Below are 56447 nucleotides of genomic sequence, written 5' to 3' on the forward strand. Positions count from 1 at the left end.
CGTCGGGCTCATAACCCGAAGGTCGTAGGTTCAAATCCTGCTCCCGCAATATTGGCTCGGTAGCTCAGTTGGTAGAGCAATGGATTGAAGCTCCATGTGTCGGCGGTTCGATTCCGTCTCGCGCCATATTTTTATATATTTATGCGGGTGTAGTTTAGTGGTAAAACTACAGCCTTCCAAGCTGTTGTCGCGAGTTCGATTCTCGTCACCCGCTTTGAACTTTGTTCATTACCAAGTTTTTAACTTGGGCGCGTAGCTCAGGTGGTTAGAGCGCACGCCTGATAAGCGTGAGGTCGGTGGTTCGAGTCCACTCGTGCCCATTAATAGGAGAATTACTCAAGAGGCTGAAGAGGACGGTTTGCTAAATCGTTAGGTCGGGTAACCGGCGCAAGGGTTCGAATCCCTTATTCTCCGTAATGAAAGAGCTTTTTAGCTCTTTTTTTATTTTCCCTTTTTTCATATTTTAAATCAGTTATTGCTTTTTAAGTTTTATTCTTTTATGTTAAAGTTTTTTATATTTGATATAATGTAAGAGAGATTTAAGCATTATTTTTCTGTAACTATTAAGGAGAATGCTATGGAGAATAAAAAAGTATTAGGATCTTTCTTTGTTCTTGTTCTAAGTTTATTTACATTTGGTTGTAGGAGTCAAAATGTTGAAATTTCTAGTAAGGATAGCAGCTTATCTCTTCTACTAGTCAGTCTACAACGAATGAATCATCTAAGAAAGATTATAAAGAATTCTACAAGCCAGTTTTTGATAATTATCAAAAAATACTTTCTACACCGAAGGATGTAAATGCAATCTCTGGTCTCTATAAGAGTTTACAAGGCAACTGAACGCCCTATCAATAGTTGGTCTCTTGAAAATGCGGTTTTTCAATCAGATAAGATGCGTTATGCCTATACGGATCTTAATCAAGATGGTGTAGAGGAATTATTAATAGGCGTCGAGCAATCTAATGGTGATTATTTTATTTCGGGTCTTTATTATCTTGTAAATGAGAAACCGATACTTTTAGCAGAAGGTTTTGTAGCCGGTCATGGTGGAGCTAGAAATTCTATGAATATCTATAAGAGTGGTGATATTCTGGAATTAAGTTGGTCCTCTGGAACAGGAGAAGGTAGAGGAGTACTCTATCATCTGAATTTAAACCAGCAAGCTGCAAGTAAACTACAAGAACAGGATATTCGAGTTCCTGGGAATAAAAGTTTGCACTCTGACTTTGGTAAGACAGAAGCCGAATTAATGAACTTCAAGCAACTATATTGGCAGAAATTTGAAAGCTCTACTAGCACGACAATTTCGGGAGAAAAGCAGAAAGCACCATGGAATCCCAACAAATCTGCCAAACTAGAAGCTTTTATAAAGGGCTGGGGAGAAAGACTAGGACAACCCAATTACCAAAAGGGAATCGCAGGAGGAGATGTGGGGGCTGACCATCTCTATACACTTAGGGATGATGGACCAAGTGAGAAAATGAATGCTGAGTATACGGATACAGGTCTAGGAAATGCCCAGTACCGAATTGTAGAGCGTTATAGTAATTGGGATAAATACCCAGATGTGCATAGTTACTTCTTTGCGATAACTAACACAGGAGAAACGATTGTTTTTCATTCACCAACGACAAATGGTGGAATCATGTACTTAAAACCGACAGAAAATACAGAGATCCAAGCAGAGTTTAAACGTTTGGTAGAAGAAGAGTAAAAGAAAAAGAGTTTAGTTTTGACTAGACTCTATTTTTTAATATCTCTTTCTATCATTTTCATACTCTTTGAGTATTTAATGGTATACTAGGGTTACATAAAATTATAAAGTATTATTTGATGATAGTATAATTTAGGAGAATATGATCTATGATTAAAGGTGTAAAGTTTCGTAGTATTTTTTATAGATATGTTTTATTTATAATTGTTTTGTTTTTTCTAGGCTTTAATCAAATTGTTGGTCGAGGATTTCAAACGATAACATTTTATGATTACACTTTTAGTTTTGATCAAACACAGTTAGTGTATTTCCTTCTTTTATTGCTTTTACTTGGTATCGGCATACATTTTCTTTTTCCTTGGAAATTTTATATTACACAGGAGGGTATTTACCTTAGAAGATTTGATTTATTAGTTCCTTGGAGTGATATCAGTGGAGTTTCCCATGTTTGGATTAACAAAGCGAGTAATTTTAGCAGAGGGCTTGTTTTTTATAACAATAAATGTTTAGTTTTCTATCGCCATGATTACAAGCCAATTTGTATCTATAATATTTCTATATTGGCTTTATTTGCTGTCAAACTCTTTAATCCTCAGATAAAGACGAATATCTTATCGGCTAGTTTTGCTACGGGTTTCAATATTCTATTGAATACATCAATTGTCTGTTACCTTTACTTTCTTGATTTAAAAACTCTTAGTTTTAGTTATTTTTTACTTTTTTGCTTACTCTACTTTATAAAAATTTTTATCATTCCTTTATGCTTGGTTTCTAGTCAAAATTCTAAGTATGGTCCTTATCTGGTCCATAGTAGTTTCTTTAAGAGGAATGCTTCAGATGTGATTCATGTTTAATTTTATAAAAATGATGACTTTCTACTTTTGGGTAGGAAGTTTTTTATTATTTCTATATCGAAATAGTTGACAGATGTAATGAAAAGTCTTACAATGAATTCAGAAAGTTCGATATAGAAGTAAAGGAGACAAAATGGACAAGATGTTAGGGGGCTACCAAGCTCTACAGATTCGATTGTTGAATGGGCGAATCTTTCAAAAACTCTTGAGCAAGGAACCAGATGCTCAATACAGAAGTGAACAAGGGAAAATTTTAACGATTTTGTGGAAGCAAGAGTTAGGGTGTGCTACTGCGACTGATATCGCTCTTGCGACGGGTTTAGCCAATAATACATTGACCAGTATGGTTAAGAAATTGGAAGAACAAGGCTTGGTTACGATTCAACCTTGCACACAGGATAAAAGGAAAAAATATATTTCTTTGACAGACCTTGGTTGGGCGCAAAAAGAAATTGGAGACCGTGTTAGTCGGGAACTTGGAGAGATTTTCTACCAAGGCTTTTCAGATCAAGAAATCCGAGAATTTGAGGCCTATCAAGAGCGTATTATCACAAATCTAAAAGCTAAAGAGAATGACATCTAGGGAAAGGAAGTAACAGTTATGATTGGAATAACAGGTGTAACAGGGGAATTAGGCTCTTATGTGGCTGATCTTATCGATCAGCAAGGAATTGCTTCTATCCATCTGGCAAGAAGCCCAGAGCGTGCAAAAGTCTACGCGTCGGCGGAAATTCGTAGAATGTCGTATACCAATACTCCAAAAGTGGTTGAGGCCTTGAAGGGTATCGATACCTTGTTGATGGTTTCTGCTCGGGAAAATCCTGAGCGTGTCAAGGAGCATAAGGAGTTTTTAGATGCTGCAAGACTAGCAGGGGTGCAACATATCGTTTATACCTCCTTTTATGGGGCAGATGAGAAGGCAACTTTTACCTTGTCTCGAGATCATGCCCAGACGGAAGCCTATATCAAGGAATTAGGGTTCACCTATACTTTTTTAAGAGATAATTTTTACTTGGACTTCCTGATTGATATTGCGTTTGAAAATGGAGAAATTCGTGGTCCGGCTGGCAGTGGGAAGGTTTCAGCAGTTGCCCGTAAGGACACATCTAGGGTTGCAGCAGAGATTCTCTTAAACCCTAAGGAATGGGAAAATCAAACCTTGAATCTAACAGGACCAGAGGATCTTTCTATGGAAGAAATCGTAGAGCTTCTCTCAAAAGAGACCGGTAATGCCATCACGTATGTAGACGAATCGGTAGAAGAGGCCTATGAGTCACGGAAAAAATGGCCAGCACAAACTTGGGAGTACGATGCTTGGGTCAGTACCTATACAGCTATCAAAGTTGGGGAACAAGCTGGGGTTTCAACAGATATCGAAAAAGTGCTAGGGCATTCAGCAAGCAGCCTTTTGGATATTCTTAGAGATAGAAAACTTATTGAGGAAAAAAATGATTGAATACAAACATGTAGCCTTGCGCTACACGGATAAAAATATTTTAAAAGATGTCAATCTCCGTATTGAAAATGGAGAATTCATGGTGCTAGTGGGTCCTTCAGGATCTGGTAAGACCACCATGATTAAGATGGTGAACCGACTCTTGGAGTCGACAGATGGCAATATCTATATGGATGGGAAACGCATCAAGGACTATAATGAACGGGAGTTACGTCTCAGTACCGGCTATGTCCTCCAAGCTATTGCCCTATTTCCTAACTTGACCGTTGCTGAAAATATTGCTCTCATTCCTGAGATGAAGGGCTGGAGCAAGGAGAAAATTGCCTCTAAAACCGAAGAACTCTTGGACAAGGTTGGCCTGCCTGCTGCAGATTATGCCCATCGTTTACCAAGCGAGTTATCTGGTGGCGAGCAACAGCGGATTGGTATTGTGCGGGCCATCATTGGGGAACCAAAAATCTTGCTGATGGATGAGCCCTTTTCAGCCTTGGATGCTATCTCTCGCAAGCAGTTGCAAGCTCTCACCAAGGATTTGCATAAGGAGTTCGGGATGACCACCATCTTCGTTACTCATGATACGGACGAGGCTTTGAAATTAGGGGATCGAATTGCAGTTTTGCAAGATGGAGAAATTCGCCAGGTCGCAGAACCTGAAACAATTTTACAAGCGCCTGCGACAGACTTTGTAGCAAACTTGTTTGGAGGTAGCCTTCATGTCTAATTTGATTTCAACCTTTCAAGAGCGATTTAGTGAATGGGTAACAGCTCTGGGACAACACTTACAATTGTCTCTTTTGACCTTATTGGTTGCTATTTTTCTGACCATTCCGCTGGCGGTTTATCTACATGGTCATAAAAAAGCGGCGAACTGGGTGCTACAAGTTGCGGGTATCTTCCAGACCATTCCCTCAATGGCCTTGTTGGGGCTCTTTATTCCTTTCATGGGAATTGGAACCTTACCAGCCCTCACAGCCCTTGTTATTTACGCTATTTTCCCGATTTTAGAAAATACGATTACAGCCCTGAACGGCATTGATCCTAGTCTTGAGGAGGCGGGGATTGCTTTTGGAATGACCAAGTGGGAGCGACTCAAGAAGTTTGAAATTCCACTGGCCATGCCTGTCATTGTATCGGGGGTTCGAACAGCAACTGTTATGATCATTGGGACAGCAACTCTAGCTGCTCTTGTGGGAGCTGGAGGACTAGGCTCCTTTATCCTTTTGGGAATTGATCGTCGGAATGCTAGTCTCATTTTAATCGGCGCAATCTCATCAGCCATTTTGGCCATTCTCTTTAATGTTATTCTCAAATGGTTGGAAAAGGAAAAGTTGCGTACGATTGTTGCAGCCTTTGCTGTTATGGTCCTTGGTTTGGGAGCTAGTTATGCTCCAAGCATGATTCCAAATAAAGAGAAAGAAAATCTGGTTATAGCTGGGAAGTTGGGACCTGAACCTGAGATTCTCATGAATATGTACAAGCTTCTCATTGAGGAAAATACGGATATGACGGTGACGGTCAAGCCTAACTTTGGGAAGACAGATTTCCTTTATCGAGCGCTGAAAAAAGGGGACATTGATATCTATCCAGAATTTTCTGGAACAGTGACAGAGAGTCTCCTCCAACCATCTCCACAAATTGGGCATGACCCAGAAAAGGTTTACGAGGTGGCTCGTGACGGCATTGCCAAACAGGATCAACTAGCCTTTCTTAAACCCATGGCTTATCAAAATACTTATGCTATAGCAGTTCCTAAAAAAATTGCGCAAGAATATGGGCTTAAGACGATTTCTGACTTGAAAAAAGTAGAAGGACAGCTCAAGGCGGGGTTCACTCTGGAGTTTAATGACCGTGAGGATGGAAACAAGGGCTTGCAGTCTGTTTATGGATTGAATCTCAATGTGGCAACCATGGAACCAGCTCTTCGCTACCAAGCCATCCAGTCAGGTGACATTCAAATTACAGATGCTTACTCAACGGATGCTGAAATTGCTAGGTATGACTTGATGATTTTAGAAGACAATCAACACCTCTTCCCTCCTTATCAAGGCGCTCCACTCATGAAAGCTGAGTTACTCGAAAAACATCCTGAATTGGAAGCTGTTCTTAATAAACTAGCTGGTAAAATCACCGAGAGCCAGATGAGTCAGATGAACTATCAGGTTGGTGTGGAAGGTAAATCAGCTGAAGAGGTTGCGCATGAGTTTCTCCTTCAAGAAGGAATACTTAAGCAATAATCAAAGGAGTATTAGTTTTATGAGTATACAAAAAAGGATCAAAAGATCCTTTTTTTATTGTACCAATGCTAACAAGATGGTAAGCACCAGTGCAATTCCAATTCTAATCAGATGGTGGGTTGGATGGAAGTTTTCTTTTTGTTTGCCATTCCAATAGGCTCCGTAGCAAATTAATCCACAGCCAATCAGCCAAAGAGATAGTGCGATAATCGGCAAAAAGAAGTAGAGGAAGATAGATAAGGTCGCAAGGCTACTTCCGATGAGGAGAAATGTATTTCCTAGAGTGTGATTTCCCTTTTTAACTTCAGAAAGAGAAGCCAATAAGTGAAGAAGAACAAAAGCAAGGGCAAAGAAGGCTATAAAAAAGCCGAGAAGAATGGAGAAGAACATAGAATTTCCTTTCAAGAAGAGATTTTGGATATGAGGATTATATATCAAGACCTACGACTCATTTTATGAAGTACCACAAATGATAATACAAGATTCAAAATGATAACCAACAAAGTCAAAAGAGAGTAACCATAAAGTTTAATTGGAAATTCATTTTTGAGATTGCAAAGAGCAAACAAACTCGTTAAAATGCCCGTCAACAATCCAGGCACATATTTTCGAATAACGACTGTCTGAATCAGATGTCCTAAGACATGGTAGATATAAGCGATTATGATGCTTACGTAAATAGTATAGTTGCTAAACCGGTAACTAAGAAAAAGTGATAGAAGCAGGATTAGAAATTGCTCCAAGACAATAGCATTGAAAGTAAAAGGCGTGTAATAAGAAAGGATTCGATTATCTGGAAACTGTGCCGATAATTTTTTGACAAAGGATGGCATCCATATGATTTCTTCCAGTTCGTGAAGCATAAAGAGCGCTGGAAAGAGAAAATAAAATTGTATGATGGACATTGAAAATACTCCCTTCTAGTTAGAGCCCACTTTTAAAATCTCCAAATAAAATTGGATCACTTCTTGTTCGGTGTAGGACTTGCCTTTTTTCAACCACCAGCTGAGGGTTTCGATGAAATGGCTGACGACCAGGTGTTTGAGGTAAGAGTGAGGGAGAGTTGGATGGGCCTGGATGAGTTCGTCGACTACCATTGGGTAGACATCGTGTTCCAGTTCTTTTCGCAGTTGCCGTATAAAATAATCGTTTTTAGAGAGCAAGAGACTGGTCACATGATCTTGATTTTTCTTGAAATGCTGAAAGATATGAGCCAGATAGTCTTGTGGTGAGAGGTGTTCAGCACGCTCAAAGAGATGGTGAAAGAGCTTTTGACAGAGTTCATCTAGCAATAACTCCTTACTCTCGTAATGGCTGTAAAAGGTCGAGCGTCCCACATCAGCAAGGTCTATGATTTCCTGAACGGTGATGGCCTCGTAGTCTTTTTGGTTGAGTAAGTGTAAGAAAGCCTGATAGATAGCTTTTCGTGTCTTGGTAATGCGACGATCTTGACTAGTCATATGGACAATTTGAACAAACTGTTCCGTATCTTACAAAGTAAACAGTTTGCTCCTATCCTTTCTGTAATGAATGTTAGATAATGATAATGAACAGGATGTTCATGAATCTATTATAACAAAGGAATGATGATTATGAAGACAAAACATACAGTCTGGTTAGCTTTTTTCTTGAATTTAAGTTATGCCATTGTTGAGTTTATCGCAGGAGGGATTTTTGGATCGAGTGCAGTTCTTGCGGACTCAATTCATGACTTGGGGGATGCAATTGCAATAGGGATATCAGCCTTTCTTGAAACAATCTCCAATCGTGAAGAAGATAGTCATTACACCTTGGGTTACAAACGGTTTAGCCTTCTAGGTGCCTTGGTAACGGCTGTGATTCTGATGACAGGATCTGTTCTGGTAATCTTGGGAAATATAACAAAACTCTTTCATCCACAACCTGTCAATGATGAGGGAATCCTCTGGCTAGGAATCATTGCTGTTAGTATTAATGTGCTAGCCAGTCTTGTCGTTCGTAAGGGAAAAACTAAGAATGAGTCTATTTTGAGCCTGCATTTTCTGGAAGATACTCTGGGTTGGGTGGCTGTTATCCTAATGGCCATTGTTCTGCGATTTACCGACTGGTATATTCTGGATCCGCTCTTATCTCTTGTCATCTCTATCTTTATTCTGTCAAAAGCTATTCCACGTTTTTGGTCCACGCTTAAGATTTTCTTAGATGCTGTACCGGAAGGAGTAGATATCAAGCAAGTAAAGAGTGATTTGGAGCAGTTGGACCATGTGACTAGTATCAATCAGCTAAACCTCTGGACCATGGATGGTTTGGAAAAAAATGCCATTGTCCATGTTTGTCTAAAAGAAATTGAACAGATGGAGCTTTGTAAAGAATCCATTCGAAGCAAACTCAAAGATTGTGGTTTTCAAAATATCACCATTGAGATTGACGCAGACCTAGCAAGTCATCAAACTCATAAGCGAAATATGGAAGAGCTAGAAGCAGTCCAAAACCATGGACATGAACATCATCATTGATGAGGCGTAGTATTAGAGAGCGAAAGCTTGATAAAAAGTGTATACTTAAGGTAGTTACATACAGAGAGGAAATTTTATGAAATCAGCAGTTTATATCAAAGCAGGTCAGGTCGGTATCGAAGAAGTCAAGCGTCCAAGCATTCAAGAGGCGGATGATGTTATTATCCGTGTGGTACGTGCTTGTGTTTGTGGTTCGGACCTTTGGAGCTATCGTAATCCAGATATTAAAGCGGGTCACAAAAATAGCGGACACGAAGCGATTGGAATCGTTGAAGAAATTGGAGAAGCCATTACAACGGTCAAGCCCAGTGATTTTGTGATTGTGCCATTTACTCATGGTTGTGGAGAATGCGACGCTTGTCGTGCTGGATTTGATGGTTCTTGTGACAATCATATTGGAAATAATCTAGGAGGAAATTTCCAGGCTGAATATCTCCGTTTCCACTACGCTAATTGGGCACTTGTGAAAATTCCTGGTCAACCTTCAGATTATAGCGAAGGCATGCTCAAGTCACTTTTGACACTTGCTGACGTCATGCCGACCGGTTACCATGCAGCGCGTGTGGCTAATGTGCAAAAAGGTGACAAGGTGGTCGTTATCGGGGATGGTGCTGTGGGTCAATGTGCGGTTATCGCAGCCAAAATGCGTGGCGCATCCCAAATTGTCCTTATGAGTCGCCACGAAGACCGTCAACAAATGGCCTTGGAGTCAGGCGCGACAGCAGTCGTAGCTGAGCGAGGAGAAGAAGGAATTGCCAAGGTACGTGAAATTCTTGGCGGTGGAGCAGATGCAGCACTTGAGTGTGTTGGTACTGAGGCTGCTGTTGAGCAAGCACTGGGTGTCCTTCATAATGGCGGTCGCATGGGATTTGTAGGAGTTCCACATTATAAGAATCGTGCACTTGGTTCAACCTTTATGCAAAATATCTCTGTTGCAGGTGGAGCAGCTTCTGCGACAACATACGATAAACAATTCTTGCTCAAAGCTGTCCTTGACGGTGATATCAATCCAGGACGTGTCTTTACTAATAGTTACAGCTTGGATGATATTAATCAGGCTTATAAAGATATGGATGAGCGCAAGACTATCAAGTCTATGATTGTGATGGATTAATACTCTTCGAAAATCTCTTCAAACCACGTCAGCTTCACCTTGCCGTAGATATAGGTAACTGACATCGTCAGTCTTATCTACAACCTCAAAGCAGTGCTTTGAGCAACCTGTGGCTAGCTTCCTAGTTTGCTCTTTGATTTTCATTGAGGATAAAAAGAAAAACCTAATAGGATTTGAGAATCTCTATTAGGTTTTTTTATGTTCAGTTGTTGTACTTAATGCAAGGTACTTTCTCTGAGAGTTAGTTTGGTTCCTAGCATGGTCAGACTTGGGATTTTACGGCCGTGAAGGACTTCTCTGTTCAGGATATCCATTCCTGTGCGTCCCATTTCTTCGGTGTAAACTGTGATACTAGAAAGTGGTGGGAACACTTGCTTGGTTAGAATGGTATCATTAAAGGAAATAATACTGACGCGCTCCGGTATGCTGATGTTGGCTTCTTGAAGGGCGCGAAGGGCACCAATGGCCAAGCTATCACTGGCTGCAAAAAAGGCTTGTGGAAGTTTATCTCCTAATTTCTCGATAGCCTCTTTCATTAAGTCGTATCCAGATTGGGCAGTAAATAGACCTTGAAAAATGAATTTCTCGTTATAAATTCCTTTTTCTTGCGTATAAGATTTGAAGTAATCTAAACGCTTGTCTGCGATAACTTCTTCTTGGTCAGTAGTAGTTTCAAGACCGGATAGGATACCAATCTTCTTAAGCCCGTGGTCTGTAAAGTAATCAACCACCTGTCTAACAGCATTATTAAAATCTGTAATGACACAGGTATGGCCCAAGGCGATGGTGTCACTATCAAGAAAAACTAGAGGTTTTTGATATTCTTCAAATGAGGCAATCTGTGCTTGGCTAAATTTTCCAATACAAAGAATTCCAATAACTTCTTCACTAAGCGTAAATGGTTGATCATTGAAATAACGCAAGATTTCGTAATCTAATTCTTGGGCTCGGTTTTCAATTCCTAGTCGAATCTGGTAGTAGTAGAGATCTTCCAACTCTCCTTGTTCACTGACCCACTGAATGATAGCAATCTTCTGTTTGAGTTTATGAGATTCACCAGTTTTGAGATGTTTGGTATAGCCTAGTTCTTCAGCGACTGTTAAAATACGATGTCGGGTTTCTTCCGTAACAGATAGACTCTGATCGCGATTGAGGACACGGGATACAGTTGCGATCGAGACAGAGGCTAACTGAGCGATATCTTTGAGTGTAGCCATAATTCCCCTCCTTTTTAGGTTATTATAACATATTTCCCTTGCTTTTTACTCATAGTTTAGTAAAATATCGGTAAAAATGTTGACCTAAGCAAAACCCTTGGGTACAATAGAAGAAAACGATTACAAGGTAAACTTTTTTACCTAGCAAATTGTCAAAGGAGAATTCATATGACACAACATCTTACTGCTGAAGCACTTCGCAAGGACTTTCTTTCGGTTTTTGGTCAAGAAGCAGATCAAACCTTCTTCTCACCAGGCCGTATCAACTTGATTGGGGAACATACTGACTATAATGGTGGCCATGTTTTCCCAGCTGCTATTTCACTCGGAACTTATGGGGCCGCACGTAAGCGTGATGACCAAGTATTGCGTTTTTACTCAGCTAACTTTGAGGATAAAGGAATCATCGAAGTGCCTCTAGCTGACCTTAAGTTTGAGAAAGAGCACAACTGGACCAACTATCCAAAGGGTGTCCTTCATTTCTTGCAAGAAGCTGGTCATGTGATTGATAAAGGGTTTGATTTCTATGTTTTTGGGAATATACCAAATGGTGCGGGCTTGTCTTCTTCTGCATCCTTGGAGCTTTTGACAGGTGTCGTGGCAGAATACCTCTTTGACCTAAAATTGGACCGTCTAGACTTAGTTAAAATCGGAAAATTGACAGAAAATAACTTTATCGGTGTTAACTCTGGTATCATGGACCAGTTTGCCATCGGTATGGGGGCTGACCAACGTGCTATTTACCTAGATACTAACACTCTAGAATACGACTTGGTTCCACTTGATTTGAAAGACAATGTTGTTGTTATCATGAATACCAACAAGCGCCGTGAACTAGCAGATTCTAAATATAATGAACGCCGTGCTGAATGTGAAAAGGCAGTGGAAGAACTTCAAGTGGCCTTGGATATCCAGACTTTAGGCGAGTTAGATGAATGGGCTTTTGATGAATACAGCTACCTGATCAAAGACGCAAATCGTTTGAAACGTGCTCGTCACGCAGTTCTTGAAAATCAACGTACCCTTAAAGCACAAGCAGCTCTTCAAGCAGGAGATTTGGACAAGTTTGGACGTTTGATGAATGCGTCTCACGTTTCTCTTGAGCATGATTACGAAGTGACTGGCTTGGAATTGGATACTCTTGTTCATACTGCTTGGGCTCAAGAGGGTGTTCTCGGTGCTCGTATGACAGGAGCAGGTTTTGGTGGTTGTGCTATTGCCTTGGTTCAAAAAGATGCAGTTGAGGCCTTCAAGGAAGCTGTTGGCAAACACTACGAAGAAATCGTTGGCTATGCTCCAAGCTTCTATATCGCTGAAGTTGCAGGTGGGACTCGCGTTCTTGAATAGTCAAAAGGAGGTTATCTAGTGACCTTAGTAGAAAAATTTGTGACCAAAGTCATTGCAGAAAGCACCTTTGAAGAGTTGGACCGTATCTATCTGACCAATCGTGTTTTAGCACTGGTGGGAGATGGAGTTCTCGAAGTCAAGACTGGCCAAGATAACTTGATTGACCTCAAAGACCAGCTTGTCGAGGAAGCAGTTCGCTTGGAAACGATTGAAGATAGTCTGGCTGCGCGTGAAATTCTCGGTGCTGACCTCATGGACTTGGTAACCCCTTGTCCAAGTCAGGTCAATCGTGATTTTTGGACAACCTATGCACAGTCACCAGAGCAGGCAATTGCAGACTTCTACCAACTCAGTCAGAAAAATGACTACATCAAACTAAAGGCTATCGCAAAGAATATTGCTTATCGTGTACCGTCTGACTACGGTGAACTGGAGATTACTATCAATCTCTCTAAACCTGAGAAGGATCCAAAGGAGATTGCGGCAGCCAAGTTAGTCAAGTCCAGTAACTATCCTCAGTGTCAGCTCTGTATGGAAAATGAAGGCTACCATGGTCGTGTCAACCATCCAGCTAGAAGCAACCATCGTATTATCCGTTTTGATATTTCTGGTCAGGAGTGGGGCTTCCAGTATTCGCCCTATGCATACTTTAATGAGCACTGTATTTTCCTAGACAGCAAGCATCGTCCTATGGCTATTAGTCGCCAAAGTTTTGAACGTTTGTTAGCGATTGTGGAGCAGTTCCCAGGTTATTTTGCAGGCTCGAATGCTGATCTATCAATCGTGGGTGGTTCTATCCTGACACATGATCATTATCAAGGTGGTCGTCATGTTTTCCCAATGGAAGTGGCTCCTTTACAGAAATGCTTTACTTTTGATGGTTTTGAATCTGTTAAAGCAGGAATTGTCCAGTGGCCTATGTCTGTGATTCGATTGACGTCGGATTCAAAAGACGAGCTGACTAACCTTGCGGAAAAAATATTACTGGTTTGGCGTCAGTACTCCGATCCAAGTGTGCAGGTCTTGGCGGAAAGTAATGGAACTCCGCATCATACTATCACACCGATAGCCCGTAAACGAGATGGACTGTTTGAGTTGGACTTGGTCTTGCGGGACAATCAAACCTCTCCAGAGCATCCAGACGGCATCTATCATCCCCACAAGGATGTCCAACATATCAAAAAGGAAAATATCGGCTTGATTGAGGTGATGGGCTTGGCAATCTTGCCACCACGCCTGAAGGAAGAAGTGGAGCAGGTAGCTGCTTACCTAGTAGGGGAAGATGTTCTAGTAGCAGATTATCACAAAGAATGGGCGGATGAATTGAAAGAATCCCATCCTGGATTGACTGACAAAGACCAAGCTCTTAATATCGTCCAAGAATCTGTTGGAAAAATCTTTGCTCGAGTTTTGGAAGATGCAGGAGTTTACAAGCAAACAGAAGAAGGACAAGCTGCCTTTATGCGCTTTGTAGAGCAGGTTGGTATTTTGCCCGAATAAGTGCTTCTCTCTTGCGTAGAGTCTTGAAAAGTAGTATCATAGTGTCGTTTGAAGTATCAGGAGGAACGTATGAAAGATTTTCACTTTGACGCTATATCTGCCTTTGAAAATTACGAAATTGAAAAAATGAGGGACGGTCACGTGGTGGTGACAACAAAAGTAGTGGACTCTTCACTCAACTACTATGGAAATGCCCATGGAGGCTATCTATTTACCCTTTGTGACCAAATCAGTGGTCTTGTGGTGATTTCGCTAGGATTAGACGGGGTGACACTCCAGTCTTCCATCAACTATCTGAAAGCTGGAAATCTAGGGGATGTTCTCACTATCAAAGGAGAATGTGTCCATCAAGGACGTACCACTTGTGTCGTCGATGTTGACATCATCAACCAAGATGGCCGAAATGTCTGCAAGGCAACCTTCACCATGTTTGTCACAGGACAACGGTCTGAAGATAGACAGGTGAGGATATAAATTAGAATGAGTAGATAGTTACGCCCTAAAAACCCAGAGTGTGTTCACTATCCACAACTCTATAAATTTTAATACATTTAAAAAGCGAGGTCTGATGACTTCGCTTTTATTTGATAGTGAAGAAAGTAAGTAAGAGCCAATAAAATAGCAGAGCAATAGCGCCAATTCCAAGGCCAAATAGAATGGGAAGGATGATTCTTTGGTAGGGAGCCTTACCTCTTTCTTCAGCTTCTTCAATCTCGCTAAGGTTACGTACTTGAACATAGGCGACAATCTGTCGATAGGTGCGAAGATTATGCTGTTTCTTGAATTTTTCAATGCGTAGGGCGTAGAACATAGCGATGGCAAAAATCAAGCAACTAATAGCGATACCATACCAATTCAAATAAAGAACTAAGGGTGTGCTGATGATAGGAAAACCAAATAGCAGTATGCTAAAGATTATTCCATCTTTTTGATAACGTATAAATTCTTGGTCGTGAATAATTTGTTTCATAGTTTCCAAATCTCCTTTTACTAGTTTGTCTAATGACACTTCAAAGACCTTGCTCAGCAAGAGTAGGTTTTGAATATCCGGGTAGGTCGCGCCACGCTCCCAGTTGGAAATGGATTGGCGACTGACAAAAATTATTTCAGCTAAATCATCTTGAGATAAATTTTTCTTTTTACGATAGTGCTGGATTTGTTTTCCGACTTGCATAAAATTTCCTCGCTTTCTGATTTCATTCTACTCAATTATACAAAAAACGGCTATCAAAGTTCTTTGACATGTTGATTTTATAGGCTTTAGCAAAGGTTTTGGTCAATGGATTTACAGGTCTGTCAATTCATGTTTACCTACTGAAAAAGAGGCTATCAGCCTCCTTTTTCTTATTCACTAAATCTTAAAAAATAGCCATCTGGGTCTAAAACTGCAAATTCATGAGGATAGATATACTTCTCATCAACACGAAATTCCCTTTTAGTCAAAGGACGATGAATAGGATAGTTGGACTCGATTACTTTTTGATAGAGTCTAGGGACATCCTTTATACCAAAGGAAATGTTGATTCCACGACCAAAGGGGTAGGCCAGTTCAGCTAGCTCCTCCTTTGTCCCCTCTTCTAGCATTAGCTGGCAATCTTCAAGAGATAAGAAGAGGAAGTTTTCTTCTGGTCGCTCGTATTCGATCGTAAAACCCAGTAAATCACAGTAGAAGGAACGAGACTGTTCTATATTTGAGACCATAAACTCGGGAATAACTGCATTGTAGTCCATAAAGAAAATCCTTATAATTCAATCTCCAAGACAATCGGTGTATGGTCTTGGCGTGCTCCTGAATCGATCATATCTGACTTGGTAACCTTGTCTGCTACACGGTTACTTGTGAGCCAGTAGTCGATTCTCCAGCCTGTGTTGTTGATTTTTGAAGTCTTGCTGCGTTGTGCCCACCAAGTATAGAGTTCTGGAACATCGCCATGGATATGGCGGAAGGTATCTGTAAATCCTTTGGCTAAAAGGTTTGTAAATCCTTCACGTTCTTCGTCTGTGAATCCTGGTGAACGACGGTTGCTTGCTGGGTTGGCAAGGTCAATTTCCTTGTGGGCAACGTTGTAGTCACCTGTAGCAAGAACTGGTTTTTTCTTGTCTAACTTAGCCAAGTATTCCGCATATTTGACGTCCCAGACTTGACGTTCTTCCAAACGTTTGAGTCCATCACCTGCATTTGGTGTGTAGACTTGAGTCACGAAAAATTTATCAAATTCCAAAGTAATGATGCGGCCTTCCAAGTCCATAGTAGAAGGGGCGCCAATCTCTGGGAAGCTGATAGTTGGAGTGAGTTCTTTCTTATAGAGGAACATGGTTCCAGCATAGCCTTTACGGGCAGGCTCTTGAGAGGAACGCCAGGTGTTTTCGTAGCCTGGGAAGAGTTCTTCCAGTACCTCGAGATGTTTTTTAGTAGGACCTTTAGCTGAAAGCTTGGTTTCTTGGATAGCGATGATATCAGCGTCTTCGGCTACCAAAGTTTGGAGAACGTCTTGTGACAATTTCGCACGCGCAGAGTCGCTCGTCAACGCTGCATTGAGGGAATCAATGTTCCATGAGATTAGTTTCATAGTGTGTACCTTTTCATTCAGATTATAGACAATATTATACCAGAAAAAGAAGTATTTCCCCAGCGTATAGTTTGAAAAATCAAGGTCATTCCTATATAATAAAGAATGATTTATGTAAATGATTGAAAATAAATGAAATGTTTCTCCTATGAATATTTTTATCACTGAGTATGGCAAGGGTCAACTAAGTGTTGTCACTTATGAATAAGAAAAACCTGGGGTTCATGCCTCAGGTTTCCATTTGTTATTAGAAAGGAATATTATGTCCATCATCCAAAAACTTTGGTGGTTTTTTAAGTTAGAAAAACGCCGTTATCTCGTTGGAATCGTAGCTTTGGTTTTAGTCTCTGTGCTAAACCTCATCCCACCTATGATTATGGGGCGCGTGATCGATGCCATTACTTCAGGACGATTAACACAGGATGAGCTCCTGCTTCATCTCTTTTATCTCCTATTGGCAGCTTTCGGGATGTACTATCTGCGTTACGTTTGGCGCATGTATATCCTAGGAACCTCCTACCGACTTGGACAAATCATGCGTTCAAGACTATTTGAACACTTTACAAAAATGTCGCCTGCATTTTATCAGAATTATCGAACAGGGGATTTGATGGCTCATGCAACCAATGATATCAATGCTCTGACTCGTCTAGCAGGTGGGGGTGTCATGTCTGCAGTGGATGCCTCGATCACAGCCTTGGTAACTTTGTTGACCATGCTCTTTAGCATCTCGTGGCAGATGACCTTGGTTGCCATTCTTCCCTTGCCATTTATGGCCTATGCGACTAGTCGTCTGGGGAGAAAGACCCATAAAGCTTTTGGGGAATCGCAAGCAGCCTTTTCTGAACTCAACAATAAGGTTCAGGAGTCTGTAGCAGGTATTAAGGTAACCAAGTCCTTTGGCTATCAGTCTGATGAATTGGCATCTTTTCAGGAAGTTAATGATTTGACCTTCCAAAAGAATCTGCAAACCATGAAATACGATAGTCTCTTTGACCCTATGGTTCTGCTTTTTGTTGGTTCTTCTTATGCCTTAACTCTCTTAGTGGGTGCCTTTATGGTGCAAGCAGGACAAGTAACTGTCGGGAATCTGGTCACTTTTATCTCTTACTTGGATATGCTGGTCTGGCCTTTGATGGCGATTGGGTTCCTCTTTAATATCACTCAGAGAGGTAAAGTCTCTTATCAACGTATTGAGAGCCTCTTGTCTCAAGAGTCACCTGTCAAAGATCCAGAATCTCCACTTGACGGGATTGAAAATGGGCGTTTGGACTATGCTATTGATAGTTTTGCCTTTGAAGACGAGGAGACGCTGCAAGATATTTACTTTAGTCTCGAAAAAGGGCAAACCTTGGGCTTGGTTGGGCAAACTGGTTCAGGAAAAACAGCTTTGATTAAGTTGCTCCTACGTGAGTATGATGTTGACCACGGAGCCATTTATCTAAATGGGCATGACATTCGTGACTATCGACTAGCTGACTTGCGTAGTTTGATGGGATACGTTCCGCAGGACCAATTTCTCTTTGCCAGCTCTATCCTAGACAATATTCGATTTGGGAATCCTGACCTACCTTTCTCAGCAGTAGAAGAAGCGACTCAGTTGGCTCAAGTCTATCAAGACATTCAAGCCATGCCTGAGGGATTTGATACAGTTATCGGGGAAAAAGGTGTCAGTCTATCTGGTGGACAAAAGCAACGTCTGGCTATGAGTCGGGCTATGATTTTAAATCCTGATATCTTGATTTTAGATGATTCCTTATCGGCGGTAGATGCCAAGACAGAGTTCGCTATTATCGATAATCTCAAGGAAACTCGCAAAGATAAAACAACCATCATTACTGCCCATCGTCTCAGTGCAGTTGTTCATGCGGATTTGATTTTGGTCATGCAGGATGGTCGTATCATTGAGCGAGGTAGGCATGAAGACTTACTCGCCTTGGATGGTTGGTATGCCCAAACCTACAAGTCTCAACAGTTAGAAATGAAAGGAGAAGAAGATGCGCAATAAACAAGAACAATGGGCTGTATTGAAACGCTTGTTGTCCTATCTCAAGCCCTATGGTCTCTTAACCTTTTTAGCCCTTGCTTTTCTCCTCGCGACGACTGTTATCAAAAGTATCATCCCCCTGGTAGCTTCCCACTTTATCGACCAGTATCTAAACAACCTTAATCAGCTTGCTGTTACAGTTTTGCTAGTTTACTATGGTCTCTACATTCTTCAAACTATTGTCCAATATGTGGGGAATCTCCTTTTTGCGCGCGTGTCCTACAGCATCGTTAGAGATATTCGACGTGATGCCTTTGCCAATATGGAGAAGCTAGGCATGTCTTACTTTGATAAAACGCCTGCAGGCTCTATTGTCTCTCGTTTGACAAATGACACCGAGACTATCAGTGATATGTTTTCGGGAATCTTATCTAGCTTTATCTCGGCAGTCTTTATATTCGTGACGACCCTTTATACCATGTTAGTTCTGGACTATCGTCTGACTGCTTTAGTATTGCTCTTTCTACCTTTGATTTTCCTTTTGGTCAATCTCTACCGTAAAAAATCGGTCAAGGTCATTGAAAAAACCAGAAGTCTACTGTCAGACATTAACAGTAAGTTGGCAGAAAATATCGAAGGCATTCGTATTATTCAAGCCTTTAACCAAGAAAAGCGCCTGCAAGAAGAGTTTGATGAGATAAATCAGGAACACCTGGTCTACGCTAACCGTTCAGTAGCCTTGGACTCCCTCTTTTTGCGTCCAGCTATGAGTTTGTTGAAGCTGTTGGGGTATGCGGTTTTGATGGCTTACTTTGGCTATCGCGGACTTTATCTAGGAATAACGGCAGGAACTATGTATGCCTTTATCCAGTACATCAACCGTCTCTTTGATCCGCTCATCGAGGTAACGCAAAACTTTTCTACTCTTCAGACATCCATGGTGTCAGCAGGTCGTGTTTTTGCACTCATCGATGAGTCCAACTATGAACCGGTCCAAGAAAATGGTCAATCCAAGATTCAAGAAGGAAATATCCGCTTTGAACATGTGTCCTTCTCCTATGATGGAAAACACCAAATTCTCGATGATATTTCCTTTACCGTCAATAAAGGTGAAACCATTGCCTTTGTCGGACATACAGGATCGGGAAAATCTTCTATCATCAATGTTCTCATGCGCTTTTATGAATTCCAGTCAGGTCGGGTTCTCCTAGATGGTGTGGATATTCGAGAGTATAGTCAAGAGGAGTTGAGAAAAAACATCGGTTTGGTTCTACAGGATCCCTTCCTCTATCATGGGACCATTAAGTCCAATATCGCCATGTACCAAGATATCAGCGATGACCAAGTCAAGGCTGCAGCAGAATTTGTCGATGCAGATTCCTTCATTCAAGATCTTCCTTTAGGTTATGATGCTCCTGTATCTGAGCGTGGTTCGAGTTTTTCAACTGGTCAACGTCAGCTTCTTGCCTTTGCTAGAACTGTTGCCAGTCAACCTAAAATCCTGATTTTGGATGAAGCGACAGCCAATATCGACTCTGAAACAGAAGCTCTGGTCCAAAATTCCCTAGCTAAGATGAGACAAGGTCGGACAACCATTGCCATCGCCCATCGCCTTTCTACCATTCAAGATGCTAATTGTATCTATGTTCTTGATAAGGGTCGAATCATTGAGAGTGGAACTCACGAGGAACTCCTAGCATTGGGTGGAACCTATCACAAGATGTATAGTTTGCAGGCAGGGGCTCTTTCCTAAGGAAGAATTCCTTTAAAACATAGATTTCTTGCACTGCCTCTTTCATTTTGTGGTATAATGTAGAATGTTAATAAAGATTATATATAAAAAACAGAGGAGAATGTGCATGCTGAAATGGGATGAACTACCTCAAGAAATGCAATTGAGCGAGGTAAAACCATACTACCAGCTTGTGTCTAGAAGAAAAGGTTCACTGATTCTCAAGCGTTGTCTAGATTTGTTTCTAGCCTTGGTCTTGTTAATCTTGACTTCACCCGTATTTCTGATTCTAAGCATTTGGATCAAGCTAGATAGCAAGGGTCCAGTTATTTACAAGCAAGTGCGGGTAACCCAGTACAACCGACATTTCAAGATTTGGAAATTCCGGACCATGGTGACCGATGCGGACAAGAAAGGAAGTCTAGTAACTTCTGCTAATGACAGCCGCATCACTAAAGTTGGAAATTTCATTCGCCGTGTTCGTTTGGATGAACTTCCTCAATTGGTCAATGTTCTCAAAGGGGAGATGTCCTTTGTGGGAACTCGTCCAGAAGTACCACGCTATACAGAGCAGTACAGCCCTGAAATGATGGCTACCTTGCTCTTGCCAGCAGGGATTACATCGCTTGCCAGCATTAACTATAAGGACGAGGATGCCATTATCAGTCAAATGACTGCAAAAGGCATGACGGTTGACAAGGCCTATGTCGAAAGAGTCCTCCCAGAAAAGATGCACTATAATCTAGCCTACCTACGTGATTTTAATTTCTTCGGAGATATCAAAATCATGTTTCAGACTGTAGTTGAAGTTTTAAAATAAAGTAGTCACAAGAGTGAATACAGTAAAAGGAGTAAAACAATGACAAAATATAATATTCCATTTTCACCACCCGATATTACCGAAGCAGAAATTGCGGAAGTAGCAGATACCCTCCGTTCTGGTTGGATCACAACAGGTCCAAAGACAAAAGAATTAGAACGTCGTCTATCTGTCTATACTCAGACACCTAAGACAGTCTGCCTCAACTCTGCAACAGCAGCTCTTGAATTGATTTTGCGCGTGCTTGAAGTGGGGCCTGGTGATGAAGTTATCGTTCCAGCTATGACTTATACAGCATCATGTAGCGTTATCACTCACGTAGGTGCTACACCAGTTATGGTTGATATTCAAGCTGATACCTTTGAAATGGACTATGACAAGCTTGAGCAAGCAATTACTGAGAAGACTAAGGTTATTATCCCGGTTGAACTTGCAGGGATTATCTGTGACTATGAACGTTTGTTCCAAGTTGTTGAGAAAAAACGAGACCTATTTACAGCTACTAGCAAGTGGCAAAAAGTCTTTAACCGTATCGTTGTTGTCTCAGATAGCGCCCATGCTTTGGGTTCAACCTACAAAGGGCAACCAGCTGGTTCCATTGCAGACTTTACATCATTCTCTTTCCACGCTGTCAAGAACTTTACAACTGCTGAAGGAGGAAGTGCTACTTGGAAAGCCAATCCAGCTATTGATGATGAAGAAATGTACAAGGAATTCCAAATCCTATCTCTTCATGGTCAAACCAAAGATGCGCTTGCCAAGATGCAACTAGGCTCATGGGAATACGATATCGTAACACCAGCCTACAAGTGCAACATGACAGATATCATGGCTTCGCTTGGTCTGGTTCAGTTAGATCGTTATCCTGGCTTGCTTCAACGTCGTAAAGAAATCGTAACTCGCTATGACCGTGGATTTGCAGGAACTCGTATTCACCCATTAGCTCATGAGACAGATACTGTTGAATCTTGTCGTCACCTTTACGTTACCCATGTAGAAGGTGCTAGTCTCGAGCAACGCAATAAAATTATCCAAGAATTGGCTAAAGCTGGAATCGCAAGTAACGTTCACTACAAACCGCTTCCACTTTTGACAGCCTATAAGAATCTAGGATTTGACATGGCTGATTATCCACGAGCTTATGCCTACTTTGTTAATGAGATTACACTACCACTTCACACGAAATTAACGGATGAAGAAGTAGATTATATCATTGAGACTTTTGTCAGAGTTTCTGAAGAAGTTCTAGGCGCTTCAGAAAAATAATTAAAAAAATTAGTAAAAAATTAGTGAAAACGGTTGACAAAGAAAAAACAATAACATATAATTAACTCAACAAATCAGAAAAGTAGTTATTTTTGATCTTCAGGGAGCCTGTGGTTACTGTGAACAGGTGGTTGAAACTAGTGAAATTGGGCTGATTTTAAAAGTGAATTTGAAACAATGAAAATTCGGTAGGCACACCTTACAGTGCAACTTGTTGTTAGACAAGGCAGAGATGTAAAGGGGATATTCTCTTTACAAATGAGGTGGTACCGCGTTACAAACGCCCTCACATGGAAGAAAAATCCGTGTGTGGGCTTTTTTTATCCGTCATTTTGTTTATCTTTTATTAGGGTGTTAAGTCGCTTTGATGAACTTGAGTTCTATCTACAGCTCCTTGCCTACTACTAAAAGCAAACAAAAAGCCGGATTCATACAGAAGGAGGAAAATTTTATGACAACTAAAGGATATTTTGGACAATTTGGTGGTAGTTTTGTACCAGAACCAATTCAGGTTTTACTAGATGAATTGGAAGTGACTTTTGAAAAATACAAGGATGATCCAGAGTTTTTAGCTGAGTTTCGCCATTACTTGAAAGATTATTCAGGTCGCGAAACACCGCTCTATTTTGCAGAAAGTTTGACGGAATATTTAGGTGGTGCTAAGATTTATCTTAAACGTGAAGATCTTAACCATCTGGGTTCTCACAAGCTCAACAACGTTTTAGGACAAATCCTTCTTGCTAAACGCATGGGTAAAAAACGTGTCATTGCTGAAACAGGAGCTGGCCAGCACGGTGTTGCGACAGCTGCAGCGGCAGCCAAATTTGGTATGGCATGTGATGTCTACATGGGGGCAGAAGATGTGGAGCGTCAACGTCTAAATGTCTTCCGTATGGAGATGATGGGAGCAACTGTTCACGCAGTTGAAACTGGTACTCGTACCCTCAAAGATGCGGTTGACGCAGCCTTTGGAGCATGGATGAATGACCTTGAAGCCTTCTACGTTTTAGGTTCGGCTGTAGGTCCTCACCCTTATCCAACGATTGTTCATGAGTTCCAAAAAGTGATTAGTGAAGAATCTCGTCGTCAAATTTTGGAAAAAGAAGGACGTCTGCCAGACTACGTCATTGCCTGTGTGGGTGGTGGTTCCAATGCCATCGGAGCTTTTTCACAGTATGTAGCTGATGAAGAAGTAAAATTGGTTGGGGTAGAAGCTGCTGGTCACGGTTTAGATACCGACAAACACGCAGCAACTATGACCAAGGGTAGTGTCGGAATTGTCGATGGAATGAAGACCTATGCAATCTTTAAGGAAGATGGAGAGCTGGCGCCAGTTTACTCTATCTCAGCAGGTTTGGACTATCCAGGGGTTGGACCAGAACACGCCTTCTTTAAAGACTCTGGTCGTGTAGAATATGTTGCAGCGACTGATGAAGAAGCTGTCCAAGCCTTGCTTTTACTTAGCAAGACTGAAGGAATTATCCCAGCTATTGAAAGCTCCCATGCCATCGCAGAAGCAGTCAAACGAGCACCAAAACTAAGTAAAGATGAGATTATCATTATCAATGTTTCTGGTCGTGGAGACAAGGACGTAGCTGCTATTGCAGACTACCTTGAAGCTAAAAAATAAAAGATGGAAAAGATACAGAGATTTCTCTCTCAGAGAGCTTGTGGTTGCTGAAAACAAGCAGAGAAAGCTGTAAGGTTGGGTCCGTCTGAAATGAGAGAAGAAAACATGATTCTCAAGGGAGTGCCCTTTATCGCACAACCTGTTACAGGAAGGTTCTGAGACAGGATTGAGAGATAGGAGAAATCCTATAATTGAGGTGGCACCGCGAATTTCGTCCTCACGCAAGTTATTTTGCGTGGGGATTTTTTGTAGAATCACCACAGGATTTAAGAAGAACTGAAAGGGAAATTACAATGGAACGAATCATTCATGGAGATGTTTTATCACCAATTTTGGCTTATATGCGCTTGAAGGGACAACACAAGGTTATACTTGAAAGTATCCCAAGAGAAAAGGAAAATGCTCGATTTTCTATTTTGGCTTATAATCCAGTTTTTGAGATTAAGTTTGAGAATGGAGTCCTATATCAAAATGGCCGAGTGATTGATCGTGACCCTTTGGATTTCCTTTATGAAGTGACTCATAAAAGCAATCACCATTCAGACCTACCTTTTGGTGGTGGAGCGATTGGCTTTGTTGGTTACGACATGATTTCTCTTTACGAAGAGATTGGCCAGCTTTCTGAGGATACGATTGGGACACCAGATATGCATTTCTTCGTATATGAGAGTTATATAGTTTTTGACCACAAGAAAGAAAAGATTCATATCATCGAGGATGCTCTCTACAGTAATCGTAGCAATGATGAGCTAGAAGCGGCTTTGGATCAAGTTTTAGAGGAGTTAAAAATCCTAGCATCAAATGAATTTGAAGATTTGGACGTTTCTCCACTTCAGTTTAAACCACATATTGCACCTCAGAAATTTGAAGAAATGGTAGAAACAGCTCGCGACTTGATTCGCAACGGAGATATGTTCCAATGTGTGCTTAGCCAGCGCTTCTCCGCAGAGGTAACTGGAAATCCTTTTGACTTTTACAGAAATCTTCGAGTGACCAATCCATCAAATTACCTTTACTTTTATGATTTTGGAGATTATCAAATTATCGGTGCCAGTCCTGAGAGCTTGGTTTCCGTCAAGAATGGTATCGTGACAACCAATCCAATTGCAGGGACGCGACCTAGAGGCACCAATGACGAAGAAGATGCAACACTTGCAAGTGATCTACTTTCTGATGAAAAGGAAACGGCAGAACACCGAATGTTGGTGGATTTGGGACGAAATGATATCGGTCGAATTGCTGAAACAGCAAGTGTCCAAGTAACTAAGTATATGGAAGTAGAACTTTTCCGTTATGTCATGCATTTGACCAGCGTGGTTAAAGGATGTTTGTTACCAGAACTGACTGCTATGGATGCCTTGAAGGCGACTCTTCCGGCAGGAACAGTATCAGGGGCACCAAAGATTCGGGCTATGAAACGCATCTATGAACTAGAAACAGAGAAGCGAGGCGTCTATGCAGGAGCTATCGGTTACCTATCAGCAACTGGAGATATGGATTTAGCCATTGCAATTCGAACCATGATTCTTAAAAATAAAAGAGCCTACGTACAGGCTGGTGCAGGAATTGTTTATGATTCCATCGCTCAGAACGAATACCAAGAAACCATTAACAAAGCTAAATCTATGACTAGAATGGGAGAACTAAGACCATGATTTTATTGATTGACAATTATGATTCATTTACTTATAACCTGGCTCAATATATCGGGAATTTCGTAGAAGTTCAGGTTTTGAGAAATGATGATCCACATCTTTATGAACATGCTGAAAAGGCAGATGGACTGGTCTTTTCTCCTGGTCCAGGTTGGCCAGCTGATGCTGGGAAAATGGAAGAAATGATTCGTGATTTTGCAGGTAAGAAACCTATTCTAGGGATTTGTTTAGGGCACCAAGCCATTGCAGAAGTCTTTGGTGGTAAATTGGGCTTGGCTCCTAAAGTCATGCACGGGAAACAAAGTCAAATCCGATTTGAGACTCCATCAGTTCTCTATCAAGGGATTGAGGAAAATCGTCCAGTTATGCGCTACCACAGTATTTTAATTGAAGAGATGCCAGAAGAGTTTGAAGTGACAGCTCGTTCGACAGATGACCAAGCTATTATGGGGGTTCAACACAAAACCTTGCCGATTTATGGCTTGCAGTATCATCCAGAAAGTATTGGAACGCCAGATGGTCTATCTTCTATTCAGAATTTTATCGAGAAAGTTGTAAAGTGAGGAACACAAAATGAAAGAAATTATTGAAAAATTAGCTAACTTTGAAGATCTATCAAGTGTTGAGATGACAGATGTGATCGAACGCATCGTGACAGGGCGAGTGACAGAAGCACAAATCGCTTCACTACTTTTAGCTCTTAAAATGAAGGGAGAAACACCTGAAGAAAGAACAGCCCTCGCTCAAGTCATGAGAGGACATGCTCAACACATTCCAACAAATATTCAAGATGCTATGGATAACTGTGGTACAGGTGGAGATAAGTCATTTAGCTTCAACATTTCTACAACTGCAGCCTTTGTCTTGGCAGGTGGAGGAATCCACATGGCCAAACATGGTAATCGTTCAATTTCCTCTAAATCTGGGTCAGCAGATGTCTTGCAAGCTTTGGGAATCAATATTGATCTCAAACCAACACAACTGGGTAAGGTATTTGACCAAACAGGAATCGTCTTTCTCTTTGCCAAAAACATGCACCCAGCTATGAAATACATCATGCCAGCACGCTTGGAATTGGGAATTCCAACTATCATGAATTTGACAGGTCCACTCATCCATCCAATGGTTTTGGAAACACAGCTTCTAGGAATCAGTCGTCCTGAACTTCTAGAAAGTACTGCTCAGGTTTTGAAAAACATGGGTCGCAAACGTGCCATTGTAGTAGCTGGTCCAGAAGGGTTGGATGAAGCTGGTTTGAATGGAACTACCAGCATTGCTCTTCTTGAAAATGGAGAAATTACTTTGTCAACCTTTACCCCAGAAGATTTAGGAATGGAACGCATTGCCATTGAGGACATTCGTGGGGGAAATGCTCATGAGAATGCAGCCATTCTTGTTAGCGTTCTTAATAACGAACCAAGTCCATTCTTGGAAACAACAGTTTTAAATGCAGGGCTTGGTTTTTATGCCAATGGTAAGGTAGATAGTATCAAAGACGGAGTTGAAATGGCACGTCAAGTGATTGCCAGTGGTAAGGCCCTTGAAAAACTCAGACTATTACAGGAGTATCAAAAATGAGTCAGGAATTTTTGTCACGTATCTTAGAGCAGAAGGCGCGTGAAGTTGAAAAGATGGAACGAGAGGAGCTTCAACCCTTGCGTGAAAGCTATCGCTTAGCTGAATATTTGAAAAACCATCAGGAGCGTTTGCAAATCATTGCAGAGGTCAAGAAGGCGAGTCCAAGTATGGGTGATATCAACCTGGATGTGGATATCGTTCAACAGGCCCAGACCTACGAGGCTAACGGCGCTGTTATGATTTCTGTTCTGACAGACGAAGTTTTCTTCAAAGGTCATTTGGATTATCTGCGTGAGATTTCCAGTCAGGTACAGATTCCGACGCTGAACAAGGATTTTATTATCGATGAAAAGCAAATCATCCGAGCTCGCAATGCAGGTGCGACAGTTATCTTGCTCATCGTAGCGGCTTTATCAGAAGAACGCCTCAAGGAACTGTATGACTATGCGACAGAGCTTGGACTAGAAGTGTTGGTGGAAACTCATAATCTGGCTGAACTTGAAGTGGCTCACCGCCTGGGAGCTCAAATTATCGGTGTGAATAATCGTAATTTGACTACCTTTGAAGTTGACTTGAAGACTAGTGTAGACTTGGCCCAATACTTTAAGGACGATTGCTTCTACATTTCTGAATCTGCTATTTTTACAGAAGCAGATGCGAAACGAGTTGCACCCTACTTTAACGGAATTTTGGTAGGAACAGCCCTCATGCAAGCAGAAGACGTAGCCCATAGAATCAAGGAGTTGCAGATTGACAAAGGTTAAGATTTGTGGACTATCGACCAAAGGAGCAGTAGAAACAGCTGTGTCAGCTGGAGCAGACTACATCGGTTTTGTCTTTGCTCCTAGCAAAAGACAAGTGACCTTGAAACAAGCAGCAGAGCTGGCTGAGATTATTCCTACAAATGTAAAAAAGGTTGGCGTATTTGTTTCACCAAGTCGGGAAGAATTACTAGAAGCGATTGAAAAGGTTGGCTTGGATTTGGTACAAGTTCACGGTCAGGTAGTAGATAAACTATTTGAAAATTTACCTTGTGCCAGTATTCAGGCTGTTCAAGTAGACGGGGATGGGCATGTACCCAATTCTCTGGCAGATTATCTACTCTTTGATGCACCTGTCGCAGGAAGTGGTCAAACCTTTGACTGGGGGCGACTGGATACGACAGAACTATCTCAGCCTTTCTTCATCGCAGGTGGGCTCAATGAGGATAATGTAGAAGAAGCTATTCAACACTTTACTCCCTATGCAGTAGATGTATCAAGTGGGGTAGAGACAAACGGACAAAAAAATCATGAAAAGATAAGAAGATTTATAGAGAGGGTTAAGCATGGCATATCAGGAACCAAATAAAGATGGATTTTACGGGAAATTCGGTGGACGTTTTGTCCCAGAAACATTGATGACAGCAGTATTGGAATTAGAAGAGGCTTATCGTGAAAGTCAGGCAGATCCAAGTTTTCAAGAAGAGTTAAACCAACTTTTGCGCCAGTATATAGGCCGTGAAACACCTCTTTACTACGCAAAAAACTTGACCCAGCATATCGGCGGAGCCAAGATTTACCTCAAACGTGAAGACCTCAACCATACAGGGGCCCACAAGATTAACAATGCCTTGGGACAAGTTCTTCTGGCTAAACGCATGGGCAAAAAGAAAATTATTGCTGAAACTGGTGCCGGTCAGCACGGTGTAGCAACTGCAACAGCTGCAGCCCTTTTCAACATGGAATGTACTATCTACATGGGTGAGGAAGATGTCAAACGTCAAGCCCTCAATGTCTTCCGTATGGAACTTTTGGGAGCCAAGGTGGAAGCTGTAACAGATGGTTCGCGCGTGCTCAAAGACGCGGTCAATGCAGCCCTTCGTTCATGGGTAGCCAACATCGATGATACCCACTATATCCTTGGTTCTGCCTTGGGGCCTCATCCTTTTCCAGAAATTGTGCGTGATTTTCAAAGTGTTATCGGTCGAGAAGCTAAACAACAGTACCGTGACTTGACAGGGCAAGATTTGCCAGATGCCCTAGTAGCCTGTGTTGGTGGTGGTTCGAATGCTATTGGGCTTTTCCATCCATTTGTGGAAGATGAGTCAGTGGCTATGTATGGAGCTGAAGCAGCAGGACTTGGTGTTGATACAGAGCATCACGCAGCTACCTTGACCAAGGGTCGTCCAGGTGTTCTTCACGGTTCGCTTATGGATGTGCTCCAAGATGCTCATGGTCAAATCTTAGAAGCTTTCTCAATCTCAGCAGGTTTGGACTATCCTGGTATCGGTCCAGAACATTCCCATTACCACGATATCAAACGCGCGACCTATGTACCAGTGACAGACGAGGAAGCCTTGGAAGGATTCCAACTCTTGTCTCGTGTAGAAGGAATTATCCCAGCTTTGGAATCTAGCCATGCCATCGCCTTTGCGGTGAAATTGGCCAAAGAACTTGGCCCAGACAAGTCTATGATTGTCTGCCTATCAGGTCGTGGGGACAAGGATGTAGTTCAAGTTAAAGACCGCTTGGAAGCAGACGCAGCAAAGAAGGGAGAAGCTAATGCCTAAGACTCTAACCGAAAAATTGAACGCTATCAAAGCAACTGGAAAAGGAATTTTTGTTCCCTATATCATGGCTGGAGACCACGAAAAAGGATTAGATGGTCTCGCTGAAACAATCCACTTTTTAGAAGACTTGGGTGTGTCTGCCATTGAGATAGGAGTTCCCTTTTCAGACCCTGTTGCAGACGGTCCAGTTATCGAAGAAGCAGGCTTGCGCAGTCTAGCTAGTGGTACTTCTACACAGACTCTAGTTGAAACTTTGAAGATTATTGAAACAGAAATTCCGCTTGTCATCATGACTTACTTTAACCCCCTCTTTCAGTACGGTGTGGAGAAATTGGTTAAAGATCTTGCTGATACAGCAGTCAAGGGATTGATTATTCCAGACCTCCCTCATGAGCATGCTAATTTTGTAGAGCCATATTTGGAGGATACAGACATTGCCTTGATTCCCCTAGTTAGTTTGACAACAGGGATTGAGCGCCAAAAAGAGTTGATTGAAGGGGAAGAAGGCTTCGTCTATGCTGTTGCTATTAATGGGGTGACAGGGAAGTCAGGCAATTATCGAGATGACTTGGACAAGCACTTGTCTCAACTTCATCAAGTGGCTGATATTCCAGTCTTGACAGGATTTGGTGTATCCACACAAGCTGATGTAGAACGGTTCAATGCTGTATCAGACGGTGTTATCGTCGGTTCCAAGATTGTTAAGGCTCTGCATGAAGGGCAAGTGGCAGAAATTGCTGACTTTATCCAAGAAGCAGTAGCTTACCAAAAATAATCATGCAAGCAGCAAGTAAGAGGAAAGGCACAAAAGGAAGTCTTTCCTTTTTCTTTAGCAGAAGAAAAGCTAGTATGCCGGTTGTGGAGGCAAATTGGATTAAAATCAACATTTCAGTTAGGTTAAAAATAAGGGCGCAAGAAGCAAGAAAAAGAAAATCACCTGCTCCTATGCGGATATCGATAACATGAGCAATGATTCCAAAAATCAAGAAGAAAGCCATGATTAGATTCCAACTACAGCAAATCATGAGGATTAAGTGAAAAATTAGCCAGACGATCAAGGGATATTCTTGATGACGAAGGTCATAAATTCCCAAAGTTAAGCCGGCAGTTACCAGGATGACTTGACCTAAGGTTAGAATTTCCCAAGAAAAAGCTAGAAAGAGCAGTCCAAAGCACAACTCAAAGAAAGCATACCAGAAAGGATAGTGAACCTTGCAGTAGCGACAGCGAAAGCGATGGACTACTTGAGAGACAATTGGAATCAAATCCAGAGGTCTCAAGCGAGTCTGACAAGAATCACAGTGACTTGCAGGAAATACGATGGATTGTTCAGGAAAGCGATCAATGACCAATCCAAGAAAGGAAGCAAGAATCGTTCCAACAAGAAAAAAATAAAGATGAATCATACTTATTTATTCGGAAAAAATAAGAGAAAGAGTATAATAGTTGGATGTAGGAGAAGTTTTAGGAGCAAATATGAAAATTCACTTTGAAAAAGGACTTCAGTTAGAAAATGCCAAACTCATTTGTCAGTGGTCTAATGCTTCGGGAGAAAGTTTTCAGAAGCAATGGATGGGGCCAAAGATTTCTTATCCCTTGATTGCCCAATCCTTGCAAAAGATGGAAGGGATTTTTTCCATTTTTGTTGGAGAAGAGTTTGTAGGCATCATCCAGAAAATCAAACTAGAAGATAGAAATCTTCATATTGGAAGATTTCTCATAGCTCCACAGAAGCAGGGAAAAGGAATAGGCCGAAAAGCTTTTCAATACTTTCTTCAAGAAATGTTTGAAAATGAAGAAATAGAAAGTATTTCCCTAACGGTTTTTGAGTCAAATCAAATAGCTAGAGACCTCTACCACAAAGAGGGATTTGAAATTGTTCAAACTATTGAAGTTCCTGAACGTAAATACATAATGAGAAAATTTAGGTAAGAACTAAATAACACTAGAAATTGTCCCCTTACAATTTTTAATCCTCAAACTTGTTGCAGAGAAATTTTCTTGATAAAATAGATACATGACTAGATATAAAGCAATCATTTCCTATGATGGCTACGCTTTTGCCGGTTTTCAGCGGCAACCTCATGCGCGTAGTGTTCAGGAGGAAATTGAAAAAACTTTAACCAAATTAAATAAAGGACAAGCTATTACCATTCATGGCGCTGGGCGAACGGACAGTGGCGTTCATGCTTTAGGACAGGTCATCCACTTTGATCTTCCCTATCAGATGGATGAGGAGAAACTTCGCTTTGCTCTCGATACCCAAAGCTCTGAAGATATCGATGTGATTTCGATTGAGATTGTGGCTGATGATTTTCATTGCCGTTATGCCAAGCATAGCAAGACCTATGAGTTTATCGTGGATAGAGGGCGTCCTAAAAATCCTATGAGACGTTATTATACCACCCACTATCCCTATCCACTAGATGTGGAACGCATGCAAAAGGCTGTGAAGAAATTAGAAGGAACCCATGATTTTACCGGTTTTACTGCTGCGGGAACCAGTGTGGAGGACAAGGTAAGAACGATCACGGAAGCCAGTCTTAGGGTTGATGAGACCGGTCAATTTTTGACCTTTACTTTCTCTGGTAATGGCTTCCTCTATAAGCAGATTCGAAATATGGTTGGGACCTTGCTAAAAATTGGCAACAATCGTATGCCAATTGAGCAGATTGACCTGATTTTGGAGAAAAAAGACAGACAGTTGGCAGGCCCGACTGCAGCACCCAATGGTTTGTATTTGAAGGAGATTCGTTATGAAGAATAATCGTATTTTAGCACTTTCAGGAAATGATATTTTTAGTGGTGGTGGACTAGCTGCTGACCTTGCGACCTATACTTTAAATGGTTTACATGGTTTTGTAGCTATGACTTGTTTAACTGCTTTGACGGAAAATGGTTTTGAAGTCTTTCCGACAGATGAGACTATTTTCCAACAACAGCTGGATAGTCTTAAGAACGTGGACTTTGGAGGGATTAAGATTGGTCTCTTACCGACTGTTGGTGTTGCTGAGAAAGCTCTTAACTTTATCAAGGAACGCACAGGAGTTCCAGTGGTATTGGATCCAGTTCTCGTTTGTAAGGAAACGCATGATGTTGCTGTCAGCGAGCTCTGTCAAGAGTTGATTCGCTTTTTCCCTTATGTGACTGTAGTTACTCCTAACCTTCCTGAGGCAGAATTACTTGCAGACCAAAAGATAGAAACCTTGGATGATATGAAAGCTGCAGCTCAGAAATTACATGACTTAGGAGCACCAGCAGTCATTATTAAAGGTGGGAATCGCCTCAGTCAAGATAAGGCATTAGATGTATTTTATGATGGAAAGAACTTTACAGTTTTGGAAAATCCTGTTATTGAAGGACAAAATGCAGGTGCTGGTTGTACCTTTGCCTCAAGCATTGCTAGTCAGTTAGTCAAGGGAGAGGAGCTATTACCAGCGGTTGAGAGTTCTAAAGCCTTTGTTTATTGTGCTATCGCACAAGCAGATCAATATGGAGTAAGACAGTATGAAGCAAACCAAAACAAGTAAAATCGCCCTATTATCAATACTGACTGCCCTATCGGTAGTTTTAGGTTATATTGTCAAAATCCCAACTCAAACAGGAATCTTAACTCTTTTAGATGCTGGAATCTTTTTCACTGCTTTTTATTATGGAAAACGAGAAGGAGCTATTGTGGGAGGTCTAGGAGGTTTCATTATTGACCTGATCTCAGGCTATCCTCATTGGATGTTCTTCAGCTTGCTTTTCCATGGTTTGCAGGGTTACTTTGCAGGTTTTAAAGGAAAATGGCAGTGGCTTGGATTAGTTTTAGCAACTTTTCTCATGGTAGCTGGATATGCATGTGCGACATCTTGGATGAAAGGTTGGGGTGTAGCTCTGACAGATATTCCTCACAATTTGTTGCAGAATTTTGTTGGAATGATTGTTGGCTATCTTCTCTATCAGAGCATCAAGAAAATTAGTAAGCAGTAAAAAGGAAGTCTTCCCTGGGAACTATTGAAAAAAATCTGATTTTTTGCTAAAATGAAAGCTATGAAAACACTCTACGATGTGCAACAATTTCTCAAACAGTTCGGTATTCTTGTCTATATGGGCAAACGTCTTTATGACATTGAATTAATGAAGATTGAACTATCACGAATTTATGATGCAGGCTTGATGGATAAGCTGGATTATCTAGAAGCGGAGGCTGTTCTTCGCAGAGAGCACAAACTAGAATTAGATTATTTAGAAAAAAATGGAGATTAGATATTATGGTAACTTGGGTATTATGGGGACTTGTAGTGGTGATGTTGGCATGGATGGGATACAACTATCTTCGTATTCGCCGTGCAGCAAAAATTGTAGACAATGCAGAGTTTGAGTCTTTGATTCGTACCGGTCAGTTGATTGACTTGCGTGATCCGTCAGACTTCCACAGAAAACATATCCTCGGAGCTCGTAATATTCCTTCAAACCAATTGAAGACAAGTCTTGCAGCGCTTCGTAAGGACAAGCCTGTACTTCTTTATGAAAACCAACGTGCACAACGGGTTACCAATGCAGCACTTTTCTTGAAAAAACAAGGTTTCTCAGAAATTTATATCCTTTCTTACGGATTGGATTCTTGGACAGGAAAAGTTAAGACTAGCTAATAATGTGAAATAAAGTTGTCACATATGTTTAATATACAGTTCTAGCTTTTTATGATATAATTAATTTGTATTAAATTTAAGGAGTTTTTTATTATGCAAGAAAAGAAAAAAGCCTCACTTGTTTTAGGTATTCTATCTATCGTCCTTGGTTTGCTATCTCCAATCGTAGGACTTATTTTGGGGATTATTGGCCTTGTCTTGGCTAATTCACATCAAAATCAATCTGGACTAGTGTATAAAACAGAAAAAATTCTCAATATCGTAGGGATTGTCATTTCTGTACTTAACTGGATTGCAGGACTTATCTTAATGATGCATTAATCAGGGTTCTAACAAAAAAAGCTTTAGTTTTAAAGCTTTTTTTGTTTGATCCAATCTTCTCGAAATAGGTATGAATCATTCTAATGCTTCTTGACTCAGGTGCAAGTTTACATACAGCAAAATTGATTACACCATAGATAAAATCTCTTTATATGGTATAATGAATCTGTGATAAATTTAAGGAGTTTTTATAATATGAATACACAAGAAAAGAAAAAAACTTCATTTGTTTTAGGTATCATATCTATCATAGCTGCCTTTGGATTTCCAGTGTTAAGTATTATTTTTGGTATTTTTGGTTTGGTCTTGGCACATTCGCATCAAAAAGAGTCTGGACTAGACTATAAGACAGAAAAAATTCTCTCTATTTTAGGGCTTGTGTTAGGGCTTGTCATTTCTGCACTTTTTTGTATCGTATTAATCTCACAACTTTCGAGAATTAATTAAAGAGTTTGGGACAAAAATTCTAGCCTCTCAATTGTCTATGGATTGTCGAGCAAGACGCAGTGGTTGAGTGGGCTCTACTACGCTGATTTCATCAGCTTTTACAGCCCTACTCAACTATGCGGAGGTGGGACGACGAAATCGAATTCTAACGAATTACCGATTTCTGTCCCACTCTCTTTTTTGTTTTATCCACTTTTCTCTAGGTAGTTTTTTATGATTTCCAATTCCTCTTGGTTCAAGGGACGGTATTGCCCCTCTGCTAGCTCTGAATCTAATGTGAAATCCCCAAACTGAACTCGTTTGAGAGCAGTGACCTTGACACCGACTGAGAGGAACATTTTCTTGACCTGATGAAATTTCCCTTCAGAGATGGTGATGGTGGCTCGGCTGAGACTAGGGATTGAAGATAGAATTTCAAGCTGAGCAGGTTTACAAATAGTTCCATCAAGAAAGACAATCCCGTTTTTGAACTGCTGGATGTGATCTGGTGTGAGCAAGCCGTTCACCTCAACTTGATAAGTTTTATCGACATGATATTGAGGGTGGAGAAGTTGAAAACCTAGAGGGCCATTGTTTGTTAAGAGGAGGAGCCCTGTCGTATCTCGATCTAGCCGACCGATAGCATAGAGTTGGTCTGATTGGAGGTGTTGAGGTAGTAAGTCCATAACCGTTGGGAGCTTCTTGTCCTTGCTTGCTGTCACGACACCATTTGGTTTGTGAAGCATGAGATAGGTGTGCTCATATCCTTGGATTTTTCTACCCTGAAAAATCAACTCTTGTAATCCCGTATCAACATTCTGTGCAAGGGAAGTAGCAGGGACTCCATCTACTAAGATTTCTTTTTTTAGGAGAGCCTGTTTCATGGCTTTTCGACTGATTTTTTCCTGGGCTAATAAATTATCTAAACGCATACCAGCCTATCTTATCACAAGTCGGGATTTTTGAAAAGAAAAGATAAGTCATGAATTTTCTTTTGAAAACATTTACACTTACTTGAGTTAAGTCATTTGCTTAAAATTGTGGTATAATTGCTCAGTTAGAAAATAAATTTTTGAATATAACAGAGGAAATCATGACAAAATTAAGAGAAGATATCCGTAATATCGCGATTATCGCCCACGTCGACCACGGTAAAACAACCCTCGTTGACGAATTATTAAAACAATCTGAAACTCTTGACGCGCGTACAGAATTAGCTGAGCGTGCAATGGATTCAAACGATATTGAAAAAGAGCGTGGAATTACCATCCTTGCGAAAAATACAGCCGTTGCCTACAACGGAACTCGTATCAACATCATGGATACACCAGGACACGCGGACTTCGGTGGAGAAGTTGAGCGGATCATGAAAATGGTTGACGGTGTTGTTTTGGTCGTAGATGCTTACGAAGGAACAATGCCTCAAACTCGTTTCGTATTGAAAAAAGCCTTGGAACAAGACCTTGTACCTATCGTTGTGGTTAACAAAATCGATAAGCCATCAGCTCGTCCAGCAGAAGTAGTAGATGAAGTTTTGGAACTTTTCATCGAACTTGGTGCAGATGATGATCAGCTTGACTTCCCAGTAGTCTATGCTTCAGCAATCAACGGAACATCTTCATTGTCAGATGATCCAGCCGACCAAGAAAAGACTATGGCGCCAATCTTTGATACCATTATTGACCACATTCCAGCTCCAGTCGATAACTCAGATGAGCCCCTTCAATTCCAAGTGTCACTCTTGGACTACAATGATTTCGTTGGTCGTATCGGTATCGGACGTGTCTTCCGTGGTACTGTTAAGGTCGGAGACCAAGTTACTCTTTCTAAATTGGATGGTACAACCAAGAACTTCCGTGTTACAAAACTCTTTGGTTTCTTTGGTTTGGAACGTCGTGAAATCCAAGAAGCTAAGGCTGGTGACTTGATTGCCGTATCAGGTATGGAAGACATCTTCGTTGGGGAAACAATCACTCCAACAGATGCAGTTGAAGCTCTTCCAGTTCTTCACATCGACGAACCTACTCTTCAAATGACCTTCTTGGTCAACAACTCACCATTTGCTGGTCGTGAAGGTAAATGGGTCACTTCTCGTAAGGTTGAAGAGCGTCTTCAAGCAGAATTGCAAACAGACGTTTCACTTCGTGTAGACCCAACGGACTCACCAGATAAATGGACTGTTTCAGGACGTGGAGAATTGCACTTGTCAATTCTTATCGAAACCATGCGTCGTGAAGGATATGAGCTTCAAGTATCTCGTCCAGAAGTTATCGTCAAAGAAATCGATGGTGTTAAATGTGAGCCGTTTGAACGCGTGCAAATTGACACACCAGAAGAATACCAAGGATCTGTTATCCAAAGTCTTTCTGAACGTAAAGGTGAAATGTTGGATATGATCTCAACTGGTAACGGTCAAACTCGTTTGGTCTTCCTAGTTCCTGCGCGTGGTTTGATTGGATACTCAACTGAGTTCTTGTCAATGACTCGTGGTTACGGTATCATGAACCATACCTTCGACCAATACTTGCCATTGATTCCAGGTGAAATCGGTGGACGTCACCGTGGTGCCCTTGTTTCTATCGATACTGGTAAGGCAACAACATACTCAATCATGTCTATCGAAGAACGTGGAACCATCTTTGTTAACCCAGGTACTGAGGTTTACGAAGGAATGATCATCGGTGAAAACTCTCGTGAAAATGACTTGACTGTTAACATCACGAAAGCTAAACAAATGACCAACGTTCGTTCAGCTACTAAAGACCAAACAGCGGTTATCAAAACTCCTCGTATCTTGACGCTTGAAGAATCACTTGAGTTCTTGAACGATGATGAATACATGGAAGTAACGCCTGAATCAATCCGTTTGCGTAAACAAATCTTGAATAAGGCAGAGCGCGAAAAAGCAAACAAAAAGAAAAAATCAGCTGAATAAGAGCTAGAAAGAGATAAAAATGGTCTATCTAATCATAGGGATTTTATTACTCTTACTTTATATCTTTGCGACTCCTCAAAGTATTAAGGGAACGGTCAACGTTGTTATTCTGGTTTTCGGATTGGTTGCTCTCTTGATTTTATTGATGCTGTCAACTCTACAAATCTTCCAACTTCCAGCAGAAATCTTTATTACATTGGGGATGCTAGCTCTTACCTACTTTAGTTTGAGAGATATCAGTCTCATGTCTATTCGAAAGAAGCGAGAAAATTAAATCTATTAATAACAAAAAAACTTCTATTAGCAACTGAGTTGCCGATAGAAGTTTTTATTTGTTACTGTTATTGTCAGAATAACGGTTGTAGAAATCGACTTTTATCTGGATAAAGTGTTCTAATTCACGGAAGAGTTGCAAGAGAGTCGCCCGTGTCTCAAACTCTTCTCTAGTTTTCGGAAGGCTACGATTGCGAAATACCTGTAGGTAGCTCTCGATATCATTCAATAAATCGTAGGCTGGATTAGTTTGACTCAGCTGACTAGCTGTCTTTGAAAAGAGCTGTGCGACAATGAGGCTCTCACTTGCGGCTAGTTGGCAAGTATTAATCTGTTGAGCCATATTTCTCAAGATACGAGTTTGCCTTTGTCGCATCTCAAAGTAATGAATATGATAATCTGTCTGATGAAAGAGATGATCAGAGTGGTCGAGGTAAACCAGTTTAAGCGCCTCCTCAAGCAGCTGGTCAAGTTCATTTACGAGTTGTGCTTGATTACGACCGTCTCCTCTTTTTAGATAGTAAGCTAGGCGTAGAAGGACGTTTCTGAGTTTATCTTCAACAAGAATATGATAATGTTGAATGTCTTTTTCACGCGAAGGCATATAGAGATTGACCAGCAGTGCAAAGCCAGTACCGATTAGAAATAGTAGTAGTTCGTTCACTAAAAGTTCTGGTGAGGTTGATTGCTGGATTAAGAGATGGCTGACCAAGACGCTACTAGGGGTAATCCCAATTTCCCAACCTAGTTTATAGGCCAGAGGAACATAGATTGCTAAGTACAGTCCAAAACTCCATATGTGATATCCAGTCAGTTGGAATGCTATGACACCAACCAGTAGTGCAAGGAGAGTTGAAAAAAGGCGATCTCGAGCTAGTTTGATGGTGCTTCTTCGAGTGTCTGAAAGGCTCAAAATAGCAATGATACCAGCTGATACAGCAGATGATAAATCAAAAAAGTAGGCTAGTAAACAAGCAAAACAGGTTGCTAGGACTAGTTTTAAAGTGCGTTGTGTGATAGACATAGAATACTTCCTTGAGATAAATGCTTTAAAGTTTTAGTAGTAGGTAAGGTAGAAAGGTCTATTCCAAGAGAGTTATTGAGAAAATAATTTGTTCTCCATGTAGTGGTTTGATTATAGTATAAATATGCTTTGAAATCAAGTCTATGTATGTTTGATAGACCTTATGAAGCCAGATACAACTTCGTTTTGTGGTATAATAATTAGAAAGGAGTTTTACATGCAAGAATTTTTTAAAAGTTATTTTAATAAGCTAGATTTAACAACGGTATTTGAGAATCTTTTAACGAAAGTGATTTCTCTTTTAATTTTATTTGTGCTATTTTACATAGCTAAACAGCTTCTCCATGCAGCTGTCAAGAGAATTGTGAAGCCTTCACTTAAGTATTCAAATCGTGATGCAGGACGACAAAAGACAATCTCGCGTTTATTAGAAAATATTTTTAATTACACCCTTTATTTCTTTTTAGTTTACTGCATTTTGTCTATCCTAGGACTACCTGTATCCAGTTTACTAGCTGGTGCTGGGATTGCCGGGGTTGCAATTGGTATGGGAGCCCAAGGTTTTTTGTCGGATGTTATTAATGGCTTCTTTATCCTCTTTGAACGCCAGTTGGATGTAGGGGATGAAGTTGTTTTGACAAATGGTCCCATTACTGTATCGGGAAAAGTAGTTAGTGTCGGAATTCGAACCACTCAACTAAGAGGTGAAGACCAGGCTCTCCACTTTGTTCCCAACCGTAATATTACCGTGGTTAGCAATTATTCAAGAGATGAGTTGAACTGAAATTTTACTTGATTTATGGTACAATAGAGGGAGTTTGACAGAGGAGAAATGATGGTTTTAGATAAACAATTAGGAAATGGTTGTACCTGGATAAATCTTGATATCGAAAAAATTAAAAATCTTGAAGATTTATCTGAAATCTATGGTTTGGATAAGGAAACCATCGAATATGCTCTGGATAGAAATGAAAGAGCCCACATGGATTATAACCGTGAGAATGGGACTGTGACCTTTATTTATAATGTCCTTGACCTAGAAAAAGACAAGGAATACTATGAAGCCATTCCCATGACCTTTATCGTTGAAAACAAACGAATGATTACCATCAGCAACCATAAGAATGCTTATGTCATTGATCAGATGTTAGCTTATCTGGATAGCCATGAGTCGCTTTCCATTTACAAATTTCTCTTTGCTAGTCTAGAAATCATTAGTAACGCCTATTATCCAATCATTGAAAAGATGGATAAGAGTAAAGATGAAGTCAACAGCTTACTTCGTCAGAGAACAACCAAGAAAAATCTCTTCGCCCTCTCTGACTTGGAGACTGGTATGGTTTACTTAACAGCAGCGGCAAAACAAAATCGACTCCTCTTGGAGCATATCCAGGGCCATGCTCTTTATCGGAAATTTAATGATGTTGAACGAGAGCAGTTTGATGATGCAATGATTGAAGCCCATCAGTTGGTGTCTATGACAGACTTGATTTCTCAAGTCTTGCAACAACTCTCAGCTTCTTACAACAACATCCTAAACAATAACCTGAATGATAGTTTGACAGTTTTGACTATTATCTCCGTCTTACTAGCAGTACTTGCGGTTATTACAGGTTTCTTCGGAATGAATGTTCCTCTACCATTTACAGAAGAGCCAAATGCTTGGATTTATATCTTAATGGCTAGCTTGATTTTATGGGCAGCCTTATCTCAATGGCTGAAGAAAATTACTAGAAAATAAAAGAGAAGGAGCCAGAATGGCGATTGAAAATTACATGCCAGATTTTGCTGTGGAAGCAGTTTATGATTTGACAGTCCAAAGCCTGAAAAACCAAGGGATCAAAGCTGTTTTGGTGGATTTAGATAATACTCTCATTGCTTGGAATAACCCTGATGGGACTTCAGAGATGAAGCAATGGTTACATGACCTTCGTGATGCTGGTATTCGCATTATCGTAGTGTCTAACAACTCTAAAAAACGAGTTCAACGTGCGGTTGAAAAATTTGGGATTGACTATGTTTATTGGGCTTTGAAGCCCTTTACTTTCGGGATTGACCGCGCCATGAAGGAATTCCACTATGAGAAAAACGAAGTGGTTATGGTTGGAGATCAGCTCATGACGGACATTCGAGCGGCTCACCGTGCAGGTATTCGTTCGATTTTGGTCAAACCTTTGGTCCAACATGACTCTATCAAAACACAGATTAACAGAGCTCGTGAGCGCCGTGTCATGAAACAAATCACTGAAAAGTACGGGCCTATCACATATAAAAAAGGAATCTAACTATGGAAGAAATTCTCTGTATTGGTTGTGGAGCAACCATTCAGACGACAGATAAGACTGGTCTAGGCTTTACGCCTCAGTCAGCACTCGAAAAAGGTTTGGAGACTGGTGAAGTTTATTGCCAACGTTGTTTTCGTCTTCGTCATTACAATGAAATCACAGATGTCCAGTTGACGGATGATGATTTCCTCAAACTCTTGCACGAGGTAGGAGACAGTGATGCCTTAGTAGTGAACGTCATCGATATCTTTGACTTTAATGGCTCTGTTATCCCAGGATTGCCTCGCTTTGTATCAGGCAATGATGTTCTCTTGGTTGGGAATAAAAAAGACATCCTACCTAAGTCTGTTAAGCCTGGTAAGATTAGTCAATGGCTCATGGAACGTGCCCACGAAGAGGGTCTTCGTCCTGTCGATGTCGTCTTGACTTCAGCCCAAAACAAGCATGCTATCAAGGAAGTCATTGATAAAATTGAGCACTATCGTAAGGGTCGTGACGTCTATGTAGTTGGGGTTACCAATGTTGGGAAATCAACTCTTATCAATGCTATTATCCAGGAAATTACGGGTGACCAGAACGTCATCACAACCTCACGTTTCCCAGGGACAACCTTGGATAAGATTGAAATTCCGCTCGATGATGGTTCTTATATCTATGATACACCGGGAATTATTCATCGTCATCAGATGGCTCACTACTTGACGGCTAAAAATCTCAAGTATGTCAGTCCTAAAAAGGAAATCAAACCTAAAACCTATCAGCTCAATCCTGAGCAAACTCTCTTTTTAGGAGGTTTGGGACGCTTTGACTTCATCTCAGGAGAAAAGCAAGGTTTCACAGCTTTCTTTGATAATGAACTCAAACTTCATCGTACCAAGCTTGAAGGCGCTAGTGCCTTTTACGACAAGCACCTTGGAACCCTCCTTACACCACCGAATAGCAAGGAAAAAGAAGATTTTCCAAAACTAGTCCAACATGTCTTTACTATCAAGGATAAGACTGACCTCGTTATCTCAGGACTAGGCTGGATTCGTGTAAATGGAGAAGCCAAAGTCGCAGTTTGGGCACCAGAAGGCGTCGCAGTTGTCACACGAAAAGCAATTATTTAAACACAGAAAGGAAAGGGTTGTCTTTATAAAGGCGAGCACTGCGAGCCCCTAGAAGATACTTTTCGCCGTGGTGTTAGTTGGTACAAGTGATTGTACCAACTGAGGAAAATTTGAGACCTTAGGCTCAAATTTTAGTCATGAAAGTCCAGAGGACTTTGCTGACGTCCGTCACCACTTCAGAAAAGTATAAAAAGAAACTCTTTTAAATGAAATATGTCATTAACATCAAAACAACGTGCCTTCCTCAACAGCCAGGCACACACCCTCAAACCCATCATCCAAATCGGGAAAAATGGTCTCAACGACCAAATTAAAACTAGCGTCCGTCAAGCACTTGATGCCCGCGAATTGATTAAGGTTACTCTCTTGCAAAACACAGATGAAAACATCCACGAAGTAGCTGAAATCTTGGAAGAAGAAATCGGTGTAGACACAGTTCAAAAAATCGGACGCATCTTGATTTTGTATAAACAATCAAGCAAGAAAGAAAATCGCAAGATTTCTAAAAAAATTAAAGAAATCTAAGCATGACGCTCCAAAAACTGTTTTTACAGAAGACTAAAGGAGATTAGCCTATGGCAATCGAACTATTAACTCCCTTTACCAAAGTGGAGTTAGAGCCAGAAATCAAGGATAAAAAACGCAAGCAAGTTGGAATTTTGGGTGGAAATTTCAACCCTGTTCACAACGCCCACCTTATCGTGGCGGACCAAGTACGCCAGCAGTTGGGATTGGATCAGGTTCTGCTCATGCCTGAGTATCAACCGCCTCACGTAGACAAAAAGGAAACCATTCCTGAGCACCATCGTCTCAAAATGCTTGAATTGGCTATCGAAGGAATCGAAGGTTTAGCTATTGAGACAATTGAGCTGGAGCGCAAGGGTATTTCCTACACCTACGACACCATGAAGCTTCTAACAGAGAAGAATCCAGACACAGATTACTATTTCATTATCGGTGCCGATATGGTAGACTATTTGCCTAAGTGGTATAGAATTGATGAGTTGGTGGAACTAGTTCAGTTTGTGGGAGTTCAGCGACCACGTTACAAGGCAGGGACTTCTTATCCAGTCATCTGGGTGGATGTGCCTCTCATGGATATTTCATCCAGCATGGTACGTGATTTCATTGCTCAAGGTCGCACACCTAACTTTCTCTTGCCAAAACCAGTGCTAGACTATATTGAGAAAGAAGGGCTTTACTGATGGCATACCAAGACTATATCAACTGTTCGCGTGAAGAATTGTTGGAAAAAATGGCAGAGCTCCTACCTGAAAAACGTCTAACTCATTGTCTGGGTGTAGAGCGTGCAGCCATAGAATTGGCTCAGCGCTTTGGTGTGGATGTTGAGAAAGCTGGTTTAGCTGCTCTCCTTCATGACTATGCTAAAAAGCTATCAGATCAAGAGTTTCTAGACTTGATTGATCGATATCAACTTGACTCTGATCTTAAAAAATGGGGTAATAATGTCTGGCATGGCATGGTCGGTATCTACAAGATTCAGGAAGATTTAGATTTACAAGATTCTGAAATCCTACGAGCTATTGAAATTCATACAGTTGGAGCTGGTCAGATGACGGACCTTGATAAGGTTATCTACGTCGCAGACTACATCGAGCATAATCGTGCCTTTCCAGGGGTGGACCAGGCGCGTGAGATTGCAAGTTTGTCACTCAATAAGGCGGTAGCCTATGAAACAGCTCGCACTGTGGAGCATTTGGCTCGCCAAGGATTGCCTATTTATCCCCAAACCCTTGAAACCTATAACGCCTATGTGCACTATTTGAAAGAGGACTAAATGAACGAAAAAGAATTATTAGAACTAGTCGTGAAAGCGGCTGATGAGAAACGTGCAGAGGATATTCTCGCACTTGACGTACAAGAATTGACCAGTGTAACAGATTACTTTGTTATCACTAGTTCTATGAATAGCCGTCAATTGGACGCTATCGCCGAAAATATCCGTGAAAAAGTAGCCCAAGCAGGCTTTAAAGGCAGCCATGTTGAAGGTGACGCAACTGGAGGCTGGGTTTTACTTGACCTTGGTGGTGTCGTAGTGCATATCTTCTCAGAAGAAATGCGTGCCCACTATAACCTAGAAAAACTATGGCATGAGGCGGATTCAGTAGATTTATCTGAAACCTTGGCCTAGTAGATGAACTCAGTTGCAGTCAACTGGGTTTATTTGCTTAATTTAGAAGAAAATTGTTAGAAAGGTAAGGGCGTCGTGTTTGGTAATGTTAAAACTGAACACGAGCTAAAAACTGTGAGAAAGAGAATAACTTCCTTTGTATCTGACGATACGGCAGAAAGATACCTATTTTCTCTTCGTTTTAAACGCTCTTTGTATCTTAATAATGACAACATACGAAACCTTTGCGGCTGTTTACGATGCTGTGATGGATGATAGTTTATACGATAAATGGACGGATTTTTCCCTCCGGCATTTGCCCAAGACTAAGGAGAGAAAGAAACTCTTGGAGCTGGCTTGTGGTACAGGAATCCAGTCCGTTCGCTTTTCTCAAGCAGGTTTTGATGTAACTGGACTGGACTTGAGCGCGGACATGTTGAAAATTGCTGAGAAGAGAGCTGCTTCAGCCAAGCAAAAGATTGATTTTATGGAAGGCAATATGTTGGACTTGTCCAAGGCAGGTCAATACGACTTTGCCACGTGTTACTCGGACTCAATCTGCTACATGCAGGATGAGGTGGAAGTCGGGGACGTCTTTAAAGAAGTCTATAATGCTCTCAATGAGGACGGGGTCTTCATCTTTGATGTGCATTCGACCTACCAGACAGATGAGGTCTTTCCTGGCTATTCCTATCATGAAAATGCAGAAGACTTCGCCATGCTCTGGGATACCTACGAGGATGCAGCTCCACATTCTATCGTGCATGAGCTGACCTTCTTTATCAAGGAAGCAGATGGTTCCTTTAGTCGTCACGATGAAGTGCATGAGGAGCGTACATACGAAGTCTTGACCTATGATATTTTGCTAGAACAAGCTGGTTTTAAGTCCTTCAAACTCTTTGCGGACTTTGAAGATAAGGAGCCTACAGAAACCAGTACTCGTTGGTTTTTTGTGGCACAAAAGTAGGAGAGCATCATGACCATTATAGGTATTATCGCGGAGTTCAATCCCTTTCATAACGGCCACAAATACCTGCTAGAACAGGCAGATGCGTTGAAAATTGTGGCCATGTCTGGGAACTTCGTGCAACGAGGCGAGCCTGCTATCGTGGACAAGTGGACACGGGCTCAAATGGCACTAGAGAATGGAGCGGACTTAGTTGTAGAATTGCCCTTTTTAGTCAGTGTTCAGGCAGCGGATTTCTTTGGACAAGGAGCAGTAGACATCTTGGCGCAGTTAGGAATTGACAGCCTAGTTTTTGGGACAGAGGAAGTTCTAGATTACCAGAAAATTGCTAACTTATACGCAGAGTGTGGTCAAGAGATGGAGAATTTTGTGGACAATCTACCTGATTCACTCTCCTACCCTCAGAAAACCCAAGCCATGTGGAAGGAATTTGCAGGTCTTGATTTTTCGGGTGATACGCCCAATCATGTCTTAGCTCTTGCCTACGCCAAGGCAGTTGCTGGGAGAGATATCAAACTTCATCCAATCAAGCGTCAGGGGGCAGGGTATCATTCGGTGGACAAGGATGTGGACTTTGCTTCGGCGACAGCCCTCCGTCAGCATCAATCAGACTCAGATTTCTTAGAACGCTTTATGCCTTCTGTTACTATTTTTGAGCAGGCGAGTAAGGTGAGTTGGGATGACTATTTTCCCTTGCTCCGCTATCAAATCTTGTCAAATCCAGATTTAAGTACTATTTATCAGGTCAATCAAGAGATGGCTGTGCGTATTAAGGAAGCCATCAAAATAGCAAAATCTATTGAGGAATTGGTTGAGTTAGTGGCTACCAAACGCTACACCAAGGCGCGTGTGCGACGCCTCTTGACCTATATCTTGGTCCAGGCTAGAGAAAGTGACTTGCCAGAAGCCATTCATGTCCTAGGTTTTACCGAAAAAGGTAGACAACACCTTAAAGCTTTCAAGGAGCAGGTTAATCTAGTTAGCCGAATCGGCAAAGAGCCCTGGGATGCCATGACTCAAAAGGCAGACCAGATTTACCAACTAGGACACCCAAGTATCGCAGAACAAAATTTTGGCCGAGTGCCAATCAGAATCGAAACAAACTAAGTCTACTGAAAGGTGGACTTTTTTCTTATTTTTTGCAAAAAAATCTTTTAAAAAATAGTAAGGTTTAAGAAGCTTATTTTACTAAGGAAAATGAAGATATTGCTCCTAAAAATAACTAAAACAACTTCCATTTAAGGTTTGTTAAAAATATTTTTTTGTGGTAAAATGTATAGGAATGCATGTCATTCGGATAAACAAATAAATTGAGGTAAAAACATGGAAATTATGACAATTGTTATAGTTGTTTTTGCCGTCATCATTGGTTTAGTCATTGGATATGTCAGCATCTCAGTCAAGATGAAATCATCACAAGAGGCTGCAGAGTTGATGCTTTTAAATGCTGAACAAGAAGCAACTAATTTACGAGGACAAGCTGAGCGCGAAGCGGATTTATTACTCAATGAAGCTAAAAGCGAAAGCAAATCCCTTAAAAAAGAAGCACTATTGGAGGCTAAAGAAGAAGCCAGAAAATACCGCGAAGAAGTGGACGCCGAATTTAAGTCAGAGCGTCAAGAACTCAAGCAAATCGAAAGTCGTTTGACGGAGAGAGCTACGAGCCTTGATCGTAAAGACGATAATTTGACGAACAAAGAAAAAACACTTGAACAAAAAGAACAAAGTATTTCTGATAGAGCAAAAAACCTTGATGCACGTGAAGAGCAACTAGAGGAAATTGAAAAACAAAAGCAAGCTGAACTTGAGCGTGTCGGAAGTCTGACCCAGTCAGAGGCAAAAGACATTATCTTAGCTCAAACAGAGGAAGACTTGACCAAGGAAATTGCTAGCCGCATTCGTGAGGCGGAGCAAGAAGTCAAGGAACGTTCTGATAAGCTTGCTAAGGATATTTTGTCCCAAGCCATGCAGAGAATTGCTGGTGAGTATGTAGCTGAGTCTACCAACTCAACAGTTCATCTGCCTGATGATACTATGAAAGGTCGTATCATTGGTCGTGAAGGTCGTAACATCCGTACCTTTGAAAGTTTGACAGGGGTTGATGTCATCATTGATGATACGCCAGAAGTGGTAACCTTGTCAGGTTTTGATCCTATCCGCCGTGAGATTGCCCGTATGACGATGGAAACCTTGCTCAAGGATGGACGTATTCACCCAGCTCGTATCGAAGAGTTGGTTGAGAAAAACCGTCAAGAAATTGATAACCGTATTCGTGAATATGGTGAAGCAGCAGCCTATGAAATCGGTGCACCTAACCTTCACCCAGACTTGATGAAGATCATGGGTCGCTTACAGTTCCGTACTTCATATGGACAAAATGTCTTGCGTCACTCCATTGAAGTGGCTAAGTTGGCTGGTATCATGGCTAGCGAACTTGGTGAAAATGCAGCCCTTGCCCGTCGTGCAGGATTCCTTCATGATATCGGTAAAGCCATTGACCGAGAAGTAGAAGGTAGCCACGTTGAGATTGGTACAGAATTGGCTCGCAAGTATAAAGAACATCCAGTCGTGATTAACACAATTGCTAGTCACCACGGTGATGTAGAGCCTGAAAGTGTGATCGCAGTTCTCGTTGCTGCGGCGGATGCCTTGAGTGCAGCCCGTCCAGGAGCTCGTAGTGAATCACTTGAAAGCTACATCAAACGTCTCCATGATTTAGAGGAAATCGCTAATAGCTTTGAAGGAGTTCAAAATAGCTTTGCCCTTCAAGCTGGTCGTGAAATCCGCATCATGGTAAATCCAGGTCAAATCAAGGACGATAAGGTCACAATCTTAGCTCACAAAGTTCGTGAGAAAATTGAAAGCAACCTCGATTACCCAGGAAATATCAAGGTAACCGTGATTCGTGAACTTCGTGCAGTTGATTATGCAAAATAAATAAGAAAGAGCAGTTGAAAAATTACTGCTTTTTTGTTACACTAGATAGAAAGATTGTAGTAAGCAGAAATGCCTTCACAAAGAGAATTCTGAATGAATTTCCAAAGCATTTCACAAACTATCCAAAGGAGACATCATGGCAGACCGTGGCTTACTAATCGTTTTTTCAGGTCCTTCAGGAGTTGGAAAAGGAACGGTTAGACGAGAAATTTTTGAGAGTTCTGAAAACCAATTCCAATATTCTGTATCTATGACAACGCGGGCGCAACGTCCAGGTGAAGTAGATGGAGTTGACTATTTCTTCCGTACGCGTGAAGAATTTGAAGAATTAATTCGTCAAGGACAGATGTTAGAGTATGCAGAGTATGTAGGCAACTACTACGGAACTCCTCTGACCTATGTCAATGAAACCCTTGATAAAGGGATTGACGTTTTCCTTGAAATTGAAGTACAGGGAGCTCTTCAGGTCAAGAAAAAAGTTCCAGATGCAGTCTTTATCTTTTTGACACCACCAGATTTGGAAGAATTGCAAGATCGTCTCGTAGGCCGTGGTACCGATAGCGCAGAAGTGATTGCCCAACGTATCGAAAAAGCCAAAGAAGAAATTGCTTTGATGCGTGAGTACGACTATGCTATTGTCAATGATCATGTTCCTCTTGCCGCAGAACGTGTCAAACGTGTGATTGAAGCAGAACATTTCCGCGTCGATCGTGTCATCGGTCACTACCAGGATATGCTACCAAAGTCTCCAACTATTCGATAAACTATAGAAAACAGGTACAAACAAATGATGCTTAAACCCTCTATTGATACCTTGCTTGACAAGGTACCATCAAAATATTCACTCGTCATCTTGGAAGCAAAACGTGCTCACGAATTAGAAGCTGGAGCAACTCCAACACAAGAATTCAAATCTGAAAAATCTACACTTCGTGCCTTGGAAGAAATTGAATCAGGGAATGTAACCATCCACCCAGATCCAGAAGGGAAACGCGAAGCTGTTCGTCGTCGTATCGAAGAAGAAAGACGATTGAGAGAAGAAGAAGAAAAGAAAATCAAAGAGCAAATCGCGAAAGAAAAAGAAGAAGGTGAAAAAATTTAAGGTTGGGGGGACTCAATCTTATTTTTTCTATTGCAAGAATACTCAATCAATTAAAACGATTTAAGAAGAGAAGGAGGTGAAGGATATGGCTATTGCAAAAATCATTGTGGATGTTCCCTTGATGCAGACGGATCAACCATACAGTTATAAGGTCCCTGAGGAATTTGTAGACATGCTGGAAGTTGGTATGCGGGTTCATGTGCCTTTTGGGAAGGCCAATCGCTTGATTCAGGGAATTGTTCTTGGAATGGAACAAGAATCTGATGTAGATGTGGCAGATGAGGACTTGAAAGAAATTGCTGAGGTGCTGGATTTTTCTCCTGTCTTAACGGAGGAACAACTCTGGCTGGCCGAAGAACTACGTAAGTCAGTTTTTTCATACAAGATTTCTATTCTAAAAGCTATGCTTCCAGGATTTTTGAATTCTAGCTATGATAAAATCCTCTATCCTCTGGAAGGCTTGAGTCAGAAAGACAGAGACCGTTTGTTTGGATCGCAAGAATCCTTAGCATTTTCATCTCTAGACTTAGAAAAGCAGGCCGAGATGATGCGATTGACTCGCAAAGGACTTTTGAAGTTTGAGTATCAGGCTATAGACCAGAAGAAGGTCAAAACACAGTCTTGGATTCAAGTGAATCTTGACAAATTAGAAAAGCTAGAAATCTCAAACCGTGCCAAGAAGAAATTGGAACTGCGAGATTATTTATTAGCACATCCAGAAAGTACTCCTTTGGCTACTTTGTTAGAACTTTACTCTCGGGAACAAGTTAACTTCTTTGTGGAACAGGGAGCTTTGACGATTCTTCAAAAGGAAGTTCAACGTTCAGCTACCTACTTTGAAGGAATCGAGTCAAATCAAGCCTTAGAGTTAAACCCAGAGCAAAAACAAGCCTGTGAGGCGGTTGTTGGAGCGATTGGTAAGAAACATCCTCCCTTTCTTCTACAAGGAATCACTGGAAGTGGGAAAACCGAGGTTTACTTGCAGATTATCCAAGGTGCTCTGGACATGGGGAAAACAGCGATTGTTCTAGTTCCGGAAATCTCTCTGACACCTCAAATGACCGAGCGCTTTATTGCTCGGTTTGGTGAGCAAGTCGCCATTCTCCACTCTGGCTTGTCAAATGGTGAAAAGTATGATGAGTGGCGCAAGGTGGAGCGTGGAGATGCTCAGGTAGTTGTTGGGGCCAGGTCTGCTATTTTTGCACCTTTGAAAAATCTAGGGGTTATCATTATCGATGAAGAGCACGAGGCTAGCTATAAGCAAGACAGCAATCCTCGTTACCATGCTAGAGATGTGGCTCTTTTACGGGCTCAGTACAATCAAGCTGCCCTAGTCCTTGGTTCTGCAACACCGAGTCTAGAAAGCCGTGCGCGTGCTGGTAAGGGTGTCTATCAACATCTACGTCTAACTCAACGTGCCAATCCTTTAGCAAGCATTCCTGAGGTTCAACTCATTGACTTCCGTGATTACATTGGGCAGAATGAAACATCAAACTTTACACCACCACTGATTGAGGCCATTCAAGATCGACTGGATAAAAAAGAGCAGGTTGTTCTCATGCTCAATCGTCGTGGTTATTCTAGCTTTGTCATGTGCCGGGAATGTGGGACAGTTGATACCTGTCCTAACTGCGATATTTCTCTGACACTGCACATGGATACTAAGACTATGAATTGTCATTATTGTGGTTTTTCTAAGGAAATCCCCCATGTCTGTCCAAACTGTCAGAGTCGTAGCATTCGTTACTATGGAACAGGGACTCAGAAGGCCTATGACGAGCTGGCTGAACTCTTTCCTCAAGCACGGATTCTGCGCATGGATGTGGATACCACTCGTAAAAAGGGTAGCCACCAAGCCTTACTTGAGCAGTTCGGGAAAGGCGAGGCTGATATTTTACTTGGCACCCAGATGATTGCCAAGGGCTTGGATTTTCCAAATGTGACCTTGGTTGGTGTTCTCAATGCGGATACGGCTTTAAACCTTCCTGATTTCCGTTCTTCTGAGAGAACCTTCCAACTCTTGACCCAGGTGGCAGGTCGCGCCGGTCGTGCTGAAAAGGCAGGTCAGGTCTTGATTCAGTCTTATAATCCTCAGCATTATGCCATTCGATTCGCCAAGGATCAGGATTACGAAGGTTTTTATGCCTATGAAATGGGCATCAGACGTCAGTTGGGTTATCCACCTTATTATTTCACTATTGGAATCACCTTATCTCATAAAAAAGAAGAAGAGGTTCTTAGACGTGCTTATCAAGTCATGGAGATTTTGCGGTCAGGTTTATCGGATGCTAGTGTAATTCTAGGTCCGACGCCAAAACCTATCGCTCGTACTCATAACCTCTACCACTACCAAATTTTGATTGAATACCGTTTAGAAGATGAGTTGGCTTCTACCCTTAATCAGGTCTTAGCCCTAACTCAAGAACGTGAAAATAGCGAACTTCGTCTCAGTATTGACAACGAACCGCAACAATTTTTATAGAAGGAGAAAAGATGACAAAACTAATCTTTATGGGAACTCCCAATTTTTCAGCAACTGTTTTAAAGGGGCTTTTGTCAGATGACCGATACGAGATTGTAGCTGTTGTAACGCAGCCAGATCGTGCGGTTGGACGTAAAAAAGTTATTCAGGAAACCCCAGTGAAACAAGCTGCCAAAGAGGCAGGCCTACCTATCTACCAACCAGAAAAATTATCAGGTAGTCCAGAAATGGAAGCTATCATGAATTTGGGAGCTGACGGGATTGTGACTGCAGCTTTTGGACAATTTCTCCCAAGTAAACTCCTTGATAGCATGGATTTTGCAGTCAACGTTCATGCTTCGCTTCTTCCAAAGCACCGTGGTGGAGCTCCTATCCATTATGCCTTGATTCAAGGTGATGAGGAGGCAGGAGTAACCATTATGGAAATGGTCAAGGAAATGGATGCAGGGGACATGATTTCTCATCGCAGTATCCCAATTACTGATGAGGATAATGTTGGAACTTTGTTTGAAAAATTGGCCATTGTTGGGCGTGATTTGCTTTTGGATACCCTACCTGCTTATATAGCTGGTGAAATTCAGCCTCAACCGCAAGATCCAAGCCAAGTAACTTTCTCACCAAATATTAAACCAGAGGAGGAAAAACTGGACTGGAACAAGACCAACCGTCAACTTTTCAACCAAATCCGTGGGATGAATCCATGGCCAGTTGCTCATACCTTCCTCAAGGGAGAACGCTTCAAAATCTATGAAGCTCTGCCTGTAGAAGGTCAGGGTAATCCGGGTGAGATACTCTCCATCGGTAAGAAAGAATTGATTGTCGCAACGGCAGAAGGAGCTCTATCTCTCAAACAGGTTCAACCAGCAGGAAAACCTAAAATGGACATTGCTTCCTTCCTCAACGGTGTTGGACGAAGTTTGGCTGTAGGAGAACGATTTGGTGACTAAAGTAGAAACGGCTAGAAACTTAGCCTTAAAGGTGCTAGAGGATGTCTTTGTCAATCAAGCCTACTCCAATATCGCCTTAAATAAACACCTTAAGGGAAGTCAACTGTCAGCAGCAGACAAGGGCTTAGTGACAGAGCTTGTTTATGGAACCGTAGCTCGTAAACTAACTTTAGAATGGTATTTGTCTCACTTTATTGAAGATAGAGACAAGATAGACAGCTGGCTCTATGTTTTGCTTCTCATGAGCGTCTACCAACTCCAATACTTGGATAAGCTTCCTGATCATGCAGTGGTCAATGAAGCGGTAGAAATTGCAAAACTTCGTAAAAAGGGTAGCGAAAAACTGGTCAATGCAGTCCTTCGCCGTATCTTGCGAGAAGGTTTGCCAGATATTGCCAGTATCAAACGTAAAAATAAGCGTGATTCTATCGCCTACTCTTTGCCAGTGTGGTTAGTTTCTAAGCTCAAGGAAGAGTATGAAGAAGAACGGGCGCAAGAAATTTTTGAGAGTCTTTTGCAACGCAATAAAGCCAGTATCCGTGTGACAGATTTGAGCCGAAAAGAGGAAATTAAAGCTCTGCTTGATGCAAGTGATTCTGCTTTATCAGCTTCTGGTCTGGTTAAAGAGCAGGGGCATTTTGCGGGTCATGACTTGTTTGCTGAAGGGGCTATTACTATCCAGGATGAGTCTAGTCAACTGGTTGCGCCAACTCTTGATTTACAAGGAGAGGAGCAGGTTTTGGATGCCTGTGCAGCTCCGGGTGGGAAAACAGCCCATATGGCATCTTATCTCACGACAGGTCAGGTAACAGCTCTAGATCTCTACGACCATAAACTCAATTTGATTCAAGAAAATGCCCAGCGTTTAGGCGTAGCAGACCGTGTTCAAACACAAAAATTGGATGCCCGAAAGGTTCACGAGTTTTTTGGTAAGAATCAATTTGATAAGATTCTTGTTGATGCCCCTTGCTCAGGGATTGGTCTATTGCGTCGAAAACCAGATATCAAATACAACAAAAACACTGCTGATTTCGCGTCATTACAGGAAATTCAGTTGGAAATATTAGGTAGTGTTTGTCAAACGCTACGTAAAGGTGGTATAATAACTTATAGTACCTGCACTATTGTCTCTGAGGAGAACTTTCAAGTGGTTCAAACATTTTTAGAAAGTCATCCAGAGTTCGAGCAGGTTAAACTAGAACACGAATGCAAGGATATTCTAAAAGACGGCTGTATCCTCATTACTCCTGAATTGTATGGAAGTGATGGATTCTTTATTAGCCAATTTCGTAAGATATCCAATTAGGAAGGAACTGACACAATGGAGATTTCATTATTAACAGATGTGGGTCAGAAACGTACAAATAATCAAGACTATGTCAATCTTTTTGTCAATCGTGCCGGTCGCAAGATGATTATCTTGGCTGATGGGATGGGAGGACACCGAGCAGGTAATATTGCAAGTGAGATGGCAGTTACGGACTTAGGTGTTGCCTGGGTAGATACTCAGATTGATACCGTGAATGAAGTTCGTGAATGGTTTGCAGAACACCTAGAAATCGAAAATCAAAAGATTTATCAATTGGGGCGTGATGAAGCATATAAAGGGATGGGTACAACTCTAGAAGCCCTTGCAATCATTGATAACCAAGCCATCTATGCTCATATTGGTGATTCTCGTATCGGCTTGGTTCGTGGAGAAGAGTACCAACAATTAACGAGTGATCATTCATTAGTCAATGAGTTGCTCAAGGCAGGTCAATTAACACCTGAAGAAGCTGAAGCGCATCCGCAAAAAAATATCATCACCCAGTCTATTGGACAAAAAGATGAGATTCAACCTGATTTAGGGATTGTAAGCTTGGAACCTGGTGACTATATCGTTATGAACAGTGATGGTCTCACGAATATGATTTCAGGTAGTGAAATCTATGACATCGTGACAAGTGATATTTCACTTGAAGACAAGGCGGCAACCTTAGTACGTTTTGCAAACAATGCCGGAGGGCTTGATAACATTACTGTTGCCTTGATTGCGATTGAGGAGGAATCAGAATGATCCAGATCGGCAAGATATTTGCCGGACGATATCGGATTATCAAACAAATTGGCCGTGGCGGGATGGCAGATGTCTACCTGGCCAAAGATTTGATTCTGGATGGGGAAGAGGTAGCGGTGAAGGTCCTGAGGACCAACTACCAAACGGATCCAATCGCTGTTGCACGTTTTCAGCGTGAAGCACGTGCGATGGCGGACCTAGATCATCCTCATATCGTTCGAATTACGGATATCGGTGAAGAAGACGGTCAACAATATCTAGCTATGGAATATGTAGCTGGGCTTGACCTCAAACGTTATATCAAAGAACACCACCCTCTATCAAACGAGGAAGCTGTTCGTATCATGGGTCAAATTCTCTTGGCTATGCGTTTGGCGCATGCAAAGGGGATTATTCACCGTGATTTAAAACCGCAAAATATACTCTTGACTCCTGATGGAACCGCAAAAGTTACTGACTTTGGGATTGCAGTGGCCTTTGCAGAAACCAGTTTGACACAGACCAACTCCATGTTGGGTTCTGTTCACTATCTATCACCTGAGCAGGCGCGTGGTTCTAAGGCGACCATACAGAGTGATATTTATGCAATGGGAATTATCTTTTTCGAAATGTTGACAGGTCATATTCCTTATGATGGAGATAGTGCTGTGACCATTGCACTTCAGCATTTCCAAAAACCACTTCCTTCGGTCATTGCAGAAAACCCATCAGTGCCACAATCCTTGGAAAACGTAGTTATAAAAGCGACAGCTAAAAAGTTGACAGACCGTTATCAAACTGTCTCAGAGATGTATGTTGACTTATTGAGCAGTCTTTCTTATAACCGTCGAAATGAACCAAAACTGGTATTTGAAGATACAAGTAAAGTTGACACAAAAACCTTACCGAAAATTTCACAATCTACTTTAACAGCGATTCCTAAAGTGCAACCAAAGGAAGAAAGTCCTCAGAGCCAAAAGCCGACTCAAAAGGCAACTAGTAAAGAAACTGTTGCAAAACCAGTCAAGAAACGTCGTTTTAAAGCGAGGTATTTGGTGCTTTTAGCTAGCTTTATACTTGTTTTGGCTTCTCTCTTTTGGATAGTATCCAAAA

At 41.4% G+C, this 56447-nt stretch carries 60 protein-coding genes, 4 tRNA genes, 1 pseudogene and 1 other annotated feature (1 of these 66 running past the window's edge); of the genes and pseudogenes, 55 read left to right on the forward strand and 10 right to left on the reverse strand.

The window, feature by feature from the left end:
* Positions 1-53 precede the first annotated feature (53 nt).
* The 10 genes and pseudogenes from QM382_RS00005 (at position 54) to QM382_RS00050 (ending at position 6258) form a co-directional block, all read left to right on the forward strand.
* Positions 54-126 (forward strand) — tRNA-Phe (locus QM382_RS00005).
* A gap of 17 nt (positions 127-143) precedes the next feature.
* Positions 144-214: transfer RNA gene (locus QM382_RS00010), tRNA-Gly, on the forward strand.
* A gap of 32 nt (positions 215-246) precedes the next feature.
* Positions 247-320, forward strand: a tRNA-Ile gene (locus tag QM382_RS00015).
* 6 nt (positions 321-326) lie between these two features.
* Positions 327-414: transfer RNA gene (locus QM382_RS00020), tRNA-Ser, on the forward strand.
* Positions 415-577: 163 nt separating this feature from the next.
* Positions 578-1714: pseudogene (locus QM382_RS00025) on the forward strand (DUF4767 domain-containing protein).
* 149 nt (positions 1715-1863) lie between these two features.
* Entirely contained in the window at positions 1864-2568 is a 705-nt protein-coding gene (locus tag QM382_RS00030) for a hypothetical protein (protein WP_414272018.1), read from the forward strand.
* A 133-nt stretch (positions 2569-2701) separates the two neighbouring features.
* On the forward strand, positions 2702-3151 hold the full coding sequence (locus QM382_RS00035) for a MarR family winged helix-turn-helix transcriptional regulator (RefSeq protein ID WP_414272019.1): 450 nt from the start codon (positions 2702-2704) through the stop codon (positions 3149-3151).
* 18 nt (positions 3152-3169) lie between these two features.
* Positions 3170-4024: an SDR family oxidoreductase gene (locus tag QM382_RS00040; RefSeq protein ID WP_414272020.1), complete on the forward strand. Its 855-nt coding sequence runs from the start codon at positions 3170-3172 to the stop codon at positions 4022-4024.
* Positions 4017-4745 (forward strand): ATP-binding cassette domain-containing protein, encoded by a 729-nt coding sequence (locus tag QM382_RS00045; RefSeq protein WP_414272021.1) that lies wholly within the window; start codon positions 4017-4019, stop codon positions 4743-4745. Before QM382_RS00040 ends, QM382_RS00045 begins: the two co-directional genes overlap by 8 nt.
* Positions 4738-6258, forward strand: coding sequence for an ABC transporter permease/substrate-binding protein (locus QM382_RS00050; RefSeq protein ID WP_414272022.1), 1521 nt, complete (start codon positions 4738-4740; stop codon positions 6256-6258). Before QM382_RS00045 ends, QM382_RS00050 begins: the two co-directional genes overlap by 8 nt.
* Before the next feature lie 54 nt (positions 6259-6312).
* On the opposite strand, the gene QM382_RS00055 is transcribed toward QM382_RS00050, so the two are convergent.
* The 3 genes from QM382_RS00055 to QM382_RS00065 are packed head-to-tail and all read right to left on the reverse strand — an operon-like array spanning position 6313 to position 7718.
* Complete coding sequence (locus QM382_RS00055; protein WP_414272023.1) at positions 6313-6648, reverse strand: glucuronide permease; 336 nt, start codon at positions 6646-6648, stop codon at positions 6313-6315.
* Positions 6649-6692: 44 nt separating this feature from the next.
* Positions 6693-7163 (reverse strand): HXXEE domain-containing protein, encoded by a 471-nt coding sequence (locus QM382_RS00060; RefSeq protein ID WP_254730675.1) that lies wholly within the window; start codon positions 7161-7163, stop codon positions 6693-6695.
* Between the two features lie 15 nt (positions 7164-7178).
* Positions 7179-7718: a TetR/AcrR family transcriptional regulator gene (locus QM382_RS00065; RefSeq protein WP_254730671.1), complete on the reverse strand. Its 540-nt coding sequence runs from the start codon at positions 7716-7718 to the stop codon at positions 7179-7181.
* Positions 7719-7850: 132 nt separating this feature from the next.
* Between QM382_RS00065 and QM382_RS00070 the strand changes: the two genes are divergently transcribed.
* The gene (locus tag QM382_RS00070; protein WP_414272024.1) at positions 7851-8753 is read left to right on the forward strand and encodes a cation diffusion facilitator family transporter; all 903 of its coding nucleotides are present in this window, start codon (positions 7851-7853) and stop codon (positions 8751-8753) included.
* A 76-nt stretch (positions 8754-8829) separates the two neighbouring features.
* A complete protein-coding gene (locus tag QM382_RS00075; protein ID WP_414272025.1) occupies positions 8830-9867 on the forward strand; it encodes a zinc-binding dehydrogenase in 1038 nt (345 codons plus the stop codon).
* 215 nt (positions 9868-10082) lie between these two features.
* Here the strand turns inward: QM382_RS00075 and QM382_RS00080 are convergent, their stop codons facing one another.
* A complete protein-coding gene (locus tag QM382_RS00080; protein ID WP_414272026.1) occupies positions 10083-11084 on the reverse strand; it encodes a LacI family DNA-binding transcriptional regulator in 1002 nt (333 codons plus the stop codon).
* A gap of 168 nt (positions 11085-11252) precedes the next feature.
* On the opposite strand from QM382_RS00080, the gene QM382_RS00085 reads away from it, so the two are divergent.
* The 3 genes from QM382_RS00085 to QM382_RS00095 all read left to right on the forward strand — a co-directional run bounded on the left by QM382_RS00085 (position 11253) and on the right by QM382_RS00095 (position 14405).
* A complete protein-coding gene (locus QM382_RS00085; RefSeq protein WP_414272027.1) occupies positions 11253-12431 on the forward strand; it encodes a galactokinase in 1179 nt (392 codons plus the stop codon).
* Positions 12432-12449: 18 nt separating this feature from the next.
* Positions 12450-13931 carry a UDP-glucose--hexose-1-phosphate uridylyltransferase gene (locus QM382_RS00090; RefSeq protein WP_414272028.1) on the forward strand — a complete coding sequence of 494 codons (1482 nt, stop codon included), beginning with the start codon at positions 12450-12452 and terminating at the stop codon, positions 13929-13931.
* Positions 13932-14000: 69 nt separating this feature from the next.
* Positions 14001-14405, forward strand: coding sequence for a PaaI family thioesterase (locus QM382_RS00095; protein WP_006152721.1), 405 nt, complete (start codon positions 14001-14003; stop codon positions 14403-14405).
* A gap of 106 nt (positions 14406-14511) precedes the next feature.
* On the opposite strand, the gene QM382_RS00100 is transcribed toward QM382_RS00095, so the two are convergent.
* The 3 genes from QM382_RS00100 to QM382_RS00110 form a co-directional block, all read right to left on the reverse strand.
* The gene (locus QM382_RS00100; protein ID WP_414272029.1) at positions 14512-15105 is read right to left on the reverse strand and encodes a helix-turn-helix domain-containing protein; all 594 of its coding nucleotides are present in this window, start codon (positions 15103-15105) and stop codon (positions 14512-14514) included.
* A gap of 170 nt (positions 15106-15275) precedes the next feature.
* Entirely contained in the window at positions 15276-15662 is a 387-nt protein-coding gene (locus QM382_RS00105) for a bleomycin resistance protein (RefSeq protein ID WP_414272030.1), read from the reverse strand.
* A gap of 11 nt (positions 15663-15673) precedes the next feature.
* Positions 15674-16501, reverse strand: coding sequence for an exodeoxyribonuclease III (locus QM382_RS00110; RefSeq protein WP_414272031.1), 828 nt, complete (start codon positions 16499-16501; stop codon positions 15674-15676).
* 262 nt (positions 16502-16763) lie between these two features.
* Between QM382_RS00110 and QM382_RS00115 the strand changes: the two genes are divergently transcribed.
* From QM382_RS00115 to trpA, 12 genes are all read left to right on the forward strand, one after another.
* The gene (locus tag QM382_RS00115; protein ID WP_414272032.1) at positions 16764-18509 is read left to right on the forward strand and encodes an ABC transporter ATP-binding protein; all 1746 of its coding nucleotides are present in this window, start codon (positions 16764-16766) and stop codon (positions 18507-18509) included.
* On the forward strand, positions 18499-20241 hold the full coding sequence (locus tag QM382_RS00120) for an ABC transporter ATP-binding protein (protein ID WP_414272033.1): 1743 nt from the start codon (positions 18499-18501) through the stop codon (positions 20239-20241). The genes QM382_RS00115 and QM382_RS00120 overlap by 11 nt, the downstream gene beginning before the upstream one ends.
* A gap of 106 nt (positions 20242-20347) precedes the next feature.
* Positions 20348-21040 (forward strand): sugar transferase, encoded by a 693-nt coding sequence (locus tag QM382_RS00125; protein ID WP_414272034.1) that lies wholly within the window; start codon positions 20348-20350, stop codon positions 21038-21040.
* Positions 21041-21079: 39 nt separating this feature from the next.
* Positions 21080-22306: a DegT/DnrJ/EryC1/StrS family aminotransferase gene (locus QM382_RS00130; RefSeq protein ID WP_414272035.1), complete on the forward strand. Its 1227-nt coding sequence runs from the start codon at positions 21080-21082 to the stop codon at positions 22304-22306.
* Between the two features lie 60 nt (positions 22307-22366).
* Positions 22367-22597: a binding site (T-box leader), on the forward strand.
* Between the two features lie 160 nt (positions 22598-22757).
* Positions 22758-23936 (forward strand): tryptophan synthase subunit beta, encoded by a 1179-nt coding sequence (trpB, locus tag QM382_RS00135; protein ID WP_414272036.1) that lies wholly within the window; start codon positions 22758-22760, stop codon positions 23934-23936.
* Between the two features lie 293 nt (positions 23937-24229).
* Complete coding sequence (gene trpE / locus QM382_RS00140; protein WP_414272037.1) at positions 24230-25591, forward strand: anthranilate synthase component I; 1362 nt, start codon at positions 24230-24232, stop codon at positions 25589-25591.
* A complete protein-coding gene (locus QM382_RS00145) occupies positions 25588-26154 on the forward strand; it encodes an aminodeoxychorismate/anthranilate synthase component II (protein WP_414272038.1) in 567 nt (188 codons plus the stop codon). The genes trpE and QM382_RS00145 overlap by 4 nt, the downstream gene beginning before the upstream one ends.
* Positions 26155-26164: 10 nt before the next feature.
* Complete coding sequence (gene trpD / locus QM382_RS00150; RefSeq protein WP_414272039.1) at positions 26165-27169, forward strand: anthranilate phosphoribosyltransferase; 1005 nt, start codon at positions 26165-26167, stop codon at positions 27167-27169.
* Complete coding sequence (gene trpC, locus QM382_RS00155) at positions 27166-27933, forward strand: indole-3-glycerol phosphate synthase TrpC (protein ID WP_414272040.1); 768 nt, start codon at positions 27166-27168, stop codon at positions 27931-27933. Before trpD ends, trpC begins: the two co-directional genes overlap by 4 nt.
* Positions 27920-28519 (forward strand): phosphoribosylanthranilate isomerase, encoded by a 600-nt coding sequence (locus QM382_RS00160; RefSeq protein ID WP_414272041.1) that lies wholly within the window; start codon positions 27920-27922, stop codon positions 28517-28519. Before trpC ends, QM382_RS00160 begins: the two co-directional genes overlap by 14 nt.
* Positions 28497-29720 carry a tryptophan synthase subunit beta gene (trpB, locus tag QM382_RS00165; RefSeq protein ID WP_414272042.1) on the forward strand — a complete coding sequence of 408 codons (1224 nt, stop codon included), beginning with the start codon at positions 28497-28499 and terminating at the stop codon, positions 29718-29720. The genes QM382_RS00160 and trpB (QM382_RS00165) overlap by 23 nt, the downstream gene beginning before the upstream one ends.
* Positions 29713-30495, forward strand: coding sequence for a tryptophan synthase subunit alpha (gene trpA / locus QM382_RS00170; protein WP_414272043.1), 783 nt, complete (start codon positions 29713-29715; stop codon positions 30493-30495). Before trpB (QM382_RS00165) ends, trpA begins: the two co-directional genes overlap by 8 nt.
* Here the strand turns inward: trpA and QM382_RS00175 are convergent.
* A complete protein-coding gene (locus QM382_RS00175; RefSeq protein ID WP_414272044.1) occupies positions 30464-31126 on the reverse strand; it encodes a prepilin peptidase in 663 nt (220 codons plus the stop codon). The genes trpA and QM382_RS00175 overlap by 32 nt on opposite strands.
* A gap of 70 nt (positions 31127-31196) precedes the next feature.
* Between QM382_RS00175 and QM382_RS00180 the strand changes: the two genes are divergently transcribed.
* From QM382_RS00180 to QM382_RS00215, 8 genes are all read left to right on the forward strand, one after another.
* Complete coding sequence (locus QM382_RS00180) at positions 31197-31652, forward strand: GNAT family N-acetyltransferase (protein ID WP_414272045.1); 456 nt, start codon at positions 31197-31199, stop codon at positions 31650-31652.
* An 85-nt stretch (positions 31653-31737) separates the two neighbouring features.
* Positions 31738-32487: a tRNA pseudouridine(38-40) synthase TruA gene (truA, locus tag QM382_RS00185; protein WP_414272046.1), complete on the forward strand. Its 750-nt coding sequence runs from the start codon at positions 31738-31740 to the stop codon at positions 32485-32487.
* Positions 32477-33250: a bifunctional hydroxymethylpyrimidine kinase/phosphomethylpyrimidine kinase gene (locus QM382_RS00190; protein WP_414272047.1), complete on the forward strand. Its 774-nt coding sequence runs from the start codon at positions 32477-32479 to the stop codon at positions 33248-33250. The genes truA and QM382_RS00190 overlap by 11 nt, the downstream gene beginning before the upstream one ends.
* Positions 33228-33695, forward strand: a complete 468-nt coding sequence (locus tag QM382_RS00195) for an ECF transporter S component (RefSeq protein ID WP_414262156.1) — start codon at positions 33228-33230, stop codon at positions 33693-33695. Before QM382_RS00190 ends, QM382_RS00195 begins: the two co-directional genes overlap by 23 nt.
* A gap of 51 nt (positions 33696-33746) precedes the next feature.
* The gene (locus QM382_RS00200) at positions 33747-33971 is read left to right on the forward strand and encodes a YqgQ family protein (protein ID WP_024053574.1); all 225 of its coding nucleotides are present in this window, start codon (positions 33747-33749) and stop codon (positions 33969-33971) included.
* 5 nt (positions 33972-33976) lie between these two features.
* Positions 33977-34357, forward strand: coding sequence for a rhodanese-like domain-containing protein (locus QM382_RS00205; RefSeq protein WP_263394456.1), 381 nt, complete (start codon positions 33977-33979; stop codon positions 34355-34357).
* A 93-nt stretch (positions 34358-34450) separates the two neighbouring features.
* Entirely contained in the window at positions 34451-34678 is a 228-nt protein-coding gene (locus QM382_RS00210) for a DUF4190 domain-containing protein (protein WP_263394457.1), read from the forward strand.
* A 195-nt stretch (positions 34679-34873) separates the two neighbouring features.
* Positions 34874-35125 carry a hypothetical protein gene (locus QM382_RS00215; RefSeq protein ID WP_263394458.1) on the forward strand — a complete coding sequence of 84 codons (252 nt, stop codon included), beginning with the start codon at positions 34874-34876 and terminating at the stop codon, positions 35123-35125.
* Between the two features lie 185 nt (positions 35126-35310).
* On the opposite strand, the gene QM382_RS00220 is transcribed toward QM382_RS00215, so the two are convergent.
* Entirely contained in the window at positions 35311-36036 is a 726-nt protein-coding gene (locus QM382_RS00220; RefSeq protein WP_414272048.1) for a pseudouridine synthase, read from the reverse strand.
* A gap of 161 nt (positions 36037-36197) precedes the next feature.
* Here QM382_RS00220 and typA point away from each other — a divergent pair, with 161 nt between their 5' ends.
* The gene (typA, locus tag QM382_RS00225; protein WP_414272049.1) at positions 36198-38039 is read left to right on the forward strand and encodes a translational GTPase TypA; all 1842 of its coding nucleotides are present in this window, start codon (positions 36198-36200) and stop codon (positions 38037-38039) included.
* 19 nt (positions 38040-38058) lie between these two features.
* Positions 38059-38313, forward strand: a complete 255-nt coding sequence (locus QM382_RS00230) for a DUF3165 family protein (protein ID WP_006149866.1) — start codon at positions 38059-38061, stop codon at positions 38311-38313.
* A gap of 54 nt (positions 38314-38367) precedes the next feature.
* On the opposite strand, the gene QM382_RS00235 is transcribed toward QM382_RS00230, so the two are convergent.
* Positions 38368-39336, reverse strand: a complete 969-nt coding sequence (locus QM382_RS00235) for an aromatic acid exporter family protein (RefSeq protein WP_414272050.1) — start codon at positions 39334-39336, stop codon at positions 38368-38370.
* Positions 39337-39553: 217 nt separating this feature from the next.
* Here QM382_RS00235 and QM382_RS00240 point away from each other — a divergent pair, with 217 nt between their 5' ends.
* From QM382_RS00240 to pknB, 18 genes are all read left to right on the forward strand, one after another.
* Positions 39554-40120, forward strand: coding sequence for a mechanosensitive ion channel family protein (locus QM382_RS00240; protein ID WP_414272451.1), 567 nt, complete (start codon positions 39554-39556; stop codon positions 40118-40120).
* 51 nt (positions 40121-40171) lie between these two features.
* Positions 40172-41077 (forward strand): magnesium transporter CorA family protein, encoded by a 906-nt coding sequence (locus tag QM382_RS00245; protein ID WP_414272051.1) that lies wholly within the window; start codon positions 40172-40174, stop codon positions 41075-41077.
* 16 nt (positions 41078-41093) lie between these two features.
* Complete coding sequence (locus tag QM382_RS00250) at positions 41094-41621, forward strand: YqeG family HAD IIIA-type phosphatase (RefSeq protein WP_414272052.1); 528 nt, start codon at positions 41094-41096, stop codon at positions 41619-41621.
* Between the two features lie 2 nt (positions 41622-41623).
* Positions 41624-42730 (forward strand): ribosome biogenesis GTPase YqeH, encoded by a 1107-nt coding sequence (yqeH, locus tag QM382_RS00255; protein WP_414272053.1) that lies wholly within the window; start codon positions 41624-41626, stop codon positions 42728-42730.
* Positions 42731-42943: 213 nt separating this feature from the next.
* Positions 42944-43255 (forward strand): ribosome assembly RNA-binding protein YhbY, encoded by a 312-nt coding sequence (gene yhbY / locus QM382_RS00260; protein WP_045615299.1) that lies wholly within the window; start codon positions 42944-42946, stop codon positions 43253-43255.
* A gap of 50 nt (positions 43256-43305) precedes the next feature.
* The gene (locus QM382_RS00265; RefSeq protein ID WP_178894677.1) at positions 43306-43935 is read left to right on the forward strand and encodes a nicotinate-nucleotide adenylyltransferase; all 630 of its coding nucleotides are present in this window, start codon (positions 43306-43308) and stop codon (positions 43933-43935) included.
* Positions 43935-44528, forward strand: a complete 594-nt coding sequence (gene yqeK, locus QM382_RS00270; protein ID WP_195183877.1) for a bis(5'-nucleosyl)-tetraphosphatase (symmetrical) YqeK — start codon at positions 43935-43937, stop codon at positions 44526-44528. The genes QM382_RS00265 and yqeK overlap by 1 nt, the downstream gene beginning before the upstream one ends.
* Positions 44529-44882 carry a ribosome silencing factor gene (gene rsfS / locus QM382_RS00275; protein WP_414272054.1) on the forward strand — a complete coding sequence of 118 codons (354 nt, stop codon included), beginning with the start codon at positions 44529-44531 and terminating at the stop codon, positions 44880-44882.
* Between the two features lie 205 nt (positions 44883-45087).
* Entirely contained in the window at positions 45088-45828 is a 741-nt protein-coding gene (locus QM382_RS00280) for a class I SAM-dependent DNA methyltransferase (RefSeq protein ID WP_414272055.1), read from the forward strand.
* 9 nt (positions 45829-45837) lie between these two features.
* Positions 45838-46935 (forward strand): nucleotidyltransferase, encoded by a 1098-nt coding sequence (locus QM382_RS00285; protein WP_414272056.1) that lies wholly within the window; start codon positions 45838-45840, stop codon positions 46933-46935.
* 216 nt (positions 46936-47151) lie between these two features.
* Entirely contained in the window at positions 47152-48765 is a 1614-nt protein-coding gene (locus QM382_RS00290; RefSeq protein ID WP_004251393.1) for a ribonuclease Y, read from the forward strand.
* Positions 48766-48901: 136 nt separating this feature from the next.
* Positions 48902-49528 carry a guanylate kinase gene (gmk, locus tag QM382_RS00295; RefSeq protein ID WP_000775049.1) on the forward strand — a complete coding sequence of 209 codons (627 nt, stop codon included), beginning with the start codon at positions 48902-48904 and terminating at the stop codon, positions 49526-49528.
* A gap of 24 nt (positions 49529-49552) precedes the next feature.
* The gene (gene rpoZ / locus QM382_RS00300; protein ID WP_004251389.1) at positions 49553-49867 is read left to right on the forward strand and encodes a DNA-directed RNA polymerase subunit omega; all 315 of its coding nucleotides are present in this window, start codon (positions 49553-49555) and stop codon (positions 49865-49867) included.
* Positions 49868-49952: 85 nt separating this feature from the next.
* Positions 49953-52349 carry a primosomal protein N' gene (locus QM382_RS00305; RefSeq protein ID WP_414272057.1) on the forward strand — a complete coding sequence of 799 codons (2397 nt, stop codon included), beginning with the start codon at positions 49953-49955 and terminating at the stop codon, positions 52347-52349.
* An 11-nt stretch (positions 52350-52360) separates the two neighbouring features.
* A complete protein-coding gene (gene fmt / locus QM382_RS00310; protein WP_414272058.1) occupies positions 52361-53296 on the forward strand; it encodes a methionyl-tRNA formyltransferase in 936 nt (311 codons plus the stop codon).
* Positions 53289-54602 (forward strand): 16S rRNA (cytosine(967)-C(5))-methyltransferase RsmB, encoded by a 1314-nt coding sequence (rsmB, locus tag QM382_RS00315; RefSeq protein WP_414272059.1) that lies wholly within the window; start codon positions 53289-53291, stop codon positions 54600-54602. Before fmt ends, rsmB begins: the two co-directional genes overlap by 8 nt.
* Before the next feature lie 15 nt (positions 54603-54617).
* Complete coding sequence (locus tag QM382_RS00320) at positions 54618-55355, forward strand: Stp1/IreP family PP2C-type Ser/Thr phosphatase (RefSeq protein WP_414272060.1); 738 nt, start codon at positions 54618-54620, stop codon at positions 55353-55355.
* Positions 55352-56447 carry the 5' portion of a Stk1 family PASTA domain-containing Ser/Thr kinase gene (gene pknB / locus QM382_RS00325; RefSeq protein WP_414272061.1) on the forward strand. It continues 770 nt past the right edge of the window, so 1096 of the gene's 1866 nt are visible here — the first part of the coding sequence; it begins with the start codon at positions 55352-55354; its stop codon lies beyond the right edge, outside the window. The genes QM382_RS00320 and pknB overlap by 4 nt, the downstream gene beginning before the upstream one ends.

The sequence above is a fragment of the Streptococcus infantis genome (genome assembly GCF_047465185.1).
GTDB classification, from domain to species: Bacteria; Bacillota; Bacilli; order Lactobacillales; family Streptococcaceae; genus Streptococcus; species Streptococcus infantis_O.

Bases quoted from the DNA above. Each gene is read 5' to 3' on its own strand.
- QM382_RS00030 (WP_414272018.1), top strand. From the start codon at position 1,864: ATGATTAAAGGTGTAAAGTTTCGTAGTATTTTTTATAGATATGTTTTA.
- QM382_RS00035 (WP_414272019.1), top strand. From the start codon at position 2,702: ATGGACAAGATGTTAGGGGGCTACCAAGCTCTACAGATTCGATTGTTG.
- QM382_RS00040 (WP_414272020.1), top strand. From the start codon at position 3,170: ATGATTGGAATAACAGGTGTAACAGGGGAATTAGGCTCTTATGTGGCT.
- QM382_RS00045 (WP_414272021.1), top strand. From the start codon at position 4,017: ATGATTGAATACAAACATGTAGCCTTGCGCTACACGGATAAAAATATT.
- QM382_RS00050 (WP_414272022.1), top strand. From the start codon at position 4,738: ATGTCTAATTTGATTTCAACCTTTCAAGAGCGATTTAGTGAATGGGTA.
- QM382_RS00055 (WP_414272023.1), bottom strand. From the start codon at position 6,648: ATGTTCTTCTCCATTCTTCTCGGCTTTTTTATAGCCTTCTTTGCCCTT.
- QM382_RS00060 (WP_254730675.1), bottom strand. From the start codon at position 7,163: ATGTCCATCATACAATTTTATTTTCTCTTTCCAGCGCTCTTTATGCTT.
- QM382_RS00065 (WP_254730671.1), bottom strand. From the start codon at position 7,718: ATGACTAGTCAAGATCGTCGCATTACCAAGACACGAAAAGCTATCTAT.
- QM382_RS00070 (WP_414272024.1), top strand. From the start codon at position 7,851: ATGAAGACAAAACATACAGTCTGGTTAGCTTTTTTCTTGAATTTAAGT.
- QM382_RS00075 (WP_414272025.1), top strand. From the start codon at position 8,830: ATGAAATCAGCAGTTTATATCAAAGCAGGTCAGGTCGGTATCGAAGAA.
- QM382_RS00080 (WP_414272026.1), bottom strand. From the start codon at position 11,084: ATGGCTACACTCAAAGATATCGCTCAGTTAGCCTCTGTCTCGATCGCA.
- QM382_RS00085 (WP_414272027.1), top strand. From the start codon at position 11,253: ATGACACAACATCTTACTGCTGAAGCACTTCGCAAGGACTTTCTTTCG.
- QM382_RS00095 (WP_006152721.1), top strand. From the start codon at position 14,001: ATGAAAGATTTTCACTTTGACGCTATATCTGCCTTTGAAAATTACGAA.
- QM382_RS00100 (WP_414272029.1), bottom strand. From the start codon at position 15,105: ATGCAAGTCGGAAAACAAATCCAGCACTATCGTAAAAAGAAAAATTTA.
- QM382_RS00105 (WP_414272030.1), bottom strand. From the start codon at position 15,662: ATGGACTACAATGCAGTTATTCCCGAGTTTATGGTCTCAAATATAGAA.
- QM382_RS00110 (WP_414272031.1), bottom strand. From the start codon at position 16,501: ATGAAACTAATCTCATGGAACATTGATTCCCTCAATGCAGCGTTGACG.
- QM382_RS00115 (WP_414272032.1), top strand. From the start codon at position 16,764: ATGTCCATCATCCAAAAACTTTGGTGGTTTTTTAAGTTAGAAAAACGC.
- QM382_RS00120 (WP_414272033.1), top strand. From the start codon at position 18,499: ATGCGCAATAAACAAGAACAATGGGCTGTATTGAAACGCTTGTTGTCC.
- QM382_RS00125 (WP_414272034.1), top strand. From the start codon at position 20,348: ATGCTGAAATGGGATGAACTACCTCAAGAAATGCAATTGAGCGAGGTA.
- QM382_RS00130 (WP_414272035.1), top strand. From the start codon at position 21,080: ATGACAAAATATAATATTCCATTTTCACCACCCGATATTACCGAAGCA.
- trpB (WP_414272036.1), top strand. From the start codon at position 22,758: ATGACAACTAAAGGATATTTTGGACAATTTGGTGGTAGTTTTGTACCA.
- trpE (WP_414272037.1), top strand. From the start codon at position 24,230: ATGGAACGAATCATTCATGGAGATGTTTTATCACCAATTTTGGCTTAT.
- QM382_RS00145 (WP_414272038.1), top strand. From the start codon at position 25,588: ATGATTTTATTGATTGACAATTATGATTCATTTACTTATAACCTGGCT.
- trpD (WP_414272039.1), top strand. From the start codon at position 26,165: ATGAAAGAAATTATTGAAAAATTAGCTAACTTTGAAGATCTATCAAGT.
- trpC (WP_414272040.1), top strand. From the start codon at position 27,166: ATGAGTCAGGAATTTTTGTCACGTATCTTAGAGCAGAAGGCGCGTGAA.
- trpB (WP_414272042.1), top strand. From the start codon at position 28,497: ATGGCATATCAGGAACCAAATAAAGATGGATTTTACGGGAAATTCGGT.
- trpA (WP_414272043.1), top strand. From the start codon at position 29,713: ATGCCTAAGACTCTAACCGAAAAATTGAACGCTATCAAAGCAACTGGA.
- QM382_RS00175 (WP_414272044.1), bottom strand. From the start codon at position 31,126: ATGATTCATCTTTATTTTTTTCTTGTTGGAACGATTCTTGCTTCCTTT.
- QM382_RS00180 (WP_414272045.1), top strand. From the start codon at position 31,197: ATGAAAATTCACTTTGAAAAAGGACTTCAGTTAGAAAATGCCAAACTC.
- truA (WP_414272046.1), top strand. From the start codon at position 31,738: ATGACTAGATATAAAGCAATCATTTCCTATGATGGCTACGCTTTTGCC.
- QM382_RS00190 (WP_414272047.1), top strand. From the start codon at position 32,477: ATGAAGAATAATCGTATTTTAGCACTTTCAGGAAATGATATTTTTAGT.
- QM382_RS00195 (WP_414262156.1), top strand. From the start codon at position 33,228: ATGAAGCAAACCAAAACAAGTAAAATCGCCCTATTATCAATACTGACT.
- QM382_RS00200 (WP_024053574.1), top strand. From the start codon at position 33,747: ATGAAAGCTATGAAAACACTCTACGATGTGCAACAATTTCTCAAACAG.
- QM382_RS00205 (WP_263394456.1), top strand. From the start codon at position 33,977: ATGGTAACTTGGGTATTATGGGGACTTGTAGTGGTGATGTTGGCATGG.
- QM382_RS00210 (WP_263394457.1), top strand. From the start codon at position 34,451: ATGCAAGAAAAGAAAAAAGCCTCACTTGTTTTAGGTATTCTATCTATC.
- QM382_RS00215 (WP_263394458.1), top strand. From the start codon at position 34,874: ATGAATACACAAGAAAAGAAAAAAACTTCATTTGTTTTAGGTATCATA.
- QM382_RS00220 (WP_414272048.1), bottom strand. From the start codon at position 36,036: ATGCGTTTAGATAATTTATTAGCCCAGGAAAAAATCAGTCGAAAAGCC.
- typA (WP_414272049.1), top strand. From the start codon at position 36,198: ATGACAAAATTAAGAGAAGATATCCGTAATATCGCGATTATCGCCCAC.
- QM382_RS00230 (WP_006149866.1), top strand. From the start codon at position 38,059: ATGGTCTATCTAATCATAGGGATTTTATTACTCTTACTTTATATCTTT.
- QM382_RS00235 (WP_414272050.1), bottom strand. From the start codon at position 39,336: ATGTCTATCACACAACGCACTTTAAAACTAGTCCTAGCAACCTGTTTT.
- QM382_RS00240 (WP_414272451.1), top strand. From the start codon at position 39,554: ATGCAAGAATTTTTTAAAAGTTATTTTAATAAGCTAGATTTAACAACG.
- QM382_RS00245 (WP_414272051.1), top strand. From the start codon at position 40,172: ATGGTTTTAGATAAACAATTAGGAAATGGTTGTACCTGGATAAATCTT.
- QM382_RS00250 (WP_414272052.1), top strand. From the start codon at position 41,094: ATGGCGATTGAAAATTACATGCCAGATTTTGCTGTGGAAGCAGTTTAT.
- yqeH (WP_414272053.1), top strand. From the start codon at position 41,624: ATGGAAGAAATTCTCTGTATTGGTTGTGGAGCAACCATTCAGACGACA.
- yhbY (WP_045615299.1), top strand. From the start codon at position 42,944: ATGTCATTAACATCAAAACAACGTGCCTTCCTCAACAGCCAGGCACAC.
- QM382_RS00265 (WP_178894677.1), top strand. From the start codon at position 43,306: ATGGCAATCGAACTATTAACTCCCTTTACCAAAGTGGAGTTAGAGCCA.
- yqeK (WP_195183877.1), top strand. From the start codon at position 43,935: ATGGCATACCAAGACTATATCAACTGTTCGCGTGAAGAATTGTTGGAA.
- rsfS (WP_414272054.1), top strand. From the start codon at position 44,529: ATGAACGAAAAAGAATTATTAGAACTAGTCGTGAAAGCGGCTGATGAG.
- QM382_RS00280 (WP_414272055.1), top strand. From the start codon at position 45,088: ATGACAACATACGAAACCTTTGCGGCTGTTTACGATGCTGTGATGGAT.
- QM382_RS00285 (WP_414272056.1), top strand. From the start codon at position 45,838: ATGACCATTATAGGTATTATCGCGGAGTTCAATCCCTTTCATAACGGC.
- QM382_RS00290 (WP_004251393.1), top strand. From the start codon at position 47,152: ATGGAAATTATGACAATTGTTATAGTTGTTTTTGCCGTCATCATTGGT.
- gmk (WP_000775049.1), top strand. From the start codon at position 48,902: ATGGCAGACCGTGGCTTACTAATCGTTTTTTCAGGTCCTTCAGGAGTT.
- rpoZ (WP_004251389.1), top strand. From the start codon at position 49,553: ATGATGCTTAAACCCTCTATTGATACCTTGCTTGACAAGGTACCATCA.
- QM382_RS00305 (WP_414272057.1), top strand. From the start codon at position 49,953: ATGGCTATTGCAAAAATCATTGTGGATGTTCCCTTGATGCAGACGGAT.
- fmt (WP_414272058.1), top strand. From the start codon at position 52,361: ATGACAAAACTAATCTTTATGGGAACTCCCAATTTTTCAGCAACTGTT.
- QM382_RS00320 (WP_414272060.1), top strand. From the start codon at position 54,618: ATGGAGATTTCATTATTAACAGATGTGGGTCAGAAACGTACAAATAAT.